50 protein-coding genes, 1 tRNA gene and 1 pseudogene (1 of these 52 only partly in view) are annotated in these 56,761 nt (G+C 71.3%); 27 read left to right on the top strand and 25 right to left on the bottom strand.

Annotation, left to right across the window (positions count from 1 at the left end; genetic code table 11):
* Nucleotides 1-247: 247 nt before the first annotated feature.
* The gene (locus tag AC069R_RS15260; protein WP_478767281.1) at nucleotides 248-2,077 is read left to right on the top strand and encodes a bifunctional metallophosphatase/5'-nucleotidase; all 1,830 of its coding nucleotides are present in this window, start codon (nucleotides 248-250) and stop codon (nucleotides 2,075-2,077) included.
* A 71-nt stretch (nucleotides 2,078-2,148) separates the two neighbouring features.
* On the opposite strand, the gene AC069R_RS15265 is transcribed toward AC069R_RS15260, so the two are convergent.
* Both AC069R_RS15265 and AC069R_RS15270 read right to left on the bottom strand, forming a co-directional pair.
* On the bottom strand, nucleotides 2,149-2,388 hold the full coding sequence (locus AC069R_RS15265) for a DUF397 domain-containing protein (protein WP_478767282.1): 240 nt from the start codon (nucleotides 2,386-2,388) through the stop codon (nucleotides 2,149-2,151).
* Entirely contained in the window at nucleotides 2,385-3,227 is an 843-nt protein-coding gene (locus AC069R_RS15270; RefSeq protein WP_478767408.1) for a helix-turn-helix domain-containing protein, read from the bottom strand. Before AC069R_RS15270 ends, AC069R_RS15265 begins: the two co-directional genes overlap by 4 nt.
* Nucleotides 3,228-3,351: 124 nt before the next feature.
* Here AC069R_RS15270 and AC069R_RS15275 point away from each other — a divergent pair, with 124 nt between their 5' ends.
* Nucleotides 3,352-3,744: a hypothetical protein gene (locus AC069R_RS15275; protein ID WP_478767283.1), complete on the top strand. Its 393-nt coding sequence runs from the start codon at nucleotides 3,352-3,354 to the stop codon at nucleotides 3,742-3,744.
* On the opposite strand, the gene AC069R_RS15280 is transcribed toward AC069R_RS15275, so the two are convergent.
* From AC069R_RS15280 to AC069R_RS15290, 3 genes are all read right to left on the bottom strand, one after another.
* A complete protein-coding gene (locus tag AC069R_RS15280) occupies nucleotides 3,737-4,387 on the bottom strand; it encodes a hypothetical protein (protein WP_478767284.1) in 651 nt (216 codons plus the stop codon). The two genes, AC069R_RS15275 and AC069R_RS15280, sit on opposite strands and share 8 nt — an antisense overlap.
* A gap of 75 nt (nucleotides 4,388-4,462) precedes the next feature.
* Nucleotides 4,463-5,158 (bottom strand): GntR family transcriptional regulator, encoded by a 696-nt coding sequence (locus AC069R_RS15285; RefSeq protein WP_478767285.1) that lies wholly within the window; start codon nucleotides 5,156-5,158, stop codon nucleotides 4,463-4,465.
* 117 nt (nucleotides 5,159-5,275) lie between these two features.
* The gene (locus AC069R_RS15290; protein ID WP_478767286.1) at nucleotides 5,276-6,631 is read right to left on the bottom strand and encodes an aminotransferase class III-fold pyridoxal phosphate-dependent enzyme; all 1,356 of its coding nucleotides are present in this window, start codon (nucleotides 6,629-6,631) and stop codon (nucleotides 5,276-5,278) included.
* Nucleotides 6,632-6,842: 211 nt separating this feature from the next.
* Here AC069R_RS15290 and AC069R_RS15295 point away from each other — a divergent pair, with 211 nt between their 5' ends.
* On the top strand, nucleotides 6,843-8,747 hold the full coding sequence (locus AC069R_RS15295) for a serine/threonine-protein kinase (protein WP_478767409.1): 1,905 nt from the start codon (nucleotides 6,843-6,845) through the stop codon (nucleotides 8,745-8,747).
* Nucleotides 8,748-8,921: 174 nt separating this feature from the next.
* On the opposite strand, the gene AC069R_RS15300 is transcribed toward AC069R_RS15295, so the two are convergent.
* Nucleotides 8,922-9,668 (bottom strand): SLATT domain-containing protein, encoded by a 747-nt coding sequence (locus tag AC069R_RS15300; protein ID WP_478767287.1) that lies wholly within the window; start codon nucleotides 9,666-9,668, stop codon nucleotides 8,922-8,924.
* A gap of 236 nt (nucleotides 9,669-9,904) precedes the next feature.
* On the opposite strand from AC069R_RS15300, the gene AC069R_RS15305 reads away from it, so the two are divergent.
* From AC069R_RS15305 to AC069R_RS15335, 7 genes are all read left to right on the top strand, one after another.
* Nucleotides 9,905-10,249 carry a YbaB/EbfC family nucleoid-associated protein gene (locus tag AC069R_RS15305; protein ID WP_397984835.1) on the top strand — a complete coding sequence of 115 codons (345 nt, stop codon included), beginning with the start codon at nucleotides 9,905-9,907 and terminating at the stop codon, nucleotides 10,247-10,249.
* 51 nt (nucleotides 10,250-10,300) lie between these two features.
* Nucleotides 10,301-10,900, top strand: a complete 600-nt coding sequence (recR, locus tag AC069R_RS15310; protein WP_478767288.1) for a recombination mediator RecR — start codon at nucleotides 10,301-10,303, stop codon at nucleotides 10,898-10,900.
* Entirely contained in the window at nucleotides 10,893-11,555 is a 663-nt protein-coding gene (locus AC069R_RS15315; protein WP_397984834.1) for a DUF5063 domain-containing protein, read from the top strand. The genes recR and AC069R_RS15315 overlap by 8 nt, the downstream gene beginning before the upstream one ends.
* Nucleotides 11,556-11,760: 205 nt before the next feature.
* Complete coding sequence (locus AC069R_RS15320; protein WP_397984833.1) at nucleotides 11,761-13,032, top strand: aspartate kinase; 1,272 nt, start codon at nucleotides 11,761-11,763, stop codon at nucleotides 13,030-13,032.
* On the top strand, nucleotides 13,029-14,084 hold the full coding sequence (locus AC069R_RS15325; protein WP_478767289.1) for an aspartate-semialdehyde dehydrogenase: 1,056 nt from the start codon (nucleotides 13,029-13,031) through the stop codon (nucleotides 14,082-14,084). Before AC069R_RS15320 ends, AC069R_RS15325 begins: the two co-directional genes overlap by 4 nt.
* Nucleotides 14,085-14,400: 316 nt before the next feature.
* The gene (locus AC069R_RS15330) at nucleotides 14,401-15,078 is read left to right on the top strand and encodes a SigE family RNA polymerase sigma factor (RefSeq protein ID WP_397984831.1); all 678 of its coding nucleotides are present in this window, start codon (nucleotides 14,401-14,403) and stop codon (nucleotides 15,076-15,078) included.
* A 58-nt stretch (nucleotides 15,079-15,136) separates the two neighbouring features.
* The gene (locus AC069R_RS15335) at nucleotides 15,137-16,252 is read left to right on the top strand and encodes a hypothetical protein (protein WP_478767290.1); all 1,116 of its coding nucleotides are present in this window, start codon (nucleotides 15,137-15,139) and stop codon (nucleotides 16,250-16,252) included.
* A 129-nt stretch (nucleotides 16,253-16,381) separates the two neighbouring features.
* On the opposite strand, the gene AC069R_RS15340 is transcribed toward AC069R_RS15335, so the two are convergent.
* Entirely contained in the window at nucleotides 16,382-17,173 is a 792-nt protein-coding gene (locus AC069R_RS15340) for an SURF1 family protein (RefSeq protein ID WP_478767410.1), read from the bottom strand.
* A gap of 208 nt (nucleotides 17,174-17,381) precedes the next feature.
* On the opposite strand from AC069R_RS15340, the gene AC069R_RS15345 reads away from it, so the two are divergent.
* On the top strand, nucleotides 17,382-19,178 hold the full coding sequence (locus AC069R_RS15345; protein ID WP_478767411.1) for a S9 family peptidase: 1,797 nt from the start codon (nucleotides 17,382-17,384) through the stop codon (nucleotides 19,176-19,178).
* Between the two features lie 276 nt (nucleotides 19,179-19,454).
* On the opposite strand, the gene AC069R_RS15350 is transcribed toward AC069R_RS15345, so the two are convergent.
* Nucleotides 19,455-21,275 carry a potassium channel family protein gene (locus tag AC069R_RS15350; RefSeq protein ID WP_478767291.1) on the bottom strand — a complete coding sequence of 607 codons (1,821 nt, stop codon included), beginning with the start codon at nucleotides 21,273-21,275 and terminating at the stop codon, nucleotides 19,455-19,457.
* Nucleotides 21,276-21,380: 105 nt separating this feature from the next.
* Nucleotides 21,381-23,435: an NAD(+) synthase gene (locus tag AC069R_RS15355; RefSeq protein WP_478767292.1), complete on the bottom strand. Its 2,055-nt coding sequence runs from the start codon at nucleotides 23,433-23,435 to the stop codon at nucleotides 21,381-21,383.
* A gap of 104 nt (nucleotides 23,436-23,539) precedes the next feature.
* On the opposite strand from AC069R_RS15355, the gene AC069R_RS15360 reads away from it, so the two are divergent.
* From AC069R_RS15360 to AC069R_RS15380, 5 genes are all read left to right on the top strand, one after another.
* Nucleotides 23,540-23,827: a metal-sensitive transcriptional regulator gene (locus tag AC069R_RS15360; protein ID WP_478767293.1), complete on the top strand. Its 288-nt coding sequence runs from the start codon at nucleotides 23,540-23,542 to the stop codon at nucleotides 23,825-23,827.
* 273 nt (nucleotides 23,828-24,100) lie between these two features.
* Entirely contained in the window at nucleotides 24,101-24,760 is a 660-nt protein-coding gene (locus AC069R_RS15365; RefSeq protein WP_478767294.1) for a vitamin K epoxide reductase family protein, read from the top strand.
* A 70-nt stretch (nucleotides 24,761-24,830) separates the two neighbouring features.
* Entirely contained in the window at nucleotides 24,831-25,799 is a 969-nt protein-coding gene (locus tag AC069R_RS15370) for an SseB family protein (RefSeq protein ID WP_478767295.1), read from the top strand.
* 216 nt (nucleotides 25,800-26,015) lie between these two features.
* Nucleotides 26,016-27,692, top strand: a complete 1,677-nt coding sequence (gene ctaD, locus AC069R_RS15375) for an aa3-type cytochrome oxidase subunit I (RefSeq protein ID WP_478767412.1) — start codon at nucleotides 26,016-26,018, stop codon at nucleotides 27,690-27,692.
* A gap of 198 nt (nucleotides 27,693-27,890) precedes the next feature.
* On the top strand, nucleotides 27,891-28,415 hold the full coding sequence (locus AC069R_RS15380) for a hypothetical protein (RefSeq protein WP_478767296.1): 525 nt from the start codon (nucleotides 27,891-27,893) through the stop codon (nucleotides 28,413-28,415).
* Between the two features lie 81 nt (nucleotides 28,416-28,496).
* On the opposite strand, the gene AC069R_RS15385 is transcribed toward AC069R_RS15380, so the two are convergent.
* On the bottom strand, nucleotides 28,497-28,733 hold the full coding sequence (locus AC069R_RS15385; RefSeq protein ID WP_478767297.1) for a M23 family metallopeptidase: 237 nt from the start codon (nucleotides 28,731-28,733) through the stop codon (nucleotides 28,497-28,499).
* Nucleotides 28,734-28,753: 20 nt separating this feature from the next.
* On the opposite strand from AC069R_RS15385, the gene AC069R_RS15390 reads away from it, so the two are divergent.
* Both AC069R_RS15390 and AC069R_RS15395 read left to right on the top strand, forming a co-directional pair.
* A complete protein-coding gene (locus tag AC069R_RS15390) occupies nucleotides 28,754-29,068 on the top strand; it encodes a DNA-binding protein (protein ID WP_478767413.1) in 315 nt (104 codons plus the stop codon).
* Nucleotides 29,069-29,098: 30 nt separating this feature from the next.
* Nucleotides 29,099-30,494: pseudogene (locus tag AC069R_RS15395) on the top strand (LacI family DNA-binding transcriptional regulator).
* Nucleotides 30,495-30,691: 197 nt separating this feature from the next.
* Here the strand turns inward: AC069R_RS15395 and AC069R_RS15400 are convergent.
* The 6 genes from AC069R_RS15400 to AC069R_RS15425 all read right to left on the bottom strand — a co-directional run bounded on the left by AC069R_RS15400 (nucleotide 30,692) and on the right by AC069R_RS15425 (nucleotide 39,182).
* Nucleotides 30,692-33,769, bottom strand: coding sequence for a type I restriction endonuclease subunit R (locus AC069R_RS15400; RefSeq protein WP_478767298.1), 3,078 nt, complete (start codon nucleotides 33,767-33,769; stop codon nucleotides 30,692-30,694).
* Between the two features lie 3 nt (nucleotides 33,770-33,772).
* Nucleotides 33,773-35,125, bottom strand: coding sequence for a restriction endonuclease subunit S (locus tag AC069R_RS15405; protein ID WP_478767299.1), 1,353 nt, complete (start codon nucleotides 35,123-35,125; stop codon nucleotides 33,773-33,775).
* Entirely contained in the window at nucleotides 35,118-36,689 is a 1,572-nt protein-coding gene (locus tag AC069R_RS15410; RefSeq protein ID WP_478767300.1) for a type I restriction-modification system subunit M, read from the bottom strand. Before AC069R_RS15410 ends, AC069R_RS15405 begins: the two co-directional genes overlap by 8 nt.
* Before the next feature lie 639 nt (nucleotides 36,690-37,328).
* Nucleotides 37,329-37,402: transfer RNA gene (locus AC069R_RS15415), tRNA-Pro, on the bottom strand.
* A 66-nt stretch (nucleotides 37,403-37,468) separates the two neighbouring features.
* On the bottom strand, nucleotides 37,469-38,200 hold the full coding sequence (locus AC069R_RS15420) for a Pr6Pr family membrane protein (protein WP_478767301.1): 732 nt from the start codon (nucleotides 38,198-38,200) through the stop codon (nucleotides 37,469-37,471).
* 55 nt (nucleotides 38,201-38,255) lie between these two features.
* Nucleotides 38,256-39,182: a metallophosphoesterase gene (locus AC069R_RS15425; protein ID WP_478767302.1), complete on the bottom strand. Its 927-nt coding sequence runs from the start codon at nucleotides 39,180-39,182 to the stop codon at nucleotides 38,256-38,258.
* A 94-nt stretch (nucleotides 39,183-39,276) separates the two neighbouring features.
* Between AC069R_RS15425 and AC069R_RS15430 the strand changes: the two genes are divergently transcribed.
* On the top strand, nucleotides 39,277-39,744 hold the full coding sequence (locus tag AC069R_RS15430; RefSeq protein ID WP_397984790.1) for a GatB/YqeY domain-containing protein: 468 nt from the start codon (nucleotides 39,277-39,279) through the stop codon (nucleotides 39,742-39,744).
* A 135-nt stretch (nucleotides 39,745-39,879) separates the two neighbouring features.
* Here AC069R_RS15430 and AC069R_RS15435 read toward each other — a convergent pair whose 3' ends face one another.
* Nucleotides 39,880-42,198, bottom strand: coding sequence for a transglycosylase domain-containing protein (locus AC069R_RS15435; RefSeq protein WP_478767303.1), 2,319 nt, complete (start codon nucleotides 42,196-42,198; stop codon nucleotides 39,880-39,882).
* Between the two features lie 494 nt (nucleotides 42,199-42,692).
* On the opposite strand from AC069R_RS15435, the gene wblA reads away from it, so the two are divergent.
* Nucleotides 42,693-43,031, top strand: a complete 339-nt coding sequence (gene wblA / locus AC069R_RS15440; RefSeq protein ID WP_366669404.1) for a transcriptional regulator WblA — start codon at nucleotides 42,693-42,695, stop codon at nucleotides 43,029-43,031.
* Between the two features lie 220 nt (nucleotides 43,032-43,251).
* On the opposite strand, the gene bagB is transcribed toward wblA, so the two are convergent.
* Together bagB and bagA are read right to left on the bottom strand one after the other, a co-directional pair.
* Nucleotides 43,252-44,784 carry an ATPase BagB gene (gene bagB / locus AC069R_RS15445; protein ID WP_478767304.1) on the bottom strand — a complete coding sequence of 511 codons (1,533 nt, stop codon included), beginning with the start codon at nucleotides 44,782-44,784 and terminating at the stop codon, nucleotides 43,252-43,254.
* Nucleotides 44,781-45,758, bottom strand: a complete 978-nt coding sequence (bagA, locus tag AC069R_RS15450) for an ATPase BagA (RefSeq protein ID WP_397984787.1) — start codon at nucleotides 45,756-45,758, stop codon at nucleotides 44,781-44,783. The genes bagB and bagA overlap by 4 nt, the downstream gene beginning before the upstream one ends.
* A 100-nt stretch (nucleotides 45,759-45,858) precedes the next feature.
* Here bagA and AC069R_RS15455 point away from each other — a divergent pair, with 100 nt between their 5' ends.
* From AC069R_RS15455 to AC069R_RS15470, 4 genes are all read left to right on the top strand, one after another.
* The gene (locus AC069R_RS15455) at nucleotides 45,859-46,017 is read left to right on the top strand and encodes a Sp36 family protein (protein ID WP_018547934.1); all 159 of its coding nucleotides are present in this window, start codon (nucleotides 45,859-45,861) and stop codon (nucleotides 46,015-46,017) included.
* A complete protein-coding gene (locus tag AC069R_RS15460; RefSeq protein ID WP_478767305.1) occupies nucleotides 46,014-46,478 on the top strand; it encodes a RidA family protein in 465 nt (154 codons plus the stop codon). The genes AC069R_RS15455 and AC069R_RS15460 overlap by 4 nt, the downstream gene beginning before the upstream one ends.
* 93 nt (nucleotides 46,479-46,571) lie before the next feature.
* On the top strand, nucleotides 46,572-47,465 hold the full coding sequence (locus AC069R_RS15465) for an NUDIX hydrolase (protein WP_478767306.1): 894 nt from the start codon (nucleotides 46,572-46,574) through the stop codon (nucleotides 47,463-47,465).
* A complete protein-coding gene (locus AC069R_RS15470; RefSeq protein ID WP_478767307.1) occupies nucleotides 47,462-48,292 on the top strand; it encodes an MBL fold metallo-hydrolase in 831 nt (276 codons plus the stop codon). Before AC069R_RS15465 ends, AC069R_RS15470 begins: the two co-directional genes overlap by 4 nt.
* Nucleotides 48,293-48,327: 35 nt before the next feature.
* On the opposite strand, the gene AC069R_RS15475 is transcribed toward AC069R_RS15470, so the two are convergent.
* Entirely contained in the window at nucleotides 48,328-49,158 is an 831-nt protein-coding gene (locus AC069R_RS15475) for a nucleotidyltransferase domain-containing protein (RefSeq protein ID WP_478767308.1), read from the bottom strand.
* A 118-nt stretch (nucleotides 49,159-49,276) separates the two neighbouring features.
* Entirely contained in the window at nucleotides 49,277-49,951 is a 675-nt protein-coding gene (locus AC069R_RS15480; protein WP_014674022.1) for a Crp/Fnr family transcriptional regulator, read from the bottom strand.
* Nucleotides 49,952-50,275: 324 nt separating this feature from the next.
* On the opposite strand from AC069R_RS15480, the gene nth reads away from it, so the two are divergent.
* From nth to AC069R_RS15495, 3 genes are all read left to right on the top strand, one after another.
* Nucleotides 50,276-51,400 carry an endonuclease III gene (gene nth / locus AC069R_RS15485; RefSeq protein WP_478767309.1) on the top strand — a complete coding sequence of 375 codons (1,125 nt, stop codon included), beginning with the start codon at nucleotides 50,276-50,278 and terminating at the stop codon, nucleotides 51,398-51,400.
* 55 nt (nucleotides 51,401-51,455) lie between these two features.
* The gene (locus AC069R_RS15490; RefSeq protein ID WP_478767310.1) at nucleotides 51,456-52,151 is read left to right on the top strand and encodes an NUDIX hydrolase; all 696 of its coding nucleotides are present in this window, start codon (nucleotides 51,456-51,458) and stop codon (nucleotides 52,149-52,151) included.
* Between the two features lie 122 nt (nucleotides 52,152-52,273).
* Entirely contained in the window at nucleotides 52,274-53,473 is a 1,200-nt protein-coding gene (locus tag AC069R_RS15495) for a MarP family serine protease (protein WP_478767311.1), read from the top strand.
* Nucleotides 53,474-53,489: 16 nt separating this feature from the next.
* Here the strand turns inward: AC069R_RS15495 and AC069R_RS15500 are convergent, their stop codons facing one another.
* The 4 genes from AC069R_RS15500 to nhaA form a co-directional block, all read right to left on the bottom strand.
* Nucleotides 53,490-53,669: a hypothetical protein gene (locus AC069R_RS15500; protein WP_478767414.1), complete on the bottom strand. Its 180-nt coding sequence runs from the start codon at nucleotides 53,667-53,669 to the stop codon at nucleotides 53,490-53,492.
* A 139-nt stretch (nucleotides 53,670-53,808) separates the two neighbouring features.
* Nucleotides 53,809-54,741, bottom strand: coding sequence for an alpha/beta fold hydrolase (locus AC069R_RS15505; protein WP_478767312.1), 933 nt, complete (start codon nucleotides 54,739-54,741; stop codon nucleotides 53,809-53,811).
* Nucleotides 54,738-55,226 carry a phage holin family protein gene (locus AC069R_RS15510; RefSeq protein ID WP_397984778.1) on the bottom strand — a complete coding sequence of 163 codons (489 nt, stop codon included), beginning with the start codon at nucleotides 55,224-55,226 and terminating at the stop codon, nucleotides 54,738-54,740. Before AC069R_RS15510 ends, AC069R_RS15505 begins: the two co-directional genes overlap by 4 nt.
* A gap of 99 nt (nucleotides 55,227-55,325) precedes the next feature.
* On the bottom strand, nucleotides 55,326-56,761 hold the 3' portion of the coding sequence (nhaA, locus tag AC069R_RS15515) for a Na+/H+ antiporter NhaA (RefSeq protein WP_478767313.1). Its footprint extends 7 nt past the window's final position; the window shows 1,436 of its 1,443 coding nt (coding positions 8-1,443); the start codon falls outside the window, past its right edge; its stop codon occupies nucleotides 55,326-55,328.

A 56,761-nucleotide genomic window follows, 5' to 3' on the forward strand; every position in this document is an offset into this window, starting at 1 on the left:
CCCTCCTCCCCCCCCCCCCCCCCCTCCCACCCCCCCCCCCCCCCCCCCACCCACCCCCCCCCCCCCCCCCCCCCCCCCCCCCCCCCCCCCCCCCCCCCCCCGCTTTCCGCCCCGCCTGACCCATCCTTGACCTGGACATGGCCATTTCCTGGTTCCCGGCCATGAGGGGCGCGAGCACGCCCTACGCGGGTAGCCTCCGCATGGAACGCCCCCCTGCTCGCGCCAACTCCAGTCTCAGGAGCCTTGAATGACCCACAGCCCGATGAACCGCCGGGAGTTCGTGAAGAAGTCGGCCGTCACCGGCGCCGCCGTCGCCGCGGCGGGCGCGGTGGGCAGCGGCACCGCGGAGGCGGCCGAGAAGAACGGTCACGGCACCCCCGGCAAGGCCCCGCGCACCTGGTCGTTCTCCATCCTGGGCACCACCGACCTGCACGGCCACGTCTTCGACTGGGACTACTACGCCGACGCGCCCTACACCGACAAGGCCGGCAACTCGGTCGGCGTGGCCCGCGTCGCCACCCTCATCAAGCAGCAGCGCGAGGCCAAGGGCGAGCACCGCGTGCTGCTCGTCGACGCCGGCGACATCATCCAGGGCACCTCGCTCGCCTACTACTTCGCCCGCGTCGACCCGATCACCGGCACCGGCGGCAAGCACGGCCCCAAGCACCCCATGGCCGTCGCCATGAACCACATGCGCTACGACGCCGCCGCCCTCGGCAACCACGAGTTCAACTACGGCATCGACACGCTGCGCAAGTTCGAGGAGCAGTGCGACTTCCCGCTGCTCGGCGCGAACGCCCTGCACGCCAAGACGCTGCGCCCGGCCTTCGAGCCGTACACCGTCAAGCGCATCAAGGTCCCCGGCGCCCCCGACATCAAGGTCGGCATCCTCGGCCTGACCAACCCCGGCATCGCCATCTGGGACAAGGACAACGTCGGCGGCAAGCTGGTCTTCCCCGGCCTGGTCGAGCAGGCGAAGAAGTACGTGCCGCGGCTGCGCGCCCTCGGCTGCGACGTGGTCTTCCTGACCGACCACTCCGGCCTGGACGGCTCCTCCTCCTGGGGCGACGAACTCCCCTACGTCGAGAACGCGTCCAACCTGGTCGCCGAGCAGGTGCCGGGCATCGACGCGATCCTGGTGGGCCACACCCACGTCGAGGTGCCGTCGTACACCGTCAAGAACGAGCAGACCGGCGAGGACGTCCTGCTGTCCGAGCCGTACTGCTGGGGCTACCGGCTCAGTGTCTTCGACTTCGAGCTCGAACTCCACCACGGCCAGTGGAAGGTGACGGGCAAGAAGGCGGGGACCCTCAACCCCAACGGGGTGGAGGAGGACCCGCAGATCAAGAAGCTGCTGGAGGCCGACCACGAGCTGGTGGTGAAGTACGTCAACACCCCGGTCGGCACCTGCACGGCGGACCTCTCGGCGGCGGAGTCCTGCTGGAAGGACGTGCCGATCATGGACTTCATCCACAAGGTGCAGATGGAGACGGTCAAGACGGGCCTGTCCGCCGCCGACGCCGCCCTCCCGCTGATCTCGGTCGCCGCGCCCTTCAGCCGCACGGCCGACATCCCGCAGGGCAACGTCACCATCAAGGACATCGCCGGCCTCTACATCTACGACAACACCCTCTACGCCAAGAAGCTCACCGGCGCCCAGCTCAAGGACTACCTGGAGTACGCGGCCAAGTACTACGTCCAGGTCCCGGCGGGCACGAAGGTCGACACCGCGACGCTGACCAACGCCAACAGCTTCTGGGACTACATGTACGACACCGCCGCGGGCGTCGACTACGAGATCGACATCGCCCAGCCCGAGGGCTCCCGCATCAAGAACCTCGCCTACAACGGCGCCCCCGTCGCCGACGACCAGGTCTTCGTGGTCGCCGTCAACAACTACCGGGCCAACGGGGGTTCGGGCTACCCGCACATCGCCACGGCGGAGATCGCGTACAGCTCCACCAACGAGATCCGCGACATGATGATCGACTACGTCACCGCGACGAAGACCCTCGACCCGGCCGACTTCGCGGTCACCAACTGGAAGCTGACCCAGGCGGGCACGCCGGTCTTCTAGCGGTTGTTCTCTTGCCCACCCGCCCACCCGAACTCGCTTGGCCGAGGGGTGGGCGCGGGGGCGGGCGACAGCTACTTGGCGGCGTGCGCCAGGAACGCCGTCCAGGCGGTGCCGGTGACCGAGAGGTGGGGGCCGGCGGGGTTCTTGGAGTCGCGGACGTGGATCCGGGTGGGGCAGGGGGCGACTTCGACGCACTCGCCGCCGCTGGAGTTGCTGTACGAGGACTTGCGCCAGGTGAAGGCGGTTTCCACGCAGTTCCCGCCGCTGTCGTTGCTGTAGCTCGACTTGAACCACCGCAGGGTGCTCGTCATGTCCGCTCTTCTCCTGCCAACTTCTGGATGAGGCTCAGCGAGTCGTCCGGGCTCAGAGCCTGTGCCCGGATCTTCGCATACCGGTGTGTGAGGTGAGCGACCTTTGCGGGATCGCTGACCAGCACGCTTTCGTCCTCGATCTCCAGGTACACCACGTGGTGGTGCTCTTTGGTCACCACCAAGACCATGTCACCTCGGGTCCCGGCGTGACCACCCCGCAAACCACGCTCCAGTGGCACGACTTGAATGCTCACGTTGTCCCGCTCCGCGTCCTCAGCCAGCGAGCGAAGCTGGCCACGCAGGATCTCCCAGCTGCCGATGGGCCGCCGAAGCACCGACTCGTCAAGGATCAGTTCGATCATGGGCTGCGGGTCTGTGCGATCGAACAGGGCCCGGCGGGCGACGCGCGCCTCGACCAGCTCGTCCACCTTAGTGTCGGGGAGTTTGGGAAACCCTCCGCCGATCAGTGCTCGTGCGTACTCCGGTGTCTGGAACAGGCCCGCGACCACGTACGTCTCGTACGTCGACAGCGAGACGGCCATCGCCTCCATCAACGCGAAGTTCTTGAACTGCGGCGGGTACTTGTCCAGCAGGATGTACTTGCGGGCCTTCTCAAAGACCCCCAGCCCGGCGCCGATGTGCTTCTCCAGACCCACCAGCATCTTGTCGCTGGCCGGCTGCGCGCACGTCTCCATCGCGCTGATGGCGGACGCGGTGTAGCCCGTTAGCTTGCCCAACTCCACCTGCGTGAGCTTCTGTTGCTCGCGCAGTGCCTTTGCCAGGGCTGCGACGAGATGTGCGACGCCGCCCGCTTCCACCTTGTTCTCCACCCGCGCCATTGCGGTCACCCCCGGACTCAACTGAACTCAACCGGTCACCGACACTCCCCTTTGACTCCATACCGTCCTAGAGGGTCGACGGAGAGTTATGGAAACCGTAGCGCCCGCCACTGACACTGGTCCCATGAACACAGAAAGTCACACCGCCATCGAGTGGGTCCCCGCCTCCGGAATCCGGCTCAGCAAGGCGGGAGTCCAGTTCGACGCCGTGCGGCTGGACGGGGAGTACGGGCGCGAGATCGCCGACCGGCTGGCCGGGCTGACCGGTGGGGATCCGGGGCCGGTCGTGCAGTCGGACGGCGGGCGGCGGGGCGTGTACTTCCTCGTGGCGCCGGGGACCACCGGGCACCGCGCCTGGCCGGAGTGCGTCACCCGGCTCACCAGTGGGCCGTACTGGGCGAGTTACATTCCCGTGCCCGCGCTCGACGGACCCACCTGGCCGCTCTTCTGGCGCTATCGGCCCACTGGTGCCGACCGGTTCGTGCACACGTCCTTGCTCAGGGCCGCGCTCAGCTGAAGACGATCATCGAACCCTGGGCCAGCGAACGGGTCGCGGCGGCGTGCAGACCCAGCCAGACGTGGCGTTCGCGGGCGAAGGGGTTCGGATCGTAGGGGGTGGGGGCGGCCGGTTCCTCCAGCTCCGTGGGGGCCGCGGGCGGCGCCGGCGGGGCCGGGGGGTTGGCCGGATCGATGCCGATGACCGGGGCGACGTACTGGAGTTCGCGCAGCAGCGCCTGCGCGGAGCCCAACGGGCCGCCGCCCGCCAGGAGTTGCTCGTCGGAGAGCGGATGCGGGAAGTCGACCGGGACGTAGGCGCCCGCGTGGTCGTAGTGCCAGACCAGGTGCGACTGCTGGGCCGTGGACTCGAACATCTCCAGCAACTGCTCGTAGTCCCCGCCGAGTTCGTCCACCGGCGTCACCGGGAGGCCGCAGACCTGGAGGAGGTAGGCGCGGCGCAGGAAGTGCAGGGCGTCGTAGTCGAACCCGGCGACCGGCGCGACCTCGCCGGACAGGCCCGGCATGTACTGGTACACCGGCACGGGCGGCAGCCCCGCCGCGGCCAGCGCGTGGTTGTAGTGCGCGAGTTCCTCGGCGAACGGGTTGTCCGGCGTGTGGCACAACACGTCGACGAGCGGTACCAGCCACAGGTCACAGGCCAAAGAGAGCTCCTCACACAAAGAGGTCGTCCGGGAAGCCTAATCGGTGCCTGTGTGGTCCCATACCCTCACGTCCGCTCAGCTATCGGACAGATCTTCCAGCAGCGTCAGCGAGTGGGCGTTGGCCGCGCCGACCAGGGCGCGGGCGCCCTCGATGTCGCGCCGGGCCAGGGCCTCGACCAGCTCCGTGTGGCCGGCCCACAGACGGCCGCGCAGCTCGGGCAGGCGGCGCAGGTGCTGGACGGCGCAGACCCAGGACTGCACGCGCAGCCGGTGCAGGAAGTCGCCCAGGTAGGGGTTGCCGAACAGGACGCTCAGCTCGCGCCAGAAGCGCAGGTCGTAGCCGATCAGGACGGTGAGGTCGCCCGCGGCGGCGGCGCGCTGCGCCTCCTCGCCGCGGCGGCGGACCGCCGCGAGCAGGGCACGGGTGGCCGGGTCCTCGGGCGGGGTGCGGAAGGCGGGGTGCCCGGCGGCGAGGGCCTGGAACATGCCGTCCGTGACCAGGGCGCGGGCCTCGATCATGTGCCGGTAGTCGGCGAGCGAGTACTCCGGCACGCTGAAGCCGCGGTGCTGGTCCGCCTCCAGGATGCCCTGCGCGGACAGGTCGACCAGCGCCTCGCGCACCGGGGTGGCCGAGACGCCGTACTGCTCGGCGATCTCCTTCACGGTGAAGGCCCGGCCCGGCCGCAGCCGTCCCGCCAGCACCTCGTCACGGAGGGCGTCCGCGATCTGCTGGCGCAGGGTGCTGCGGGTGACGACGCCGTTGCCGGGCATGGCCGGATTCTCCTCACGCGTATGGGTGACGCACTCGTACGTTTGGACGACTCTGTGGAGTCTTACGAGCACGTCACCTTACGCGTTCGGCCTGTGCCGGCGGCAGCTCCGGACCGGTTACGCGGTGTACTCGTCGGCGACGGACAGCGCGGCGTCGAGGGCGGCCAGGCCCTCCTTCAGCTCGGCCTCGGTCGTGTTGCACGGCGGCACCACATGGGTGCGGTTCATGTTCACGAACGGCCACAGACCGTGCTTCCTGGCGGCCGCGGCGAAGGCGGCCATCGGCGCGTTCGCCTCGCCGGTCGCGTTGTAGGGCACCAGGGGCTCGCGCGTCCCCCGGTCCCTGACCAGCTCCAGCGCCCAGAACATGCCCACGCCGCGGACCTCGCCCACGCTCGGGTGGCGCGCGGCCAGCTCCGCCAGACCCGGCGCGAGCACGCTCTCGCCGAGCCGCCTGGCGTTCTCGACCACGCCCTCGTCGGCCATCGCGCCGATCGTGGCGACGGCGGCGGCGCAGGCCAGCGGGTGCCCGGAGTAGGTCAGACCGCCCGGATAGGGGCGCTTGCCGAAGGTCTCCGCGATCTTCCCGGAGATGGCGACGCCGCCGAGCGGCACGTAACCGGAGTTCACGCCCTTGGCGAAGGTCATCAGGTCCGGGACGACATCGAACAGGTCGGCCGCGAACCACGCGCCGGTACGGCCGAAACCGGCCATGACCTCGTCCAGGATGAAGACGATCCCGTACTTGTCGCACAGCTCCCGCACCCCGGCGAGGTAACCCGGCGGGGGCAGCATGATCCCGGCGGTGCCGGGGATGGTCTCCAGGATGATCGCGGCGACGGTGCCGGGACCCTCGAAGGCGATCGTCGTCTCCAGGTGCTCCAGCGCCCGCGCGGTCTCCTGCTCCTCCGTCTCGGCGTAGAAGCGGGAGCGGTACAGGAACGGCGCCCAGAAGTGCACGACGCCGCCCGTGCCGCTGTCGGAGGGCCAGCGGCGCGGGTCGCCGGTGAGGTTCACGGCCTGCTGGGTGCCGCCGTGGTACGAGCGGTACGCCGAGAGCACCTTCGGGCGGCCCGTGTGCAGCCGGGCCATGCGCACCGCGTGCTCGACGGCGTCGGCGCCGCCGTTGGTGAAGAAGATCTTGTCCAGGTCGCCGGGGGTCCGCTCGGCGATCAGCCGGGCCGCCTCCGAGCGCGCCTCGATGGCGAACGCGGGCGCGAAGGTGGTCATCTTCGCCGCCTGCTCCTGGATGGCCGCGACGACCTTGGGGTGCTGGTAGCCGATGTTGGTGTAGACGAGCCCGCTGGTGAAGTCCAGGTACCGCGTGCCGTCGTAGTCCCAGAAGTACGACCCCTCGGCGCCGGCGACGGCGAGCGGGTCGATGAGGTCCTGGGCGGACCAGGAGTGGAAGACGTGCGCGCGGTCCGCGGCCTTCACTGCGGCGCCGGCTGCGGGGTCGGTCTGAGGGGTCATGCGGGCGAGCGTAGATGTCCGGCATGCGGACGGGGTATCGGCGTCCTGTTCCGTGGGCGGCCCCAATCCGCGACAGGTTGTCGACACCGGGTCCGCACCGGGGCGCCCGGCCTGTTACGGAACCGTGGACGACCGGGCCTCCGGCACCTCGTACGACCGGATTATTCTCGGGCCGTTGCCACAGCTGACGGGGCGGGAAGGGCGGGCGGTCATGGAGGAACTCGGTCCGGGGGACCCGCACCGCATCGGGGGGTACCGGCTGCTGGCGCGGCTGGGCGCGGGCGGCATGGGCAGGGTGTACCTGGCCCGCTCGGACCGGGGCCGCACGGTCGCCGTGAAGCTGGTGCGCGCGGAGCTGGCCGCGCGGGAGGAGTTCCGGGCCCGGTTCCGGCGCGAGGTGGGGGCGGCGCGGCGGGTCGGCGGGTACTGGACCGCGCCGGTGCTGGACGCGGACACCGAGGCGGCGGTGCCCTGGGTGGCCACCGGGTACGTGGCCGGGCCCAGCCTCGAACGGGTCGTCGAGCACGAGCACGGGGCGCTGCCCGAGCGGTCGGTACGGATCCTCGCGGCGGGGCTCGCGCACGCGCTCAAGGACATCCACGCGGCCGGGATCGTGCACCGGGACCTGAAGCCGTCCAATGTGCTGGTGACCATCGACGGGCCCCGCGTGATCGACTTCGGCATCGCCCGCGCCCTGGAGACGGGCACGGCGGGCGGCGAGGGGCTCACCTCGACCGGGTCCCTGGTCGGCTCGCCGGGGTTCATGGCGCCGGAGCAGGTGCGCGGCGACACGATCACCCCGGCGTGCGACGTCTTCTCGCTCGGCTCGGTGCTGACGTACGCGGCGACCGGGCGGCTGCCGTTCGGGAACGCCGGCGGCGGGGTGCACGCGCTGATGTTCCGGATCGCCCAGGAGGAGCCGGAGCTGGCGGGGGTGCCGGAGGGGATCGCCGACCTGGTGCGGGAGTGCCTGCGCAAGGACCCGGCGGCCCGGCCGTCCCTGGACGCGCTGCTGGAGCGTACGGGGGCGGAGGACACCGTGTCCGGCGGCCGCTCCCTTGAGCCCTGGCTGCCGGGGGCGCTGGTGGCCCAACTGGGGCGGCAGGCGGCGGGGTTGCTGGAGGTCGAGGAGCCGGAGACGGGTGCGGGCGGCTCCGGTGGAGCGGGGGCGCGACCGGGCGCGGGGGACACCGGGGACGCCGGTGCGCAGGGGGGTGGTGCGCGGGGCGGCGGTTTCGGGGGTTCGCCCGAGCACTCCGCCGTGCTGGACGGGGGAGAGCCGGCCGAGGGGGCCGGGGCCGGGCGGCCGGCGCCGGGGCAGGGGGCGCCGCTGCCGGTGACGGTCCCCGGCGGGTACGGTCAGGCGCGGCAGGAGGCCCAGCCGCACCCCCGGCAGGGCGACCCGCGGCCGTACGCCGCGCGGGGCACCGCGTCCGCGCCGCCACCGGCCGCCCCGTCCTTCGGGTACGGCTACCCCCGGCAGTCGTACCCGCCGTACCCGCCCTACGGCGCGGAGCCCGAGCCGGAGCCGGAGCGGCGCAGCGGGCGCTCCACGGCCCTGCTGGTCCTGATCGCGGTGATCGTGGCGGTGGGCGCGGGCGGGTCGGTGTACGCGCTGCTGAACAGCGGGGTGGACGGCAGGAGGAGCGGCGCGGCGGGGCCCGCGCCGGTGTCGCGGTCCGCGTCGCCCACCGGCTCCGGGGAGCGCGCCCCGGACCCGGCCTCGCCCTCCGCCTCGCCCTCCGCCTCGGGCGCGGGTGCCGTTCCGGACGCCTACCTCGGGACCTGGGCGGCGAGCATCGACACCGCGGACGGCATCAACATCCGCCGGCTCACCATCCGGCAGGGCGGGGTGGGGGAGAACGTGCTGACGCTGGACGCGGAGGGACCCGCGCAGGGCGGCGGGACGTACCACTGCGTCTTCGCGGCCGAGCTGAGCCGGGCGCCGGGCGCCGGCGGCCCGCTGGAGATCGGGCCGTCGGTCGTGACCAGCGGCGAGCCCGCCTCCTCGTGCACACCGGGCGACCCGACGGAGGTCAGCCTGCTGCCGGACGGACGGTTGCGACGGGCGCAGCAGGGTGGCGGCGGGGAGAGCCTGACGTACACCCGGCAGTGACCGGATGACACCGGCCAACTCCCGTGCCGTACGGGCTGGTTGAACGTACGGCGCATTCCCGCGGACGTGCCCGGTTCGTCCTCTCGCCCGCCCGTACCGCTGCCGCCCCTGGTCCGGCTCGACCGCCGAACCGCGCGGGATCGCCGGGCCGGGGCCCGCAGGAGAACTCCACGGTCACCGCGGCTCCGGTGGCCGCTGCCTCGGCATGTTCGGCCGTGCTCCCCCCGCCGGTGGCAGGGCGAAGCGGCCGGTCTGGCCCACCGCCTCCTGCCGGGGCACGTACGCCACCGACTGCACGCCCACCGGCGCCGCGCCCGCCCGGAACGCCACCATCCAGTCCGCCGTCTCCGCCCGGACCAGTTCCGTCATGTCCTCCGAGAAGCGGCGCAGCAGCACCACGCACCGCTCGGCCGCCTCGCTCGCCGTGCCCTCCGTGGGGCCCAGCACCTCCCGCACCCCCTCCACCGCCCAGTCGAACTGGAGCGCCTGGAGGCGCCGCTGCACCGCCTGTGCCGTCGCCACGTCCCGCATCCAGCCGGACGTCACCCCGAAGTACCGGTCCGCGCCGGCGCACGCGGCCGCGAGCAGCAGGGCCAGACAGCCCCACGGCGCCACGCCCCCCGCCACCCCCGTCAGCTCCAGCAGCGGCAGCGCCGCCCCGGTCGCCACCCCCACCGCCGCGCCGGCCCGCAGCACCCGCGCCCCGCGCCGCTTCCACACCCGGTCCCGCAGATACCAGTCCGCCGTCCGCAGCGCCCCGTGCTCCACCCACCGGTACAGCTCGTCCAGCCGCTCGCCCGGTTCGCCCCAGTCGCCGGGCGGGAGCGCCCGCCCGGTCAGATCACCCGGCCGGGGTCCGGCCGAGCCCTCGCCCCGCCCGTCCTGGGGCGGCCCCTCGGGCTGCATCTCCGGCTGACCCACCCGGCACTCCCTACTGATCGCGACCGGTCACGTAGCGTGACATCCCCTGCCGACGTGCGCCACCCTTCCTACCGCCCGACGGGTGGCCCGGTCGTGACTTTCCCGGCTTTTCCGCCCGGAAGAGGGCCTTGATCAGCTGGAGACCCGCCCGCCGACTCACTCGAAAGAGTGGCGGTGTGATGGCCGCCCGGACCACGTAGGCTCGTGCCAAGGAGAAAGACACAGAGGAGCTGATCGTGATCCCCGGTGGTGGCCAGCCCAACATGCAGCAGTTGCTCCAGCAGGCCCAGAAGATGCAGCAGGACCTGCAGCGGGCCCAGGAGGAACTGGCGAACACGGAGGTCGACGGGCAGGCGGGCGGCGGTCTGGTCAGGGCCACCGTGACCGGCGCCGGCGAACTGCGCGGCCTGAAGATCGACCCCAAGGCGGTGGACCCGGAGGACACCGAGACCCTCGCCGACCTGATCGTGGCCGCCGTCCAGGCCGCCAACGAGAACGCGCAGGCGCTCCAGCAGCAGAAGCTCGGCCCGCTGGCCCAGGGCCTGGGCGGCGGCACGGGCATCCCCGGTCTGCCGTTCTGACCTCGGGCCAACTAGCGTACGTACCGAAAGGTCTCCAGGAAGGTCAGTCCGTTGTACGAAGGCGTGGTCCAGGACCTCATCGACGAACTGGGGCGGCTGCCCGGCGTCGGTCCCAAGAGCGCGCAGCGGATCGCCTTCCACATCCTCCAGGCCGAGCCGACGGACGTGAAGCGGCTCGCCCAGGCACTCCTGGAGGTCAAGGCGAAGGTCCGCTTCTGCGCGATGTGCGGCAACGTCGCGCAGGAGGAGCTGTGCAACATCTGCCGCGACCCGCGCCGCGACCTCTCGGTGATCTGCGTCGTGGAGGAGCCGAAGGACGTCGTCGCGATCGAGCGCACCCGCGAGTTCCGCGGCCGCTACCACGTGCTCGGCGGGGCGATCAGCCCCATCGAGGGGGTCGGTCCCGACGACCTGCGTATACGGGAACTTCTCGCGCGGTTGGCCGACGGGACGGTCACGGAGCTGATCCTGGCCACCGATCCGAATCTCGAGGGCGAGGCGACGGCCACGTACCTCGCGCGCATGATCAAGCCCATGGGCCTGAAGGTCACCCGCCTGGCCAGCGGCCTCCCGGTGGGTGGCGACCTGGAATACGCGGACGAGGTGACCCTCGGCCGCGCCTTCGAGGGGAGAAGACTCCTAGATGTCTGACGCCACGCTGCACGCCACGTCGCAGAACCCCGACGACTTCGCGGTACAGGTCGCGGACCAGGTCGAGAGCTTCCTGGTGGCCGTCACGGAGGTGGCGCGGGGCGACGAGCCCGGCTCGACCGTCCCCTTCCTCCTCCTGGAGATCTCCCAGCTGCTGCTGGCCGGCGGCCGGCTGGGCGCCCACGAGGACATCGTCCCCGACGAGCGCTACGAGCCCGATCCGGGCCCGGAGCCGGACGTGGACGAACTGCGGGAGAACTTCGCCCGGCTGCTGGAGCCCGTCGACGTCTACTCCGAGGTCTTCGACCCCTACGAGCCCCGCAAGGCCCCGGTGCCGGCCCGGATCTCCGACGACCTCGCCGACATCATCGCGGACCTGCGCCACGGCATGGTCCACTACCGCGCCGGCCGCACCAGCGAGGCGCTGTGGTGGTGGCAGTTCTCCTACTTCTCCAACTGGGGCCCGACGGCCTCCGCCGTGCTGCGCGCCCTCCAGTCGGTCCTCATCCACGTCCGCCTCAACCAGCCCCTGGAGGAGCTGGACGGTCTGGACACCGACCAGAGCCCGATGGGCGACGAGACGCTGGAGTTCGAGGCCGGCCGGGTGATGGCCGAGGAGATCGGCGGTCCGCTGGGGATCCAGCCGGGTTCGTGACGCCGTGACCGGCTCCCGCGCGCCGCGGCGCCCGCTGTGACCCGGCGCACGTTCCGCGTGGGCCGGGCCCCGGCGGGCAGGAGGCCATCCGGAAGCGGGCGTCCGGGAACCTCCGGGCCGATGTCTCACCATGCGGGAGCAGGCTGGTGGATTTCGGACGCTCGTTAAACTGAGCCGACACAAACGAACCGAGCGAGGAGCGCACGTGGGCCTTGTCGTGCAGAAGTACGGAGGCTCCTCCGTAGCCGATGCCGAGGGCATCAAGCGCGTCGCCAAGCGGATCGTGGAAGCGAAGAAGAACGGCAACCAGGTTGTCGTCGTCGTTTCCGCGATGGGCGACACGACGGACGAGTTGATCGATCTCGCCGCGCAGGTCTCTCCCATGCCTGCCGGGCGCGAATTCGACATGCTGCTGACCGCCGGAGAGCGGATCTCCATGGCGCTGCTGGCCATGGCGATCAAAAACCTGGGCCACGAAGCCCAGTCCTTCACCGGCAGCCAGGCCGGCGTCATCACCGACTCGGTCCACAACAAGGCCCGGATCATCGATGTCACGCCGGGCCGCATCCGGACCGCGCTGGACGAGGGCAACATCGCGATCGTCGCCGGTTTCCAGGGCGTCAGCGCCGACAAGAAGGACATCACCACGCTCGGCCGCGGTGGCTCGGACACCACGGCCGTGGCCCTCGCCGCCGCCCTCGACGCCGAGGTCTGCGAGATCTACACCGACGTGGACGGCGTGTTCACCGCCGACCCGCGGGTGGTGAAGAAGGCGAAGAAGATCGACTGGATCTCCTTCGAGGACATGCTGGAGCTGGCGGCCTCCGGCTCCAAGGTGCTGCTCCACCGCTGTGTGGAGTACGCCCGCCGCTACAACATCCCGATCCACGTACGCTCCAGCTTCAGCGGGTTGCAGGGCACGTGGGTCAGCAGTGAGCCGATTGGGGTCAAGAAGGTGGAGCAGGCCATCATCTCCGGTGTCGCGCACGACACCTCCGAGGCCAAGATCACGGTCGTCGGCGTGCCCGACAAGCCGGGTGAGGCCGCCTCGATCTTCCGGGCCATCGCCGACGCGCAGATCAACATCGACATGGTCGTGCAGAACGTGTCCGCCGCCTCCACCGGCCTGACGGACATCTCCTTCACGCTGCCGAAGACCGAAGGCCGCAAGGCCATCGACGCCCTGGAGAAGTGCCGCGCCGGCATCGGCTTCGACTCGCTGCGCTACGACGACCAGATCGGCAAGATCTCCCTGGTCGGCGCCGGCATGAAGACCAATCCGGGGGTCACCGCGGCCTTCTTCGAGGCGCTGTCCGACGCGGGCGTGAACATCGAGCTGATCTCGACCTCCGAGATCCGCATCTCGGTCGTCACCCGCAAGGACGACGTGCCGGAGGCCGTGCGCGCCGTGCACACCGCCTTCGGGCTCGACTCCGACACCGACGAGGCCGTCGTCTACGGAGGCACCGGCCGATGAACGCCAAGCCGACGCTCGCGGTCGTGGGAGCGACCGGAGTGGTCGGCCGGGTCATGCTCCAGATCCTGTCCCAGCGCAAGGACATCTGGGGCGAGATCCGACTGTTCGCCTCCCCCCGCCCGGCCGGCCGCAAGCTGTCCGTGCGCGGGGCGGAGGCCGAGGTCGCGGCCCTGACCGAGGACGCCTTCGACGGGGTCGACATCGCCCTGTTCGCCGTGCCGGAGCCGGTCGCCGCCGAGTGGGCGCCCGTCGCCGCCGCGGCCGGCGCGGTGGTCGTGGACAACTCCGGCGCCTTCCGCGCCGATCCGGACGTGCCCCTGGTGGTGCCCGAGGTCAACGCCCACCGGGCGCGCAACCGCCCCCGCGGCATCATCGCCAACCCCGGCGCCACCACCCTCACCCTGATCGTCGCGCTCGGCGCCCTGCACGCCGAGTACGGGCTGCGCGAGCTGGTCGTCTCCTCCTACCAGGCGGTGAGCGAGGCCGGCCGGGCCGGCGTGGAGGCGCTGCGCGCCCAGCTCTCCCAGGTCGCCGGCACCGAACTGGGCACCGCGCCGGGGGACGTACGACGCCTGGTGGGCGATGCCACCGGTCCGTTCCCGGAGCCGGTCGCGCTGAACGTCGTACCGTGGGCCGGCACCGCGGCCGAGGACGGCTGGTCCTCGGAGGAACTGCGGGTGCGCGACGAGGTGCGCCGGATCCTCTCGCTGCCCGGCCTGCCGGTCGCCGTCACCTGCGTCCGGGTCCCGGTGGTCACCACCCACTCGCTCACCGTCCACGCCCGCTTCCAGGGCGCCGCCGGGGTGGACGGCGCCCGCGAGATCCTCGCCACCGCGCCCGGCGTGGTGCTGTGCGACGACCCGGCGTCCGGCGAATACCCCACCCCCGCCGACGTGGTGGGCACCGACCCCGCCTGGGTGGGCCGGCTGCGCCAGTCGCTGGACGACGCGAGCGCGCTCGAACTCTTCGTCTGCGGCGACAATGTGCGCAAAGGCGCCGCTTTGAACCTCGTACAGATCGCGGAGTCGGTCGCGCGGGAGTCCACCGGCTGAGCCGTGTGGCCGCTTTGTAGGATCTGTGTGCGAAGTGTGTCCGGCGGCATGGTCCAAACCGCTTGAGCCGGACCTCCCGGCGACAGAAGATGTGCCTCCCCGCCCTCCGCAACCACGCGGAGGGCGGGAGCGTCTTTGCGGTCACTCTTCGGGGGCGGTGGGGGCGCCGTGAGCGGACCGGGCGCGGGGTCGTGCCCGTCCATATCGGACATAGGGGAAGAACGGTACGCATGACGGCACTTGAGGCACCGCCGGCTGTCGCACATGTGGCGTCCGGCGCGTACAACCCTGGCGGGGGCAGACGTGTCCAACTGGCGTGGCAGAGGTACTGGAACTCACCGGGGCACGCGGCACCGCGGCCCTCCGGCCGCCGCGTGCGGCGCTGCGTCCCCGCACGCCCGGCGGCATGCCGGTGATCGCGCCCATGCCAGCCGCGCGGCCCGCCCGCATACCCGGTCAGCGTGACGGCGCCGACGACACCGCGGCCACGGAGGCCGTCACCGGCACCACCGTGGACCATCTCACCGAGACCTACCGGGCGCACTACCGCTCGCTGCTGGGTCTCGCCGCCCTCCTCCTCGACGACACCGCCTCCTGCGAGGACGTCGTGCAGGAGGCGTTCATCCGGGTCCACTCGGCGCGCAAACGCGTCCGGGACCCGCAGAAGACCCTCGCCTACCTCCGGCAGACGGTCGTCAACCTCTCCCGCTCCACGCTGCGCCGCCGCATCCTCGGCCTGAAGCTGCTGGCCAAGCCGATGCCGGACATGGCGAGCGCGGAGGAGGGCGCGTACGACCAGCTGGAGCGCCGCGACCTCATCAAGGCGATGAAGGGCCTCCAGCGCCGCCAGCGGGAGGTCCTGGTGCTGCGCTACTTCGCGGACATGACCGAGGCCCAGGTCGCCGAGACGCTCGGCATCTCCCTGGGCTCGGTGAAGGCGTACGGCTCCCGCGGCATCGCCGCGCTGCGGGTGGCCATGGAGCAATCGTCATGACCTACGGCCCCCACCCCCACGCCACCACCACTCCGCACCGCACGCTGGGAACGAAACTGTGAACCACGGCCCCGACGACAGGAGCACCGAGGGCGCCGACCTCTCCGGCTCCGCCCGCGAAGGGACTGGTCCGGGCTCCGAGGGCGAGTGGCTCGCCCGGACGCTCGGCGGCCTCGGCTCGGACGAGGCGGCGGTGCGGCGGCTGCTGCACTCCGCGGTCGACGGCATCGAGCCGGACGCGAGCGCGCTGGAGCGGCTGCGCCGGGCGGTCCCCGCGCGCCGGGCCCGCAAGCGGCAGGCGGCCGTGGGCATGGCGGCGGCGGCCCTGTTCCTCGGCACGGCGATCCCGGCCCTCGTCCATGTCTCCGACTCCGGCGGCTCCGACCCGGACACCGCGATGGCCGGCCAGTCCTCCCAGGCGCACTCCGGCGCGCGGCACGGCACGGACCAGGGCGGCGGGACGAGCGGCGGCAGGGGCACGGACGGCAACCCGGCCCAGCCCGGCAAGGGCGCGGGGAAGCCGGGCGGCAAGGACGGCGGTGGCGCGGCGGGCGCGGGTGCCGCCGGTGGCGCGAACCCCTCCGCCACCCTGGCCGCGGGCGTCCCGGTGTGCACGCCGGCCCAGCTGGGCTCCGCCACGGGCAGCGCGGCCGCGCCGGACTCCACGGGGGTGGTGTACGGCACGTTCCGCGTCACCAACACCTCCTCCGGTCCCTGCACGGTGAGCGGGGCGGGCACGGTGGGCGCGAGTGCGCAGGGCGCGGCCGACCCCGCGAAGATCAGCGTCGTACGGCATGCGGCGGGCGACGCGGCGACGGGGCTGCCCGACCCCTCCCAGGAGGTCGCGGGTCTGGTCCTCCAGCCCGGTTCCGCCTACCAGGAGAAGTTCGCCTTCGTCCCCTCCGAGACCTGTCCCAGCGCGGGCGGCACGACCGGCGGCGGCACGGACGGCGGCCCGTCCCCGGACCCGACGCCCACCTCCAGCGACGGCCCGGCGGCCGACACCGGCGGCTCCGCCGGCACCGCCCCCCAACTGGGCACGGGCGGCACCCCGGCCGACGGCAGCGTCCTGATCACCCACACCCCATCCCCCGGCGGCCCCACCGCCTCGGCGACGGTACCGGGGGAGTGCGCGGGGACGGTGTATTACACGGGGGTACTGGCGGATTCGTAGGGGGACGCAGGCGGACGCCACGTCATTAAGCTGCGGGCAGTCGTGCCGCTGGGGCGGCACGGGTGGGCGCAGCGGCACCCGGCCAGCGCCGGTGAGCGATCCCGACACCCGGCCCACCACAGTTCCGGCTCAGCTACCGGACACCGTCACCGGCACACTCTCCTCCGGCGCCAAGCCCAGCGCAGCGTCCCGCGCTGCCTCGACCTCCCGCCGCAACAGCCGGAACCACATGAACACCGTGAACCCGGCGAACACGAACCACTCCCCGGTGTACCCGAGGTTCTGGAACGCCTTCAGATCGAGCCCCGTACCGTCCGGCGCCGACGCCGGCACCGCCTTCATCCCGGCATCCGCCTTGTCCAGCGTCACCCACGCGTCGTACAACCGGTCCGGCACCAGGTTGACCAGCGACGCCGAGCTGATCGCCGCCGTCTGCCCCGCGGGCAGCCCGCCCTGCGCGCTGACCCCGTTGTCCCCCGGCGTCTCGGACGCCTGCAACGCCCCGACGACGGTCACCTCACCCCGCGGCGGCGCGGGCGCCTTCGCCGCGGACGCCGTTCCGGGCAGCCACCCCCGCACCACGGGGAGCGACTTCCCGGTGCCGGTCCGCAGCAGCGTCAGGACGTAGAACCCGTTCTTCCCGTCCAGCTGCCGGCCGGGCACGAGCAGCTGCGCCCCGTACCGTCCGTGCGCGGACACCCGCCGCCCCGACGTCGCCTTGTTCACCGGCAGCATCGAATCGAGCGGGCGCGCCGCCTCGGTGCCGTCGGACGCGGCCTGCCGGGTCGCGGCGTGCGCCTCGTGCACCCGCCCCTCGAACCGGCTCAGCTGCCAGGACCCCATGAAGATGCAGAAGGGGATGGCGAGCAGCACGAAGACGTTGATGCCCCACCAGCGCGGAGTCAGCAGAAACCGGTACACGCCCCCACGGTACGGCGCCTGCCCCACCACCCCGCCCGCGGGTCGGCCCTTGTGCGCCTTCCTCAGCATGCCCATGCCGGAAAGTTATCCACAGGCTGTGCCCACCCGGCGCACAATTGTCGCCGCGGCCAGGCAGTATGGGCGCATGACTGGGGCCAAGACTGAGAGCACGAAGCCGAGCGCACCGCAGGCGCCGGGCGGCGCGGACATGCCGGACTGGGAGAAGCGGTTCCGGGCGCCGCGGGTGTCCCTGCCCGACTGGGCCGAGGACGCACCCGACCGCGCGCTGTTCGTGTCGAACGCGACGGGGACGTACGAGCTGTACGCGTGGGACCGCGCCACGGGCGAGCAGCGCCAGGCCACCGACCGGCCGAACGGCACGACGGACGGCACCCTCTCCCCGGACGGCGCCTGGATCTGGTGGTTCGACGACAAGGACGGCGACGAGTTCGGCATCTGGCGCCGCCAGCCCTTCACCGGCGGCCCCGACGAGCCGGCCGTGCCCGGCCTCGCCCCCTCCTACCCGGCCGGCCTCGCCCTGGGCCGCGACGGCCGCACCGCGGTGGTGGGCCGCTCCACGGACGAGGACGGTACGACGATCCACCTGGCCCGCGCGGGCGCCGACCCGGTGGAGATCTACCGGCACCGCGAGTCCGCGGGCGTCGGCGACCTCTCCCACGACGGCTCCCTGATCGCCATCGAGCACACCGAGCACGGCGACGCCATGCACGCCGCGCTGCGCGTCCTGCGCCCGGACGGCTCGACGGTCGCCGAGCTGGACGACACCAAGGGCGGCGCCGAGGAACTGGGCCTTGAGGTGCTGGGCTTCGCCCCGGTCGAGGGCGACACCCGGCTGCTCATCGGGCACCAGCGCCGGGGCCGCTGGGAGCCGCTGGTGTGGGACGTGGCCTCGGGGGAGGAGACGGACCTCGCCCTGGAGCTGCCCGGCGACGTCAGCGCCGAGTGGTACCCGGACGGCTCGGGCCTGCTCATCGCGCACAGCTTCGAGGCCCGCAGCGAACTGTTCCGGTACGACCTGGCGACCCGCGAGCTGACCCGCGTCCCCACCCCGCCCGGTACCGTCTCCGGGGCCACCGCGCGCCCGGACGGCAGCGTGGAGTACCTGTGGTCCTCGGCCGCCGAGCCGTCGGCCGTGCGGTCCACCTCCGGCGGTGTGGTCCTGGACCCTCCCCCAGCTGACGCCGGGGGGACCCCCAGCATGAAGTGCCCGCCGTCGGTGCCGGTGGAGGACGTGTGGGTGGAGGGCCCCGGCGGCCGTATCCACGCCCTGATCCAGAAGCCCGCGGGCGCGAGCGGTCCCCTGCCCACCGTCTTCGACCTGCACGGCGGCCCGACCTGGCACGACAGCGACTCCTTCGCCTCGGGCCCGGCCGCCTGGGTGGACCACGGGTACGCGGTGGTCCGCGTCAACTACCGCGGCTCCACCGGGTACGGCCGCGCGTGGACCGACGCCCTCAAGCACCGGGTCGGCCTGATCGAGCTGGAGGACGTGGCGGCGGTCCGCGACTGGGCGGTCTCCTCGGGCCTCGCCGACCCCGACCGCCTGGTGCTGACCGGCGGCTCCTGGGGCGGCTACCTCACCCTCCTCGGCCTCGGCACCCAGCCGGAGGCGTGGGCGGTGGGCATCGCGGTCGTCCCGGTCGCGGACTACGTCACGGCGTACCACGACGAGATGGAGGCGCTGAAGGCCATGGACCGCACCCTCCTCGGCGGCACCCCCGAGGAGGTCCCGGAGCGCTTCGAGGCGTCCTCCCCGCTCACCTATGTCGACCGCGTCAAGGCCCCGGTCTACATCTCGGCGGGTGTCAACGACCCCCGCTGCCCCATCCGCCAGATCGACAACTACATCCACCGCCTCCAGTCCCTCGGCGCCACCCACGAGGTGTACCGCTACGACGCCGGCCACGGCTCTCTGGTCGTCGACGAGCGCATCAAGCAGGTGGCCCTGGAACTGGACTTCGCCAAACGCCACCTCCCGTCATAACCACCGGGCCCGACCCCCGGTTCCGGCCTCCGGGCCACCGGCTCCGCCCCCGCCCCGCCACCGATTCCGCCCCCGTCCCGCCACCGGTTCCGGTCTCCGGGTCTCCGGTTCCGGCTCCGGTTCGCCGCCGTTTCCGGTCTCAGCCTCGGCCCCCGCCGGGTTGTCACCGGTTCCGGTCTTCGCCTCGCCCTCTCCAAGCCGGTGCCCGGGCCGGTGACCTCTTGGCCGACCGAGTCGGGTGGTGGGTGGGCGAGGTGGGGGAGGCGGTGGGCGGGGTCAGCGCAGGGTGGCCAGGCCGCGGCGGGTGACGGCGACCACCACGCGGTCCCCCTTCGCCAGCACATGGTCCGCGGGGGTGTCGCTACGGCCCGCGAGCGCCAGCACCCGCCAGGCGCCGGGGCGGAACGCCTGGCCCACCGTCCGGCCCTCCAGCATCGGATGGCCGTCCACGTCGACCGCGGCGAACAGCAGCACCTGCCGCTCCACCGCCACCGCGCCGAGCACCTGCCGGCCGAGCATCGCCCCGGCGAACGCGGGCGCCGCCAGATGCGTCACGCTCCGGCTCCGGGTCAGGGCGTGCGGGTACGCGGCACGCAGGGTGCGGTAGACCGCGGTGGCGAAGTCGTCGTCGTACAGCCGCAGCACCACCCGCAGCTCCGGCCGTACCGTCCGCGCGTACAGCACCGCCTCCAGGTTCGTGGTGTCCGAGCTGGTCACCGCGAGCAGTGCCTGCGCCCGGCTGATCTTCGCGGACTCCAGCACCCCCTCCTGCGTGACGTCCCCGAGCACCACCGGCACCCGCAGCCGCCGCGCCGTCGCCAGTCCCCGCGCCTCCGGGTCGGACTCGACGCACACCACGGGCACGTTCAGCTCCCGCAGCCGGGTCAGCACCCGTGTGCCGATCTTGCCGAGGCCCAGCAGCACCACATGCCCGCCGAGCCCGCGCGGCGGCCTGCGCAGCGAGGTGGCGGTGCGGAAGGTGCCCAGCACTTCGAGGACCGCGGCCAGCAGCACCGGCAGCAGCAGCAACCCCACCAGCGCGGACAGGAGTTGGAGCAGCTGGCGGCCGAGCGGCGCGCCGAGGGCCGGGTCGTCGATGGCGAACATGTCGAGCAGGGTGAGGTAGAAGGCTCGCACCGGATGGATCCCGGTGACCGTCCACAGGGCGATCGCCAGCGCCAGCACACAGCCGACCAGACCGGCCAGCGACCACCGCAGCCGCCGTGAGAACAGCGAGTTGAGCCAGGGGACGACCCCCGCCCCGCCCGCCGCCGACTCCGGGCCGCCCGCCGTCGAGACCTGCTCCAGCACGATCGCCGTCCGCCCGGCGGCCCCCCGTACCTCCTCGTCGGCCGGCAGCAGCCGCGGCTCCTGGTCCCCGCCGGCCGCCCCGGTGGGGTCGTTCACCGACAGCAGGGCGAGGGTGTGCAGCCCGGAGTCGGCGGGCAGCGGCCGTTCCACCGCCCGCAGCAGCAGGCCCTCGGTCTGCACGACCTTGCTGGTGCCGGCGAGCGCGGTCGCGGCCAGCGCCGGCGCGGCGGTGTCGGCGTCGGACAGCACGGTGGTCGAGGCTTCCGCGCCCGCGTCGTCCCCGCCGTCGTACGCCAACGCCGCCGCCTGGTCGAGGAGTTCCTCGATGTGCTGGCCGAGCCGCCGGTTGTAGAGCCGCAGCACCAGCCGCAGCCGCGGGTTGAGCCGGCGGGCGGTGAGCGCGGCACGGATGTTGGTCTCGTCGTCGTCGTGCACCAGCGCGAGCGCGGTGGCCCGCCCCACCCCAGCCTCGGCGAGCACCGCCTCGGTCAACTCCCCGGCTTCCAGCACGGCTTCACCGCCCGAACCGCCCGAACCGCCCGCACCACCCACCGCGGACGCCGCCCCCGCCGTCGCCGGCCCGCCCGTCCCGCCGGGCCGGCCGCCGACCGCCGCGTTGACCATCCGGTCGAGCAGCGCCGCCGACGCGGTCCGCGCCCGGCCGACCACCGGCCCTCTCGCCGCGCGCTCGGCGGGCGGCACCACGAGGGTGACCTGCTCGCCGTACACCCCGCGCAACTCGGCCGCCAGCCGGTGCGCGAGCCCGTCGTCCCCGCACACCACCATGTGGGGTGCGCCGGGTCCCCCTTGAAACGGAACACTCGCCACGAGGGGAAAGACTGCCTCAGCGGGACACCTGGTTCCACTGCCGCCGCGGCGGCTGACGGACGGTCAGCGTCCCTGCGCCGCCTGCTCGAAGTCGAACCGCGCCAGATCCGCGAGCCACACCCGCGCGTTGCCGTCCGAGGGGGCCCGCCAGTCGCCGCGCGGGGAGAGGGAGCCGCCGGCCGAGACCTTGGGCCCGTTCGGCATGGCCGAGCGCTTGAACTGGGCGAACGCGAAGAAGCGGCGGCAGAAGACCTCCAGCCAGCGCACGATCTCCGCGAGGTCGTACGCCCCCCGCTTGGCCTCGGGGAAGCCGGGCGGCCAGGCGCCGGAGGCCGGGTCGTGCCAGGCGTGCCAGGCCAGGAAGGCGATCTTCGAGGGGCGGAAGCCGTAGCGCAGCACGTGGAAGAGGGTGAAGTCGTGCAACGCGTACGGGCCGATCTTCGACTCGGTGGACTGCATCTCCTCGCCCGGCACCAGCTCCGGGCTGATCTCGGTGTCCAGGATCGCGGCCAGGATCTCGCCGGTCTCCGCGTCGAACTGCTCGCTGCTGATCACCCAGCGGATCAGGTGCTGGATCAGCGTCTTGGGCACGCCGGAGTTGACGTTGTAGTGGCTCATCTGGTCGCCGACGCCGTACGTCGACCAGCCGAGCGCCAGCTCGGACAGGTCGCCGGTGCCGAGCACGATGCCGCCGCGCTGGTTGGCCAGCCGGAACAGGTAGTCGGTGCGCAGGCCCGCCTGGACGTTCTCGAACGTGACGTCGTACACCGGCTCGCCCTCGGCGAAGGGGTGGCCCATCTCCTTGAGCATCAGCCGCGCGGTCGGCGTGATGTCCAGCTCGGCCGCGGTGATGCCGAGCGCCCGCATCAGCCGGTGCGCGTTGTCCTTGGTGTGGTCGCTGGTCGCGAAGCCGGGCAGGGTGAAGCCCAGGATGTCGCTGCGCGGGCGCCCGGCGCGGTCCATCGCGCGGGCGGCGACGATCAGCGCGTGCGTGGAGTCCAGACCGCCGGAGACGCCGATGACCACCTTGGGGCCGCCGATCGCCCCGAGCCGCTGCTGGAGCCCCTCGACCTGGATGTTGTACGCCTCGTAGCAGTCCAGGGCGAGCCGGTCGGGGTCGGCGGGCACGAACGGGAAGCGCTCCACCCGGCGCCGCAGCCCCAGGTCGGCGGCGAGCGGCGGGTCCAGCACGAAGGAGACCGTGCGGAAGTCGCCGGTGCGGGCGGCGTGGGTACGGCGGTTGTCGTCGAAGCTGCCCATCCGGCTGCGCTCCTGCCGCAGCAGGTCGAGGTCGACGTCGGCCGCCGCGAACTGCTCGCCGAGCGGGAAGCGCTCGGACTCGGCCAGCAGCACCCCGTTCTCGTAGATCATCGTCTGCCCGTCCCAGGACAGGTCGGTGGTCGACTCGCCGAGACCGGCCGCCGCGTAGACGTACGCGGCCAGGCAGCGGGAGGAGGCCGAGCGGCACAGCAGCTTGCGGTCCTCGGCGCGGCCCACGGTGATCGGGCTGCCGGAGAGGTTCGCGAGCACCGTCGCCCCCGCGAGCGCCGCCTCCGCGCTCGGCGGCACCGGCACCCACATGTCCTCGCAGATCTCCGCGTGCAGCACCAGTCCGGGCACGTCGTCGGCGGCGAACAGCAGATCCACACCGAACGGCACGTCCGCGCCGCCGACCCGGATGGTGCCGCCGCGCTCGTCGTCGGCCGCGGCGATCTGGCGGCGCTCGTAGAACTCCCGGTAGTTCGGCGGGTACGACTTCGGGGCCACGCCGAGGATCTTGCCGCGGTGCACGACGACCGCGCAGTTGTAGATCCGGTTGCGGTGGCGCAGCGGGGCGCCGACGACGAGCACCGGCAGCAGGTCGGCGGACCCGGCGACCACCTCCGCCAGGGCCGCCTCGACCGCGTCCAGCAGCGGGTCCTGGAGCAGCAGGTCCTCGATCGAGTAGCCGCACAGCACCATCTCCGGGAAGACGGCGACGGCGACGCCCTCCCCGGCGCACCGGCGTGCCTGGCGCAGGACCGATTCGGCGTTGGCGCGGGGGTCGGCGATGACGGTGTGGCCCGTGCACGCGGCGATGCGCGCGAAGCCATGCTGATAGATCGACCAGAAGTTCACAGGGGGAAGCCTAGAACTTCCGTGCCACGGCGGTCGCGGGCGCTCGCCTTGGCCCCGAATCCGGACGTACAGTACCCCTAGGGGTATTTGCTGGAGGAGTGAGCGTGGAACTGGAGCTCAAGGGCGCGTCCCTGAAGGCCGTCCTGAACCGGCTGCGGCGTGCGCAGGGCCAGATCTCCGGGGTGATCCGGATGATCGAGGAGGGCCGGGACTGCGAGGAGGTCGTCACCCAGCTGGCCGCCGCCTCGCGGGCGCTGGACCGCGCCGGTTTCGCGATCATCGCCACCGGGCTCCAGCAGTGCGTGGCCGACATCGAGTCGGGCCGCAGGAACGGGGAGGACGCGGAGGCGATGAAGGCACGGATGGAGCGGCTGTTCCTGTCGCTGGCGTGAGGCGCGGCCCGCTGGAACTCCTGAGGGCTCACCGGTGGGACTTCCGGGGGCTCACCAGTGGGGCTCCGGGGTGCTCGCCTGCGTGACTCTTGGGTGCTCGCCGGCGGGGCACCGGGGTGCTCGCCTTCGTGACCCCTGGGTGCGCTCGCCTGCGTGACTCCTGGCGGCGCTCGAACACCCGCGCGCGGGCCGTTCGGCCCTAGCCGCCCCCCGCCCGCCCTGACTTCACTGGTCCGTCGGCCCCCGACCACCACCGGCAAGGCGGAACGCCCGATGACCAGCGACACGACCACCGGCGCCACCCCCCGGCAGCGGGACCGGCGCGGCAGCCGGACCGTCCCGCCCGAGACCACGACCACCGCCTCCCGCGCCTGCGCCTGGCTGCTGATCGTGACCGGCGCGCTCGGCATCCTCGCCTCCTTCGTGATCACGCTCGACAAGATCCAGCTGATCCAGGACCCGCACTTCACCCCCTCCTGCAACCTCAGCCCGGTGCTGTCCTGCTCCAACGTGATGCGCAGCGCCCAGGCGTCCGTCTTCGGCTTCCCCAACCCCCTGCTGGGCCTCGCGGCGTACCCCGTCGTGGTCACCACCGGCTTCGCCCTGCTGGCCGGCGCCCGCTTCCGGCGCTGGTTCTGGCTCGGCCTGAACGCGGGCACGGCATTCGGCGCGGGCTTCTGCATGTGGCTGATGAGCCAGGCCCTGTACGACATCGGCGCGCTGTGCCTGTGGTGCTGCCTGGCCTGGGCGGCCACCATCGCGATGTTCTGGTACACCACCGCGCACAACCTGACGCACGGCGTCATCCGGGCACCGCGCGCCGTGGTGGCGGGCGTGCTGGAGTTCCACTGGGTGGTGCCGCTGACCTGGTACCTGGCCATCGTGATGCTGATCGCCACCCGGTGGTGGGACTACTGGGTGTCGCTGCTGTGACCCCGTTTCCACGGCGACCGGGGCCAACCGGCCCTGCCTGCCCGCGCGTTGCCCCGGTTAGCGTCGCGCGATGGAGCGCAAGAACATCCCCGATCCCGGCTTTGCGGGCGACGACGGCTCACCCGACCCCCGCCTCGCCGCCGCCCTGACCACCTGGTCCGAGGCCCCCTCCACCACGGCGGAGACCACCCTGCTCGCCCTGCTCGCGAACGCCCGCCTGCTGGTACCGGTCGTCGCCGTCCTCGGCAGGACGGAGACCGGCCCGGCCGGCGGCGCGGGCGAGGGCCCGTACGGCGGAGGGGGTGAGCGGCCGTACGGCGGAGGGGGTGAGCGGCCGTACGGCGGCGCGGGCGAGAGCCCGTACGGCGGAGAGGATGAGCGCCCGTTCGGCGGAGAGGGCGAGCGCCCGGACGGCGGGGCGGGTGAGTGCCCGGACGGCGGCGCTGGCGAGGCCCCGGACGGCCGCGCGGGCGGGAAGACGAGCGCCATGGCGGTCGCCACCCTGTGCCTGCCCGACGGCCGCCGCGGGCTGCCGGCCTTCACCGGCCTGGACGCGCTGGCCCGGTGGCGCCCCGACGCCCGCCCCGCACCGGTACCGGCCTGCAAGGCGGTCGAGGCGGCCTGGCACGCGGGCGCCGAGACCCTCCTGATCGACCTGAGCGGCCCGGTCTTCTACGAACTCTCCGGCGCCGCCCTGCGCGCGGTCGCCGAACGCCGCCCTCATCTGCCCCCGCCGCGCGACCCCGAGATCGCCGGCGCCCTGCGTACGATCCTGGCCTGCCACCCCGCCGTCGGCCGCGCCCACCTGCTGCCGGCCACGGGGGACACGGACGCCCGGCTCGTCGTCGTACCGGCGTCGTCCGGGACGGAGGGCCAACTGCCCGCGGCCGCCCACAACTTGGCCGGAGCCGTACGGGACCTGGCCGCCGACCTGGCCGGGGACCCGCTGCTGCGGGCGCGTCTTGACCGGGGCCTCGACCTCGCGGTCGTACCGGCGGACAGGGCGGTCTTCGGCACCCCGCTGTACCGCCGCCACTGACCGGTGCGAGCGGGGCAAGAAGGGCCACCCGGCCCTGCCGAGGGCCGCGGCCGGGCCTGTTGGGCCCTATCGGCGGGGGGTGCCCGCGGGCCGATCATGTGGCGGGCCGGGAAGCGCCGGGTCCACCACCCGCACGCGTGGCGCTTCCCGGCCGGCTCCGACACGCACAGCTGGGAGGGACGCCGTCCGGTGGACGAGGCACAGATACACAAGGTGATGACCGACCGGCCGGGCGCCGGGGTCACCGGGGCCGGCGCGCGGCAGCCCGCCGCCGTACGACGCGCACGGCCCACCTGGATCCAGTGGCTGACCACCACGGACCACAAGCAGATCGGGACGATGTACCTGGTCTGCGCGTTCGCGTTCTTCCTGATCGGCGGCGTGCTGGCGCTGCTGATGCGCGCCGAGCTGGCCCGGCCCGGACTCCAGATCATGACGAACGAGCAGTTCAACCAGGCCTTCACCATGCACGGCTCGATCATGCTGCTGCTGTTCGCGATGCCGCTGTTCACCGGCTTCGCGAACTGGATCATGCCGCTCCAGATCGGCGCGCCCGACGTGGCGTTCCCCCGGCTGAACATGCTGGCCTTCTGGCTGTTCCTGTTCGGCTCGCTGATCGCGGCGGGCGGCTTCCTGACGCCCGACGGCGCGGCGGACTTCGGGTGGTTCCTGTACGCCCCGCTGTCCGACGCCGTGCACTCGCCGGGGCTCGGCTCCGACCTGTGGATCATGGGCGTGGCGCTGTCCGGCTTCGGCTCGATCGCGGGCGCGGTCAACTTCATCACCACGATCATCTGCATGCGCGCGCCCGGCATGACCATGTTCCGCATGCCGATCTTCGTATGGAACGTGCTGCTGACCGCGCTCCTGGTCCTGATCGTCTTCCCGGTCCTGGCCGCGGCCCTGTTCGCGCTGGAGTGCGACCGCAAGTTCGGCAGCCACATCTTCGACGCGGCCAACGGCGGCGCCCTGCTGTGGCAGCACCTCTTCTGGTTCTTCGGCCATCCGGAGGTCTACATCCTGGCGCTGCCGTTCTTCGGCATCATCTCCGAGATCATCCCGGTCTTCTCCCGCAAGCCGATGTTCGGCTACATGGGCCTGATCGGCGCCACGATCGCCATCGCCGGCCTGTCGGTCACCGTCTGGGCGCACCACATGTACGTCACCGGCGGCGTGCTGCTTCCCTTCTTCTCCTTCATGACCTTCCTGATCGCGGTGCCGACCGGGGTGAAGTTCTTCAACTGGATCGGCACCATGTGGAAGGGTTCACTCTCCTTCGAGACCCCGATGCTCTGGGCCACCGGCTTCCTGATCACCTTCGTCTTCGGCGGTCTGACCGGCGTGATCCTGGCCTCCCCACCGATGGACTTCCACCTGTCCGACTCGTACTTCGTGGTGGCCCACTTCCACTACACGATCTTCGGTACGGTCGTGTACGCGATGTTCGCCGGATTCCACTTCTGGTGGCCGAAGTTCACCGGCAAGCTGCTGGACGAACGCCTCGGCAAGATCACCTTCTGGACGCTGACGGCGGGCTTCCACCTCACCTTCCTCGTGCAGCACTGGCTGGGCGCCGAGGGCATGCCGCGCCGGTACGCCGACTACCTCGCGACCGACGGCTTCACCACCCTCAACACCCTGTCCACGATCGGCTCGTTCCTCCTCGGCCTGTCCATCCTTCCGTTCTTCTACAACGTCTGGAAGACCGCCAAGTACGCCGAGCCGGTGGGCGTGGACGACCCCTGGGGCTACGGCCGTTCCCTGGAGTGGGCGACCTCCTGCCCGCCCCCGCGCCACAACTTCACCACCCTGCCCCGCATCCGCAGCGAATCCCCGGCGTTCGACCTGCACCACCCGGAGATCGCGGCCCTGGAGCTTCTGGAAACCCCGTAGTCCCACGGAGGCCCTTGGGGCAGAGACGGCGGGATGGTGCTCGCTCCCCTCAGGCGGCGGCGGGAGCGTGGAGACCCGCCGCCAGCCGCCGAAAGCCTTTTGCTGAGCGCCGCCCGGCCCCCTCGACCTCGAAAGAACCCGAAAGAGCCCGAAAGAGCCCGAAAGAGCCCGGAAGCCCGAAAGAGAGAGACCCCAGCCATGCCCCACCCCGTACCGGCCCTGGCCACCACCGCGGTGACCGCCGCTGGCTGCGTCTGGTACCTCCCGGCCCTCGCCGACCTCCGCGCGGGCGCCGACCGCCCGGTGTCCCGCAGGGTGCGGGCCGCGTCCTGCGTGACGGCGTGGTCGACGGCGGCGGCCGTCGCCGTACTCCTCTTCACGACGACCCCCTGGGCCTGGCCGGCGACCGCCGCCACGACGGGCGCCCTCCTGTCCCTCGCCCTCCTCGTCTCTTCGTCCCTCCTCCACACCCGCGAAACCCGCGAAGCCGCCGCCCACTGGACGGAGTTGACCCCCACCCAGACCCCACCGCCCCCCGACCGCACCCGCTACGTGGTCGCCGTCCTCCTCACCACCGGCCTGACCACCGCAACCCTCCTCCTGGCCGAGGCCCCCACCACCCCGACCGCCTGGCTGACCACCCTCACCACCCCCACCGCCATCCTGACCCTCTTCACCACCCTGGCCACCACCCACATCCGCCACCGCCGCCACTCTCACTGACCACCCCGCCCCCGCCTCGGGCGGGCCGCTCTCCCTCACCCACCCGTGCGCCCCGCCCGCTCCTCCCGTATGCGGCGTCACCTAGGTACGCACGGTCCGCCCGCGGTACAACGAACCTCTGATCCCCCGGAACTCCAGGTCGAGGCCGAGGCCGTCCCGTTCGGCGTGGATGTGCAGATGCGGCTCGCTGCTGTTCCCCGATTCGCCGGCCTCGCCGAGCGGCTGACCGGCCCGTACGACATCACCCGCGGCCACGGTCACGGTGCCCGGCCGCAGCTGGGCGAGCTTGACGATCTCGGCGCCCGTGTCGATCCACACGCCGCTACCGCGCCGAGGAGATCGCCGACACCCTCGGCTGCTCGGCCTGGTGGGTCGAGGACCGCGCGCGACGGCGCCTGATACCGCACACCCGGGTCGGCCGCGCCTACCGCTTCACCGCCGAGCATCTCGCCGAGATCATCCGCCTTTACGAGCAGCGGCCGGCCCAGCCCGCGCAGGCAGCCGCACGGGCGACCGAGCCGTTCTCCGAGCCCGGTACGCAGACCGGCTCCGCGCAACCTCGCCGCCGTGTCGTTGCTCCGACGACCCGCCTGCGGGCCCGCCCGCCGCGCACAGTACGGCGCTGTCGCGTGACCCGATCGAATCTGCCGTAGCCGAGGAAAGGAAGCGGGGGACAGCGGAACGTGGGTTTCGCGGAGAAGCGCGGAAACTACTGGCGCGGCCGGTACAAGGTCGCGCCCGGCAAGCACAACACCGTCGTCGACGAAAACGGCAAGGCGATCAGGTTCGCCGCCAAGGGCGAGGCCCAACGGGCAGCGGCTGAGGTCGAGAACAAGTAGTACCGTCGCGGCGACTGGCGCGACCCGGCCCTCGGCCAAGAGACCTTCGGCGAGTACGCGAACCGCTGGTACGAGGCCCAGGACCTGGCGGCCTCGGCCATGCAGAACTACAAGCGCCACATCGAGGAGCACCTCCTCCCCGAGTTCGAGGACAAGGCGCTCGCCGGCATCCTGCGCACGGACGTCGACCTGTGGGAGAAGAAGGAGAAGGCCCTCTACGCGGCCTCCAGCGTCAAGACCTGGCGCTCGACGCTCCACCTGATCTTCGAGGACGCGATCGACGAGGGCCTGATCACGTCCAACCCGGCTGCTCGGCTGGCCGCGACGACGAGTTCGTCCCTGTGGTCCTCAAGGGGTACACCGGCATGCGCTGGGGCGGGATCGTCGGCCTGGAGACCGCGTTCGTCCGCCCTGGAGCCGTCCGTGTCGAGTGGCAGCTGTACGAGCTCGATACAGGGGAGCTGGTGCGCTGCCCGCCGAAGGACGACAGCTACCGCACCATCGACTCGATGGACTGGCTGTCCGCGCTGGTCGCCAACCACATCGCCCGCACGAAGCCCGTGCCGTGCCCCTGCCACGGCAAGACCTACGTCTTCCGAGGACAGGGCGCAGCCCGTACGAGGGGCCACCAGGGCGCGAAGCTCGTCGACGTCGCCCGTCGTGCCGGCGTCTCGACCGGCACGGTGTCCAACGTCCTCAACCACCCAGAACGCGTCACCGAGGCCATGCGAGCGAGGGTCGAGCAGGCCATCGCGGACCTCGGGTTCGTGCGGGGCGGTGTCGTGCCGGAGCATGCCGCCCACTGGCGCAGGAACGGTTTCGCGACCTGGTTGTTCACGCCGGCGGTCTCCGGCTGGTACCCGAAGAAGGCGCCACAGGAGCCACGGCCGGTACCCCTGCTCGGCGAACCCTGGCCCGGCGTCCCGGCGCGGGGCCGGGGTGCCAGCGAACGGGCCGACGCCTGCTGGCTCCCGATAGCCAAGGGACTCACGCCCCACGGCCTTCGCCACACCCACCGGACGATGATGGAGGACCTGGGCACGGAGAAGGTGCTCATGGACGAGCGCATGGGCCATCTCGATGGTTCGGTCTCCGCGCGGTACGCCCACGTCACATCCGGCATGCGCCGCCGTCTCATGCTCGGTCTCACCGAACAGTGGGAGGCAGCCCTCGCCGCGCGATGAGCCCGAGGTCACCGGTCGCCGTGCTCGACCGGTTGCTGTTGGCCAGGGCTGCCTGACCTCGCTACCCGGCCAAGAGCTATCAGGCCCGGTCCTCCCCTGCGGAGGGCTGGGCCTCTCCTGGCCGTCAGGCATCTCCTTTGCGGGTGTTGCAGACCCAGTGGGCGGCCCGTAGGGCGCAAGTCTGTCCAGACTGGGACCCGATAAGCGCGACGTGGCCCGGGAGCCGAAAGGGGTGCCGGCCCGCCGGCTATCGTCAGTCAACGAGGTAGTGGGCCTCGATGTAGGCCACGGTGGAGTTGTATGGCTCCCCCACCGGCTTTAGGGCGTACCGGCGGAAGACTGTGGCGGTGGCTCGGCGGGCGCCTCGGTTGCGAGCGTCGGCGTTGTCCCATGATTGGGCGAGCGTGCGCTTGACAACTTGATCGATTTCCTCGGCCAGGTTCCGTTCCGTGACGGTGAGGCCGGACGGTGCGTGGTCGTGGATGATCCGCGACAGGACACCTACGTGGTCGTTGTCCAGCACCACGGCTTCCTCAGGGTGCTTCTGGGCGTCCACGACGGCACGAGCGATCCGGAGTGCTTCGGACAGGAACTCCAAGGCGTCTTGGGCGTTCTGGATGATCCGGTCCCTCAGCTGCTTTATCCGCTCCGCGAGGGCGGTGTACTTCGCAGACCCTGGTTCGACGCCCTTGTCGAGGGCAGCCTTGATGTGGTCCAGGATCTCCGCCGCGGACGGCGGCTTCTTGTCCTCGCCGCCGTACTTGTCTGGCTTGTGGCGGACGAGGGCCAGCAACTCTTTGAGGACGGCAACGCCCTGGGCGTCCAAGACGAGGGGTTCCTCCTGCGAGGCCACCACGGAGAAGGAGTGGACGTGGGCATTGATGATCTCCAGGACCATCGGCCCCAGCTCGCCCAGCCGTTCCTTCCTTTCCTCGTCGGAGGACTTCTTGAACAGGGTCGTATACACGGACCCGAATAGCCCGAAGCCGTCCTGATACTTGGCGACCCGCTTGTCGGTATTGATGAGCGGGTACAGCCGGGCCAGGAGCCGATAGTCCTTGCTGAACACCTCGGCCGCGTCGGGGTGGGCGTCCAGGAAGATGTTGATAGCTCGCACGGATTCGTATCCGTGGACCGTCAGGTCCAGGCCGTCCACATCCGCGAAAAGGTCTTCGATGCGGGCGAAGGTGGTGCGGAACTCGGCGACCAGCTCGGTCAAGTCGGTGACGAACCCGCCACCCTTGCTGGCGGCGCCTGCCGAGGTGGGGTCAACGACGGCTCGCTGGACCTCTTCTGCCAGGCCGATGTAGTCCACGACCACGCCGTCGGTCTTCATGAACCCGGTCGGGGAGACCCAGGTGCGGTTCGGTCGGGTGATCGTCTGGAACAAGTTGTGGGCTTTGAGGGGCTTGTCCAGGTAGAGGACGCCCTCGTTGGGGGCGTCAAACCCCGTCATCAGCTTTGCGGTCACCACCAGAAAGCACAGGGGGTCGTCCGGGGTGAGGAATCGTCGCTTCTGCTCCTCCTCCTCGACCTCCGAAAGCCGGTAGGGCCGCATGGCGGCGTCCTCGTCCTTGGAGTCCTTGACGTGGATGTTGACCTCGGCGGTGATCCGGTCATGTTTCCCGACCTCGGCGAGCACCTGTGACGCCTCGAAGCCGGCCAACAGCTCGTTGATCTTGTCCGTGTAGGCCACGGCAAGCTCACGGTTGTAGGCGACGACCTGTGCCTTGAGACCGTTGCGGTAGGCGCTGGCCAGATAGTGGTCCACGATGTGCTGGCAGACTTCGTGGATCCGCTCGGGGTTGGCGAATACCGAGGTCAGGCGTCCGAACTTACGGGACAGGATCTCGCGGTCGGGATCGTCGAGGTCGAAGTCATCGGCAAACTGATCGAACTCAGCCTGCAACGCCTGGTCATTTATCTCGAAGAGGACCGGATGCGGGTCCAGCATGACCGGGACAGTCGCCTCGTCTTGCAGCGACCGGGACACTGAGTACCGGTGCAGGACCCTGTCCGGGTCGGTCTCCTCGCCGAAGAGGGCGAAGGTGTCGGTGGCGAGGTTCCTGATGGGGGTGCCGGTCATGCCGAAGAACTTGGCGTTCGGCAACGCGGCGCGCATCTGCCCGGCCAGGGAATCCTTCTTGGAGGACTGGGTGCGGTGTGCCTCGTCGACCAGGACGACGATGTTGCGCCGGGTCGACAGGTTTTTGCCGGCGTCGGCGAACTTGTGGACGGTCGTGGAGATGACGCCGCGTACGTCGTCGGCCAGCAAGGAGCGCAACTTCTTGCTCGTCGCAGGCTGGTAGAAGTAGGCATCCCCCATCGCGGAGGTGAATACCCTGGAGGTCTGCCGGACGAGATCGGTCCGGTCCGAGAGCAGGATAATCGTGGGCGACTCGGTGCGGGTATCGGCCAGCAGCAGCGAGGCAGCGAACACCATCAGCAGCGTCTTCCCGCTGCCTTGGTGGTGCCAGATCAGCCCCTTCTGGCCATCGGCCAGGACGCGCTGGTGGATCAGATGCGCCGCTTCCATCTGGGGATAGCGGGGCAGGTACTTCTTGTCTGTCCCGCCCCCGGAGGTGCCGAAGAGGGCGAAGTTGGCGAGCATGTCCAGGATCGTGGCCGCGCTAAGCAGCAGCTCAACGGAACGCTGCACGTCGGCCTGGCCGGACAGATTCTCGTCGTCGGCAGTGGACCGGAACGGTTGCCACTCGTTCACGGGCGCGCCGGCGGCGCCGAACCGTAGCTTCAGCCCGTCCGAGGCGACGGCGAAGACGTTGGGGGTGAAGAACCACGGGTACTCGGTGGCATACACGTCGTTGATCTCGCGGGCAGCGTCGGCCCACCCCGACTTCGCGGTGGGCGACTTCACCTCGACCACTACCAATGGAAGGCCGTTGACCCAGTACACGAGGTCGAACCGGCGAGGGGTCTCACCGGGGACGGTTATGGTCACCTCATCCGACACGACTAGTGTGTTGGCAGTCGGGTGCTCGAAGTCGATCATCTTCAGGGCGTGCCACACACCGTCGGCGTCCCGGAACTCCTTGTGCCCGCGCAGCAGGTGCAGCACCTGTTCGTTAGCCCGCACCAGCCCGCCATCGACGGCATTGACCGTGGCGATGATCTCCTCGACCACCACGTCCACGTCAAACCCGTCGATTACTACAGGGTTAAGCCGGACGATGGCATCCCGCAGCTGGCCGGCGATCACCGTCTGCGTTGTCTCGCGCGGCAGCGACCTGCCCGCTGTGAAACCCCAACCCATCGGGAGAGACCACTGGATCATCAAGTTCTGGAACTCACGCTCCCGAACGCCCTTCGCCACAGCTCAGCCCTCCAACTCGGCGGACTTGATATCGATGGTGCGATCCAGCAGCCCTGACAGCAGGGTGGAATGCACGGCACGCAGCCGGTCAGCCTCGGCGCGCAAGGCCACGACGTTCGCCTCCAGCGCCTGCAGTTCGGAGATGGCCCGCTCTTGTTCCTGGGACGAGGGCATACCGATCGGCGACTCCATCAGGCGCTTGCGGCTTAGTGTGCGGTTGCGTCCAGCACCGCCGGGGGAGCAGTTCGCCAGAAGCTGCGTGCCTGCCTTTGTGGAGAAGAAGAGTCGGAAAAACTCGATATCCCCGCCGTCGAGCCGACGATAGGACGGGAACCGGTGTGATCCGCAGTAGCCCTCGATCTCCGGGGGCACAACAGCGACTGCCCCCTCCCAGGCGAAGACGATGTTGATGACCAGATCGCCGGGCTCGACCCAGAACACCTTCTTGGACCCCAGAGACTCTCCGGTCACTGCCTCCTTGGTGAACAGCCCGCGCCCGTGGGACCTGATCCCAATCTGCCAGTACTCTGCTTCAGGGTCGACGGCGATCGGGCGTTTGATCTCTTCGAGGACCTCGCCGATTGGCAGCATGTTCGCGGTGGCCGCGTAGTGCGCGAACAATTCTTCCTTGCGCCCCCGAAGCAGGGCATCCAGCGCTCCTGCCTCCTTGTCGAGTGCGGTGATCTGGTCGTCCACCGCACCGATGACCTTGACCTGGGACTTGCGCTCCAGAGCATCGGGCCAAGGAATCTCCAAGGTCTTCAGCCACCGCACTGCCAGATTGCCGAGCCCGGTGCTACCACTGGCGGACTCGCTCATCAGGTGCTGGATTCGGGGGCTTCGGAGCACCATATAGAGGTAGTCCCGAGTCTCAGCGTCGTGCGCATCCAGGATGAATTGGAAGGCGGACACTGCTGCTCCGTAGGCTTCCTCCGGCGGGAGGTAGACGTTGCCGATCCGCTTGCGGTTTCCGTTGGTGCGGATCATCACCAGGCTTGTCGGCCCGATGACTTTTGTCCGGGCTGGAAGCCCCGCCACGTACGCCAGTTCACTCAGATCGATGGATCCATCGGGCCTCGTGTTAGTGATTTTCAGGACCGCCAGTGCTCCCTCTGACGGGACCGAGGACTCATCCTTGGCCGCCCAAGACGGACCTGAGCTGATTACGGGGCAGAGGTCCCCGAGCGCCTTCGTGCCACTGGCAGCGACCCCTGTGGACACATCCGTAAGGTCCTGGACCCGCTTGAGCTGCTCTTGCTGTAGACGAACTTCCCTGGTGCCCTGTGAGGGAACGGCCATTCCACCGTGCTCACGAGACTGCAAGTCACCAAGAGCGATCTGCTGCCAGTCACTCATCGAAGCCCTCGATCCCTGCGGCGGAGAGGACGGCGAGCATGTGGTGCTCGGTCTTCTGGCGCTCCCCTCGGGCGATGTTGTAGGCGTCGATGAGGGCGCCGAGGTCTTCTTGCTCGGCGTCGGACTGCTTGATGTAGCGGCCGATGTTGAGGTCGTGCCCGTTCGCCACGATCTCCGTGGTGGGGACGAATCGTGCCGAGAGACCGCCTTCGTCAGGATCCACTGGGTTGCCGTCGTCGTCGAAGTCCGAGCGGTAGGCGGTCACCGTGTCGGCGATGTCGGCGTCGGTGAGGATGTTGCGGTTCTTGGCCTTGGTGAACCGCTTGGAGGCGTCGATGAACAGCACACCGCCCTGCCGCTCCTCGGCCTTGGTGCCAGGTGCACGGAACACCAGAATCGCGGTGGGAATGGATGTCGAATAGAAGAGGTTCGCAGGCAGTCCAATCACTGCTTCGAGCAGGTCGTCGTCCAGGACGCGCTTGCGGATGGCTGCTTCCTGGCCGCCTCGGAAGAGGACGCCATGGGGTAGGACGACGCCAGCGCGGCCCTTCTTCGGGTCCATGCTGGCAATCATGTGCTGCACGAACGCCCAGTCCGCTGACGACTGCGGGGCTACCCCGCCGATGGCCCGCGGGTCGTTGGTCCAGGGCTTCCACTTCAGGCTGTAGGGCGGGTTGGCGAGGATCACGTCGAACCGCGCGATGGACCCGTCCGGCTTCGTGAAGCGCGGGTCCTTCAGCGTGTCACCGACCTCGACCTTGAACTGGGTCAGGTTGTGCATGAAGAGGTTCATGCGAGCCACACCCGCGGTATCTGGGACGGCCTCCTGCCCGTACAGCTTGAGCGTGTAGCCACGCCCACCGCGCGCCTTCAGCAGGTTCGCGGAGGCGATGAGCATGCCGCCCGATCCGCAGGTCGGGTCGTACACCGACTCGTGGCCTCTGGGGTCCAGGATCTCGACGATCAGTTCGACGACCTCGCGTGGGGTGAAGAACTGGCCGGCACGAGTGCCGGACCCGTCGGAGAACCGCTTCAGCAGGTACTCGTACGCCCCACCGAGCACATCATGGGACATGTTGCCCTCGTGCATCTTCGGGGTGCGGTCCATCGCCTGCATGACGGCCCCTAGCACTTCTTCCGGTAGCACCGCTTCGGAGGTCCAGGTCATGGACCCGAATAGGCGGGAGAACTTGTCAGGGTTGGCCGTCTCGATGGCCTGCAGGGAGGCGCGGACCCGCTGGCCGAGGCCGGGTTGGGTGATGGTGCCGAGGATGGACGACCACGAGGCGCGACGCTCCTGGACGGTGCCGGGGTGGATGACCGGAATCTCGAACGACTGGTAGTCGCGGTACTCGATCTCGTGAGCTTCCTCGGCGGAGAGGCCCTCCAGGTCCTCATACGCGGCCATGAACTCCTGGTGCTGGTGCTCCCAGGTATCCGACAGGTACTTCCAAAACATCAGCGGGAACATGACCGAGGCGTACTGCGCTTCCGGCATTGCCACGCGCAGTTCATCAGCGGCGTCCCACAACCGGTTCTGGATCTCCTGCTGTGTCACTGCCATCAGTTGGGGGTGTCCTTGATCGTCAAAGGGCGGTGACCCGAAGGCCGTGTTCCTGCTCTCGCCCATTCCGGGCGTGCCCGGCATGTAGACGACGCGCGTGTTCCGTCGTGGAGCACACGCGGAGCGTCGTACTTTTTGCGCGGGCATCTCGCCAACGATATCCCTCCCCAGGGCGACCAAATAAGGCAAACGGCCCGAGCGAACGCGCGCCACCGTGACGGTCGTGCGCGGGGTCCTGCTCAACGCGGGCTCCACGTCCCGCCCGAGCCGGGCAGCATGTTCGGCCGGCGCCCTGAGCTGGGCATGCCGGGTCCGTCACGACATCGTGGCGTACTGGCAAGGCCGCTGTTCCTTGGCAGGCGCCGTGTCGCAGGTCACGTAAAGCCGCTCCGTCGGCGCCGACGGTGGTTGAGGTGGGGGGCCACGAGCCGCCCTCGGGCTGGGGCGATATGGCGGCTGGATTTAACAAATGCACAGATGCGCGCCGGTGCGTGCGTGGCATGTCCCACCTGCCCGGCTGCCACGTGCTGGGAGAAGTCGACCAAGATCATCTCCCAGATTTCTCCCAGACGATCTCCAGGAACCACTCAGGGGCCTGATCCACCTAGTGGATCAGGCCCCTGACCTGGTACTACGGCGTCGGGGTGGCGGGATTTGAACCCACGACCTCTTCGTCCCGAACGAAGCGCGCTGCCAAGCTGCGCTACACCCCGGTGTCGCTGCTTGTCGCGGCGACGTCGTTTACTTTAGCCCACCGGGGGCCAGGAAACGAAATCGGTTCACAGGCGGCGGCTGATCGGGGTCGGGCGGGTGTGGTCGAGGGTCACGAGGAGCCCGGCCAGGATGTAGGTCGCGAGGCCCAGGAGGAGCGCGTTGGTCAGGGTGGCGCGGTAGCCGTGGGCGGCGGGGTTCAGGAAGGGGTAGAGGTAGGGCGCGCCGCGGGTGAGGCAGAAGGCCAGGTAGGCCAGGGGGTAGAGGAGCCAGGTCGTGGCCTGCTGGAGGTGCAGGCGGGGGGCCGGGGTCAGGCACAGCCAGTCCAGCAGGGCCGCCGCGGGGGCCGCCGTGTGCAGGAGCTGGAGGGTGATCCACTGGGTGTGCCAGCGCTCCGGAGGCGTCGACCCCGCCGTCATGGAGAACGGCGTCCGGGCCAGGAGCAGGTGGTACGTCAGCGCCGACACCAGCGCGTACAGCAGGGCCGCGCCGGTCAGCCAGGACGGCAGGGCGCGGCGGCCGCGCCAGGCGCGGGACGCCGACAGGAGCGTCGTCACGGCCAGGATCACGCCCGCCTGCACGCCGAAGTAGCTCAGCGCGTGCGCCGGAGTGCTCCGCAGGACCGCGAGCGCCACGCCCGCCGCCGCGAGCAGCGCCGTCAGCAGGCGGAACGCCGCGGCCGCGGGGCGGTGGGACGGGGCCGGCACCGCCCTGGCCGGCGCCGGGGATCGCGGGAGCAGCGGGGACGACGCCGGGACCGGGGGCAGGCCCGGAATCTCCCTGGGTATCTGGGCGGTCATGCCCTCACGCTAGGAAGCGACCGGCGTGAGGGCCATGTGGGCTACGCCAGGTGGGTTAGATCCTCGGCACCAGCGTCAGCAGCGTCGCCTCCGGGGGGCAGGCGAAGCGCACCGGGGTGTAGCGGTTGGTGCCGCAGCCCGCCGAGACGTGCAGGTAGGAGGTGCGGTCCTCGGCCGTGTGCGTGGACAGGCCCTTCACCCGGTCCGTGTCCAGGTCGCAGTTGGTGACCAGGGCGCCGTAGAAGGGGATGCACAGCTGGCCGCCGTGCGTGTGGCCGGCCAGGATCAGCGGGTAGCCGTCCGCGGTGAAGGCGTCCAGGACGCGCAGGTAGGGGGCGTGGACCACGCCGAGCGAGAAGTCGTACGACTCCGTCGGACCGCCGGCCACCCTGGCGTAGCGGTCGCGCTTGATGTGGGGGTCGTCCAGGCCGGTCAGCTCGATCGACACGCCCTCGATCTTGAGGGCGCCGCGGGTGTTGGTCAGGTTCACCCAGCCCGCCTCGTCGAAGCCGTCCCGCAGGTCCTCCCACGGGTTGTGGATCGCGCCGACCGCGGGGGCGTTGCCGTTCAGGCCGTGGCGGCCGTTCGCCTTCTCCATCAAGTAGCGGGCGGGGTTGCGGAGTTTGGGACCGTAGTAGTCGTTGGAGCCGAAGACGTACGCCCCCGGGAACTCCATCAGCGGGCCCAGCGCGTCCAGCACCTCCGGTACGCCCTCCGGGTCCGACAGGTTGTCGCCCGTGTTGATCACGAAGTCCGGGCGCAGCCCCGCCAGCGAGCGCAGCCAGCGCTGCTTCTTGCGCTGGCCGCCGACCATGTGGATGTCGGAGACCTGGAGCACGCGCAGCGGATGCATGCCCGGCGGCAGGACGGGGACGGTCACCCGTCGCAGCCGGAAGGAGCGGGCCTCGAAGCCCACCGAGTACGCCAGACCGGCGGCGCCGGCCGCCATGATTCCCAGGGGGATTCCGTATCGCGCGCGCATATGACCATCGTGTCAGACCGCGGCCGCGCACCGGGACCGCCCGCCCGCTAAATCCGCGGGCACCCGGTGCCTTCCACCTGAGACAATCGACCACATGACCACCACGCTCAAGTCGAAGCTCCAGGACGACCTCAACGCCGCGATCAAGGAGCGCAACGAGCTCCGCTCCTCGACGCTCCGGCTGACCCTCTCGGCGATCACCAATGAGGAGGTCGCGGGCAAGGAGAAGCGGGAGCTGTCCGACGACGAGGTCCTCAAGGTGATCACGCGCGAGGCGAAGAAGCGCCGCGAGGCGGCCGACGCCTTTGCGAAGGGCGGCCGCGCCGAGTCGGCCGAGCGGGAGAGGGCGGAGGGCGAGGTGCTCGCCGAGTACCTGCCGAAGCAACTGTCCGACGACGAGCTGAACGCGATCGTCGCCGAGGCCGTCGCGGAGGCCAGGGCCGGGGGCGCGGAGGGGCCGCGGGCCATGGGCGCCGTCATGAAGATCGTGAACCCCAAGGTGGCCGGCCGGGCCGAGGGCGGCCGCGTCGCCGCCGCGGTGAAGAAGCTCCTCCAGGGCTGACGCCGGGGACCGGGAAGCCAGTACGACAGTCCAGTACGACAGTATGGAAGACCGGAAAGGCAGTACGGCAGTACGACGACGGGGCCGCACCTTGAAACAAAGGGTGCGGCCCCGTCGTCGTACTCCCGGCAGGGACTAGCGGCGACCGCCCGTCCCCCCGACCGCCCGGCCGTTCGGACCGCCGTTCGTCTGCCCCTGGATGATGTTGCCCGGCGGCACCGTGCCGCCGATGTCGCCGGCGCCGCCCGTCGCGCCGCCGCCGGTCAGACCGCCGAGCAGGCCGCCGATCAGCTGTCCGTGGCCGCCGCCGTTGGCGCCCCCGTCGGTGCCGCCGTGCTGGCCGCCGTTGCCCTGGCCCTGGTGGTTGTCGCCGGAGCCGTTGTCGTCCGGGATGTCGACCAGGTTGAAGTCCTCCACCGGCTTGCCCTCCAGGGCGCCGTTCATCATGTCGCGCCAGATCGGGCCGGGGACCTCACCGCCGTAGACCTTGTCGTGCGGGACGCCGCCGATGGTGATGTTGATCATCTTGCGCTGGTGCCGCGGGTCGCCGACCCAGACCGCGCCCGCCATGTTCGGGGTGTAGCCGACGAACCAGGCGGCGAAGCGCTCGTCCGTCGTACCGGTCTTGCCCGCGCTCGGGCGGTCGCCGAGGCCGGCCTCCTGGCCGGTGCCGTCCTCGACCACGCCCTTCAGGAGCGTGCTGACGGTGTCCGCCGTCTTCTCGGACATCGCGCGCGAGCAGGTCGAACGCGGCACCGGCAGCGACTTCACCCGGCTGCCGGTCGTCTGCGTGACCGACTCGATGGCGACCGGGGTGCAGTACATGCCGCGCGAGGCGAAGGTGGCGTAGGCGCTCGCCATCGTCAGCGGGGACATCTCCTGGGTGCCGAGGGCGATCGAGGGGGCCTGGTCGATCGGGCGGCCGTCGGCGCGCGACACGCCCATCTTCTTCGCCATGTCGATCACCGGGCAGATGCCGATGTCGCTGATCAGCTGCACGTAGTAGGTGTTGACCGACTTGGCGGTCGCCTCCTTCATGCCGTACGGCCCGTGCTCCGACTCGTTCTCGTTGGTCAGCTTGGCCGGCTTGGCCGGGTCGTTGCGCCAGACCTTGCCGTTGCAGGCGGCCACCGGGCTCGGGTACGGCATCTCGTACGGCGAGGAGTACTGCTGCGCCGGGGACTTGCCGCCCTCGAGCGCGGCCGCCGCGACGATCGGCTTGAACGTCGAACCCGGCTGGTAGCCCGCGCCGCCGCCCATGGCCTGGTTCACCGACAGGTTGATCTGCGTCTCGTCCGTGCCGAAGCCGTACGGCCGGGACTGGCCCATCGCGAGGATCTTGCCGGTGCCGGGCTCGACGATCGTCGCGGCCGTCGCCACCTGGTCGGACTTGTAGACGTGGTCCTTGATGGAGCTCTGCACGGACTGCTGGGCCTGCGGGTCGAGCGTCGTACGGATCGTCAGACCGCCCTCATTCCACAGCTTCGCGCGCGCCTGCTTGGTCTTGCCGAAGACCGGGTCGGTCAGGAAGACCTCGCGCACGTAGTCGCAGAAGAAGCCGGCGCCCTGGACCGCGGTGATGCAGCCGTTCTTGGGCTGGCTGGGGTGCAGCCCGAGCGGCTCGCGCTTGGCCTGGGCGGCCTCCTGCGGGGAGATGTCGCCCAGTTCCGCCATGCGCTGGAGCACGATGTTGCGGCGCTTGGTGGCCTCCGCCTCGTCGTTGACCGGGTCGTAGCGGCTCGGGGACTGCACGATGCCGGCCAGCAGCGCGGATTCCTGGAGGTTCAGGTCCTTGGCGTGCTTGGAGAAGTACCGCTCGGAGGCGGCCTCCACGCCGTACGCCTGCTCGCCGAAGAAGGTGATGTTCAGATAGTTCTCGAGGATCTTCTTCTTGCCGAGCTGTTCCTCGATCTGGATCGCGTACTTCAGCTCGCGGACCTTGCGGCCCAGCGTCTGCTGGGTGGCCTCGGCGACCTTCGTCGGGTCGTCGCCGGCCTCCTCGATGAAGTAGTTCTTCACCAGCTGCTGGGTGAGCGTGGAGGCGCCCTGCGCGACCCCGCCCTCCTGCGCGTTCTTGTTCAGGGCGCGCAGCACGCCCTTGAGGTCGATCGCGCCGTGCTGGTAGAAGCGCGAGTCCTCGATCGCGACGATCGCCTTCTGCATGTACGGCGAGATGTCCTTGAGATCGACCACCGTACGGTCCCTGCTGTACACGCTCGCGATCTGCCGCCCCTTGGCGTCCAGGATCGTGGTGCGCTGGCTGAGCTGGGGACTCTTCAGGTTGGCCGGGATGTCGTCGAAGCTCTTGACCGAACCCTTGGCCGCGAGGCCCAGAGCGCCGGCCGCGGGCAGCGCGATGCCGGCCATCACGGCTCCCGCGAGCACACTGACACCGAGGAACTTCGCGGCCTGCTGCAGCGGCGACAGACCACCGCCCGAGCGCTTCTTTGGCATGGGGGCAGCCTAATCCGTACTCCTGAGCGTTTTGCGGGAGCGGCCTGCCCTCGGGATGTTCCGGTCCCGGCGCTCGGCCCCCGCGTGCCGCCTGACCTGCCTACGTTTCCATTTCCCGGACAGGCGCGCAGCCCTTGGCCTAAGCTGCTCCCAACTGTCACAGCCGTACGGCCCGTACCACCCGCTCCGGCGTCCGGAACCGTCGCGATCCCCCCGTGCCGCGCCCCGAGACGTGTCCGTTTGCGCCTCGTGTGTCACCCGGTGCCCGCTGTGGCGCACCGTAGCTGTCCTGGTTTGCCGGGACAGTCGCATATGTCGCCAGCTCACTCCCGCGGGTGATCTGCCGCTTACCCATAGTCCGTTCGGGCCATTCAAGATTGGGCCCGACGGGGGTGTTGCGCTGTGCCCACCTTCCGTAACGTCCTCAACTGGCGGCGGTGAATATGCCGCTGCCGCCGTGGGGGAGCCTCGATTCGGGAGAGGACGGCGCCGGTATGGGCTGGGTAACCGACTGGAGTGCGCAGGCTGCCTGCCGCACTACCGATCCGGATGAACTGTTCGTTCAAGGAGCAGCGCAGAACAGAGCCAAGGCGGTGTGCACCGGATGTCCGGTACGCACCGAGTGCCTGGCGGACGCGCTGGACAATCGCGTCGAGTTCGGCGTGTGGGGAGGCATGACGGAGCGGGAGCGCCGCGCACTGCTGCGCCGCCGGCCCACCGTGACCTCCTGGCGCAGACTGCTGGAGACCGCCCGCTCGGAGTACGAGCGCGGCACCGGGTTCGTGCGCCTCGACAGCGACGAGGTGTACGAGAACTACGCGGCCGTCAGCTAGCGGACGCAGGTCCGGCACATCCGGGGTTCGGCCAAGAGCCCCTGGGCGGCCACGGCTCCCCTTGTCCTCACGAGGCCCGGACTGCTCTCGCGATGCCCGGACCGCCCGCACGATGCCCGGACTGCCCGCACGATGCCGGGCTGTCCACACGATGCCCGGCTTCCGGCCAGGGCCGCGACGGGCCCGGTGTCTTCCGGCCGGGATCACGACGGGTCCGGTGCTACGACGGTTCCGCCGGGCGGTCCGTGAGCGCGCCCGCCGCGAGACGGTCGCCGATGTCGCGCAGGCCCGCGAGGTCGTGCACATCGCCGGGCAGCGCGGGTACGTCGACCACCGCCACCTCGGGGTGGCGGGCGGTGAAACGGTCCCGCGTGCGCTGCTCGCGCGCCAGGAGATGCATGCGTTCGGCGTGCAGCCTCAGCAGGCCCGCGGCGAGCCGGTCGACGGAACGTTCCTCGTCGGTGGGGGAACCTCCGGGGGGAGCGTCGGTACCGGTTGCCGTCTCGGATGCCGCCTCGGATACGGCGCCGGGTGCGGCCCCGGTTGCGGGAGATGGTGAACTGCCGTACGTGTCGGGAGAGTTACGAAGTCCAGCTTTCCCGCCCCCCTGATCCACAATGCCGGGGTCCGCAAGATTTTCCGCGGCGTCGAGCGCCCGCTCGGCCGACAGCCGGCCCGCGCCGCTGCCGTGCACCCGGTTGAGCACCAGCCCCACCAGCGGCATGTCCTCCGCGGCCAGCCGCTCCACGAAGTACGCGGCCTCGCGCAGCGCGTCCCGCTCCGGGGCGGCCACCACCAGGAACGCGGTGCCGGGCGCCTGGAGCAGCTTGTACGTGGCGTCCGCGCGGGTGCGGAAGCCGCCGAAGGTGGTGTCCATCGCGGACACGAACGTCTGGACGTCCTTGAGGAGTTGCCCGCCGAGCAGCTTGCCCAGGGTGCCGGTCATCATCGACATCCCCACGTTCAGGAACGCCATGCCGGCCCGGCCGCCCAGCTTGGCGGGGGCGGTGAGCAGGCGGATCAGCCGGCCGTCCAGGAAGGAGCCGAGCCGCTTGGGGGCGTCCAGGAAGTCCAGGGCCGAGCGGGAGGGCGGGGTGTCGACCACGATCAGGTCCCATTCGTCCCGCGCCCGCAGCTGGCCCAGCTTCTCCATCGCCATGTACTCCTGCGTGCCCGCGAAGCCCGCCGAGAGCGACTGGTAGAAGGGGTTCGCCAGGATCGCGGCCGCCCGCTCGCGGTCCGCGTGCGCCTCCACGACCTCGTCGAAGGTGCGCTTCATGTCGAGCATCATGGCGTGCAGCTCGCCGTCGCCGTCGGTGCCCTTGACCCGGCGGGGCACGTTGTCGAGGGAGTCGATGCCCATCGACTGGGCCAGCCTGCGGGCCGGGTCGATGGTGAGGACGACCACCTTGCGGCCCCGCTCGGCCGCGCGCAGGCCCAGGGCGGCCGCGGTGGTCGTCTTGCCGACGCCGCCGGAGCCACAGCACACCACGATGCGCGTCTTCGGGTCGTCGAGGAGCGCGTCGACGTCGAGCACCCGCGAGGACGCCAGCCGCCGGGCCGCCGCCTCCCGCCCCTCCGCCCCACCACGCCCCCCGGACGCCCCACGCCCAGCGGACTCGCCGGGCTCGCCCCACCCCCCGGACTCCTCGCGCCCTCCGGACTCCTCGCGGCTCCCGTCCCGGTCCTCGGCCGCCGCCTTCCGGCCCGCCGCCCTCCGGCCCGCGGCCGTGCCCTGCTCCTCGGCTGTCATGACACCTCCTGGTCGCGCAGCTCGGCGGCGAGTTCGTACAGACCCGCCAGGTCCATTCCCTCGGCGAGCAGCGGCAGTTCGTGCAGGGGCAGGCCCAGCTCGCCGAGCACGGCGCGCTGCTCCTGCTCCAGGGCGTGGCGCTCGGCGTACTCCGCGGCCTGGGCCAGCAGCGGGTCCACCAGCTTCTCCGCGTTCCCGCCGCGCCGCGCGCCGCCGAGGCCGGCGGCCGACAGGGACCGGGCCACGGCGGAGTGGTCCACCGTCCGCACGAGTTCCAGGTCCGCGGCGTCCAACACCTCGGGCCGCACCATGTTCACGATGACCCGGCCCACCGGCAGCCGCGCCGACCGCAGTTCGGCGATGCCGTCGGCGGTCTCCTGGACCGGCATCTCCTCCAGCAGCGTCACCAGGTGCACCGCCGTCTCCGGTGACTTGAGGACCCGCATCACGGCCTGTGCCTGATTGTGTATCGGGCCGATCTTCGCCAGGCCCGCCACCTCGTCGTTGACATTGAGGAAGCGGGTGACGCGGCCGGTCGGGGGCGCGTCCATGACCACGTAGTCGTAGACGAACCGGCCGCGGCGGTCCTTGCGGCGCACCGCCTCGCACGCCTTGCCGGTGAGCAGGACGTCCCGGATGCCGGGCGCGATGGTGGTGGCGAAGTCGATGGCGCCCAGCTTCTTCAGGGCTCTGCCCGCGCCGCCCAGTTTGTAGAACATCTGGAGGTAGTCCAGAAGGGCCAGTTCGGGGTCTATGGCCAGTGCGTACACCTCCCCGCCGCCGGGAGCGACCGCGATCTTCCGCTCCTCGTACGGCAACGCCTCCGTCTCGAAGAGTTGGGCGATGCCCTGCCGGCCCTCGACCTCCACGAGAAGCGTCCGCTTCCCCTCGGTCGCGAGGGCCAGCGCGAGTGCGGCGGCGACCGTCGTCTTTCCGGTCCCGCCCTTGCCGCTGACGACCTGGAGCCTGCTCACGTCTTCGAGACTAACCAGTCCGGCCGACCGTCACGCGGGAGGCTGTGGATAACGGGGAGACGACGGGGGAGTGATCGGTCACAGCGGATACAGTCGGCCCATGACCAAGTGGGAATACTCAACCGTGCCGCTGCTCGTCCACGCCACGAAGCAGATTCTGGACAACTGGGGCGAGGACGGCTGGGAGCTCGTCCAGGTCGTGCCCGGCCCGAACCCCGAGCAGCTGGTCGCCTACCTGAAGCGGGAGAAGCAGGCATGAGCGCGGTCGAGGAGAAGCTGGCCGCCCTGGGCCTGAGCCTGCCGGAGGTCGTACCGCCGCTGGCCGCCTACCAGCCGGCCGTGCGCTCCGGTGCCTACGTCTACACCGCGGGCCAGCTGCCGATGGTCGAGGGCAAGCTGCCCGTCACCGGCAAGGTGGGCGCCGAGGTCACGGCCGAGGAGGCCAAGGACCTGGCCCGCACCTGCGCGCTGAACGCACTGGCGGCCGTGAAGTCCGTGGCCGGCGACCTGGACCGGATCGCGCGCGTGGTCAAGGTCACCGGGTTCGTCGCCTCCGCGGCCGACTTCACCGGCCAGCCCGGTGTGATCAACGGCGCCAGCGAGCTGCTCGGCGAGGTCCTCGGCGACAAGGGCGTGCACGCCCGCAGCGCGGTCGGCGTCGCGGTGCTCCCGATGGACGCGCCGGTCGAGGTCGAGATCCAGGTCGAGCTGGTTCCGTAGCCCCGCCGCATCCGTACCACCGGCATCACCTGCACCGCTCCGGCACCTCGGGTACCTCTCGAACATTCGCCCTACACCAGATAGCCTCCGGCCATGGCGAACGGTCAGTGGTACCCCCCGGAGTGGCCGGACCGCATCCGCGCGCTCGCGGACGGCACCCTCACCCCGGTGTCTCCCCGGCGCGCGGCGACGGTGCTCCTGCTGAAGGACACCGAGGCCGGACCGGCCGTCCACATGCTGCGCAGACGCGCCTCCATGGCCTTCGCCGGAGGCGCGTACGCGTATCCCGGCGGCGGTGTCGACCCGCGCGACGACGACACGCGGATCCGCTGGGCGGGCCCCTCGCGCGCGTCCTGGGCCGAGCGGCTCGGGGTGGACGAGGCCGGCGCCCAGGCGATCGTCTGCGCGGCGGTCCGGGAGACGTACGAGGAGGCGGGCGTCCTGCTCGCCGGGCCCGATCCGGACACCGTCGTCGGCGACACCACGGGCGACGACTGGGAGGCGGACCGCGCCGCCCTGGTCGCGCGCGAGCAGTCCTTCGCCGAGTTCCTGCACCGGCGCGGCCTGGTGCTGCGCTCGGACCTGCTGGGCGCCTGGGCGCGCTGGATCACCCCGGAGTTCGAGGCGCGCCGCTACGACACCTGGTTCTTCGCGGCCGTCCTCCCCGAGGGGCAGCGCACCCGGAACGCCTCCACGGAGGCCGACCGGACGGTGTGGATCCGCCCGGCCGAGGCCGCCGCCGGGTACGACCGGGGCGAGCTGCTGATGATGCCGCCCACCATCGCCGCGCTGCGCGAACTGCTGCCGTACGGCACCGCCGCCTCGGCGCTCGCGGCCGCCGCGGCGCGCGATCTGACCCCGGTGCAGGCGACCGCCCGGCTCAGGGACGGCGAGATCGTGCTGTCCTGGCCGGGGCACGAGGAGTTCACCAAGCACGTTCCGACGGGCTCCGCGCCCGCCGACGCGACCGGGGGAGGCCGCGCATGACCGACGCGAGCGCGCTGCCCGGCCAGCCCAGGGGCATGGCCGGCTCGGGACCCGCCACCGCGCGGGCCGTCAACGTCCTCGCGCCGAACCCCTCCGCGATGACCCTGGACGGCACCAACACCTGGATCGTCGCCGAGCCGGACTCCGACCTGGCCGTGGTGATCGATCCGGGACCGCTGGACGAGGGCCATCTGCGCGCGGTCGTGGACACGGCGGAGAAGGCCGGCCGGCGGATAGCCCTGACCCTGCTCACCCACGGCCACGAGGACCACGCCGAGGGCGCGGGCCGGTTCGCGGAGCTGACCGGCAGCCGGGTGCGCGCCCTGGACCCGGCGCTCCGCCTCGGCGACGAGGGGCTGGCCGCGGGCGACGTGATCACCACCGGGGGGCTCGAACTGAGGGTCGTACCGACCCCCGGCCACACCTCGGACTCGCTCTCCTTCCACCTCCCGGCCGACCGGGCGGTGCTGACCGGCGACACGGTCCTCGGGCGCGGTACGACGATGGTGGCGCACCCCGACGGACGCCTCGGCGACTACCTGGACTCGCTGCGCCGGCTGCGTTCCCTCACGGTGGACGACGGCGTGCACACCGTGCTGCCGGGCCACGGTCCGGTCCTGGAGGACGCGCAGGGCGCCGTGGAGTTCTACATGGCCCACCGCGCCCACCGGCTCGCCCAGGTGGAGACGGCCGTCGAGAACGGCCACCGCACCGCGGCCGAGGTCGTCGCCCATGTCTACGCCGACGTCGACCGCTCCCTGTGGCCGGCGGCGGAGCTGTCGGTCCGGGCCCAGCTGGAGTACCTCGGCGAACACGGCCTGATCTGAGGCCGTACGGCCCGGCGCGAGCCAAACGAGAGGCCCTAAGGGGCGTCCTCGGGGCGCGGGGCCTTCACGCCGTGCACCCGCGCGTACTCGGCGGCGAGCCAGGGGCCCAGGTCGTCCAGGTAGCCGCGCAGCACGCCATGGTCGGCGACGGGCTCCCGGCCGTACTGGGCCGCGGCGCGCAGCTGCGGGGCCCGCTCGGGGTAGTACGCCCCGCAGACCTCGGCCATCTCGGACAGATCGCTCGTCCAGCCGTTCCAGCGGGTCATGACGAGCGTGAAGCCCGTGCGGACCAGGTGGCGGGACGTGAAGCGCACCAGGCGCCGCAGGGCCGCCTCGTCGTCCCCGGCGGCCGCGATCCGCTCGCGCCAGCGGGGCAGCAGCCGGGCGAGGTCGCCGTTGGTCTCGCGGGCCAGCAGGGAGCCGGGGCGGTACCGGGGCAGCAGCTCGGCCAGGTCGTTGCCGAGCAGTGGTGTGCACAGGCAGGCCAGGAACCAGCCCAGGTCGTATCGTTCCGCCGCGCCGAGCAGCCGCTCCCGGCCGTGCAGCAGCGTCCCCACCCCGTCGATCTGAGAAAACTCCCGGTCCAGGGCCTCGCCGAGGGCCTGGAGGGCGGCGCGGTCGGCGGCGGCCGGTTCGGCGCGCAGGACGACGAGCAGGTCCAGGTCGCTGCGGCCCGCGCGCGCGGTGCCGCGGGGGATCGACCCGTAGAGGTACGCTCCGTCCAGCCGCGCCCCGAGGACCTGCGGCAACCGCTCCCGTACGGCGGCCACGACCGGCCGGAAGGCGTCGGGCACGCGGGTGAGGGAGCCCTCGCGGACGAAGTAGCCGTCGGGATCGAGGCCGTGGGGGCGGGGTGGCTCGGGCATGGGGCCACTGTGCCGGGCGGCCGGGGGCCGGTGCAGCCGATTTTCGCCGGAGGGACGGCTCAGGGCGCGGCCCCCGCGGAGCCGCGCCCTGGATGCCGTACCGGAGAGGGACCGCGCGTCAGCGCGAACGCTTGGCCAGCCGCTCCACGTCCAGCAGGATGACCGCGCGCGCCTCCAGGCGCAGCCAGCCGCGCTGGGCGAAGTCGGCCAGGGCCTTGTTGACGGTCTCGCGGGAGGCGCCGACCAGCTGGGCCAGCTCCTCCTGGGTGAGGTCGTGGACGACGTGGATGCCCTCTTCGGACTGCACGCCGAAGCGGCGCGACAGGTCGAGCAGGGCGCGCGCCACACGGCCGGGAACGTCGGAGAAGACCAGGTCGGACATGGCGTCGTTGGTCTTGCGCAGCCGGCGGGCGACGGCGCGCAGCAGGGCGCCGGCCACCTCGGGGCGGGCGTTCAGCCAGGGCTGGAGGTCGCCGTGGCCGAGGCCGAGCAGCTTGACCTCGGTCAGCGCGGTCGCGGTGGCCGTGCGCGGGCCCGGATCGAACAGCGACAGCTCGCCGATCAGCTCGCCGGGACCGACGACGGCGAGCATGTTCTCGCGGCCGTCGGGGGAGGTGCGGTGCAGCTTGACCTTGCCCTCGGTGACGACGTACAGGCGGTCGCCCGGGTCGCCCTCGTGGAACAGGGAGTCGCCGCGAGCGAGGGTGACCTCGCTCATCGAGGCGCGAAGCTCCGCGGCCTGCTCATCGTCGAGCGCCGCGAAAAGCGGGTTGCGCCGCAGAACGTCGTCCACGAGTTCTCTCCTTGTCGACCTGCTCAGGGGATCTTGCTCCCCTGCGTGCCAGGGACCGTGTTCTCATTTTGCCGGACGGTCCAAACAGTGTGATCTGTCACAAGGATGCCGCACCGGTGTGCCGGGGTAAGCGTCAGGGGTCCAATCGGGGGCCGATCTTCGGGGTCCGGGGCGGATGTCGGTGCCGGGCTCTAGGCTGGCCGGGTGTCCAAATCGCCGGTGAGAGCACAGGCCAAGGGGGCTTAGCGGGTGGTTGTACGTCGCGATTCCGCTGTGGGCGAACAGGGCCCCGGAGGCAGTAGGAAAAGTAGAAAAAAGGCTGACATGACGGAAGAGGTGGGTTCAGCAGGGAAGGCGGGATCTGCCGGAGAGGCCGGATCTGCCGGGAAGGCGCCTTCCGCGAAGAAGGCGACACCGGATTCCGCGAAGAAGCAGACACCGGGTTCCGCGAAGAAGGCGGCCTCGGGCGGGAAGTCCGGTTCCGCCCGGAAGACCGCCCCGGCGAAGAAGGCCGCTCCGGTGAAGAAGTCGGCGACGGCGAAGAAGGCGGCCCCGGCGAAGAAGGCCGTCTCGGGCAGGAAGGTCGCCCCCGCCGAGAAGGCCGTGGCCGCCGATGGAGCGGTCGCGGTGAAGAAGGCCGCGCCCACCAGGAAGGTCGCCGTCGAGCCGCCCGGCCAGGAGTCCCGGACCGCCCTGGTGCGCCGGGCCCGCCGGATCAACCGCGAGCTGGCCGAGGTGTACCCGTACGCGCACCCGGAGCTGGACTTCGAGAACCCCTTCCAGCTGCTGGTCGCCACCGTCCTGTCGGCCCAGACCACCGACCTGCGCGTCAACCAGACGACCCCCGGCCTCTTCGCCCGCTATCCCACCCCCGAGGACCTGGCCGCCGCCAACCCGGAGGAGGTCGAGGAGATCCTGCGCCCCTGCGGCTTCTTCCGGGCCAAGACCAGGTCGGTCATAGGGCTCTCCAAGGCGCTGGTGGAGGACTTCGGCGGCGAGGTCCCCGGAAGTCTTGAGGACCTGGTCAAGCTGCCCGGCGTCGGCCGCAAGACCGCCTTCGTGGTGCTCGGCAACGCCTTCGGGCGCCCCGGCATCACCGTGGACACCCACTTCCAGCGGCTGGTGCGGCGCTGGCGCTGGACCGGGGAGACCGACCCGGACAAGATCGAGGCCGCGGTCGGCGCGCTGTTCCCCGAGAGCGACTGGACCGACCTGTCCCACCACGTCATCTGGCACGGCCGGCGCATCTGCCACGCCCGCAAGCCCGCCTGCGGCGCCTGCCCGATCGCCCCGCTCTGCCCGGCCTACGGCGAGGGCGAGACCGACCCGGAGAAGGCGAAGAAGCTGCTGAAGTACGAGAAGGGCGGCCTGCCCGGCCAGCGGCTCAACCCGCCGCAGGCCTACCTGGACGCGGGCGGCAGGCCCGCGCCGCCGCTGGGGGCCGCGTGACGGAACGAACCCGGCGCCCCCGGCGTTGGACGACACAGAGCGACGGGGGTGGGCGATGACGCGGGCCGGCGAGGCACGACGCGACGCGGTGACGCTGGACGGCCGGGGACTGCCAAACTGGCTGACCCCGGTGGCCCGCGCCGCCGAGACCATCGAACCCCTCCAGCTCAGCCGCTTCCTCCCGCCGGAGAACGGCGAGGGCCGCCAGTCCGCCGTGCTCATCCTGTTCGGCGAGGGCGAGCGCGGCCCCGAGCTGCTGCTGATGGAGCGCGCCGGCACGCTGCGTTCACACGCGGGCCAGCCGTCCTTCCCCGGCGGCTCCCTCGACCCCGAGGACGGCGATCCGCTCGGCGAGGGCCCGCTGCGCGCCGCCCTGCGCGAGGCCGAGGAGGAGACCGGGCTCGACCCCCGCGGCGTGCAGCCGTTCGCCGTGCTGCCCCGGCTGTACATCCCGGTCAGCCGCTTCGTCGTCACACCCGTCCTCGGCTGGTGGCGCGAGCCCAGCCCGGTCGGCGCGGTGGACCCGAACGAGACGGCGCGGGTGTTCACCGTCCCCGTGGCGGATCTCACGGACCCCGCCAACCGCGTCACCGTCGTCCACCCCAGCGGATTCAGGGGCCCGGCATTCCAGGTCGAATCGGCCCTTGTGTGGGGTTTCACGGCCGGGGTGATCGACCGGCTGCTGCACTACGCGGGCTGGGAGCGCCCCTGGGACCGGGAGAAGCTGGCCCCGCTCGACTGGAGCTCATGACAGGGTGATCCCCGTGCTGTCTCTTTCCCGGGGACGCAGGGTCCCGCCGTCCCCATGGGGTCGGGCCGGACGCCTCGTCCGTGCCGCGGGAAGCGGAATGGAGTAGGCGAGGGCCTGAAGCGGTGAACGTGCTGGACATCCTGTTGCTGGTCGCGGCCGTGTGGTTCGCGGTCGTGGGCTACCGCCAGGGCTTCGTCGTGGGCATCCTGTCGGTGATCGGGTTCCTCGGCGGCGGCCTCGCGGCGGTGTACGCGCTGCCCGTCGTCTGGGACGCGGTGACCGGCAACGCGGAGGTGAACACCACCGCCGCCGTCGTCGCCGTGGTCGTCGTCATCGTCTGCGCCTCCGTCGGCCAGGCCCTGACCACCCATCTCGGCAACAAACTGCGCAAGCACATCACCTGGTCCCCGGCCCGCGCCCTGGACGCCACCGGCGGCGCGCTGGTCAACGTGGTGGCGATGCTCCTGGTCGCCTGGCTGATCGGCTCCGCCCTGGCCGGCACCACCCTGCCCACCCTCGGCAAGCAGGTGCGCGGCTCCAAGGTGCTGCTCGGGGTCTCCCGCGCGCTGCCCGCACAGGCCGACAGCTGGTTCGCGGACTTCTCCTCCGTCCTCGCGCAGAACGGCTTCCCGCAGGTCTTCAGCCCGTTCTCCGACGAGCCGATCAAGGACGTCCAGCCCCCGGACCCGGCCCTCGCCGGCAGCCCGGTCGCCACCCGCGCCCAGCGCTCCATCGTCAAGGTCACCGGCACCGCGCAGAGCTGCGGCAAGGTCCTGGAGGGCACCGGCTTCGTCTTCGCCGACCGCCGGGTGATGACCAACGCGCACGTCGTCGGCGGGGTGGACGCACCGACCGTGCAGATAGGCGGGGTCGGCCGGCGGTACGACGCCAAGGTGGTGCTGTACGACTGGAAGCGCGACATCGCGGTACTCGACGTACCGGACCTGAAGGCGGGCGCGCTGAAGTTCTCCGCGCCGGACGCGGCCGGGGGTGACGGCGCGATCGTGGCCGGCTTCCCGGAGAACGGCGCGTACGACGTGCGGGCGGCGCGGGTGCGCGGGCGCATCTCGGTCAACGGCCCGGACATCTACCACCGCGGCAGCGTGCGCCGCGATGTGTACTCGCTGTACGCGACCGTCCGCCAGGGAAACTCCGGCGGACCCCTGCTCACCCCGGACGGCAGGGTCTACGGGGTGGTGTTCGCCAAGTCCCTGGACGACGCCGAGACCGGCTACGCGCTGACCGCGGACGAGATCCGGCCGGACATCGCCCGCGGTCGCACGGCGAACGAACAGGTGGGTACGGACAGCTGCGCGCTGTGAGCCGTCAGGCGGCGGCTCAGTTGCGCGGGTGACGCAGGCGCACCGAGACCCAGCGGGCCCGGCGGCGCAGGATGCGCGGAATCCCCACCCGCAGGTCGCCCTCCGCGAGTTGCGGAGTGCCTCGCTGAGGCGTGCTCAGGCCCGTGGCCGAGCGGCGGTTGCGGGGTGCGTCACTGTAGTCGTGCGTCCAGCCCATACCCATGCGTGTGCCCCCGGCCCAAGGTCGATAACCGCTTGGACGGCGGCCAATTGGCGTATGCGGCGGGCATGTGGCCGAACGGGTGACAACTGGCGGGGAACCGGACACCGCCCGCATCGGTTCCGCCGCCGCGTCGTCACCGGTCGGGCTCGGGGTCCTTCAGCCAGCCGACCAGCTCCGCCGAGAACGTCACCGGGTCCTCCTCGTGCGGGAAATGGCCGAGACCGTCGAACAGCCGCCAGCGGTACGGCGCTTCGACGTACTCCCCGGAACCGGCGGCGCTGCGGGTGCGGCTCACCGGATCGAGTGAACCGTGCAGATGCAGCGTGGGCACCCGCACCGGCCGCTTCATCCTGCGGTAGAACTGCACGCCGTCCGGGCGGGCCAGGGAGCGCACCAGCCAGCGGTACGGCTCGACGGAGCAGTGCGCGGTGGAGGGGATGCACATGGCCCGCTGGTACGTGCGCACCGCCTCGTCCTCCGGGGGGCGCGGCCCGGACCAGTCCCGGATCAGACGGCCCACCAGCTCCCCGTCAGCGGCGGTGAGTTGACGCTCCGGGACCCAGGGCCGCTGGAAGCCCCAGATGTAGGAGTTGGCGGCCGTCTGCCGGGCGTCCCGCAGCATCGCCGCGCGCCAGCGCCTCGGATGCGGCATCGACACCACCGCGAGCCGGCGCACCAGCTTGGGGCGCATGGCCGCGGCCGTCCACGCCAGATAGCCGCCGAGGTCGTGTCCGACGAGCGCGGCGTCCGGCTCGCCGAGGGAGCGGATGACGCCGGTGACGTCCAGGGCGAGGTTGGCGGGGTCGTAGCCGCGCGGTGTGCGGTCGCTGCCGCCGACGCCCCGCAGATCCATGGCCACCGCCCGGTAGCCGGCCTCCGCGAGCGCGACCAGCTGGTGCCGCCAGGTCCACCAGAACTGCGGGAAGCCGTGGAGCAGCAGCACCAGGGGGCCGTCGCCGAGTTCCGCGATGTGGAAGCGGGCGCCGTTGGCGGCGACGTCCCGGTGGATCACCCGGTGTCCGGGCAGGTCGATCCGTACCAGCGAGGGCTGAGCGGGGTCCGTCATGAGGACGAGCGTGCCACAGCCTCGATGGCCGCGGGGCTGCGATCCTCGGGAAGCTCCGGGCGCGGGTGCGGCTTGGCGTTGCCGAGGACGCTCGCCGACTCCTTCATGGACGCGGCGACCTTCTGCGGGCCCCGGCCCTGCTTGGCCTTCTTCGCGAACACCACGCCGATCAGCGCGAGCAGACCGGCGACGAGCACGTTTGCCGCGAAGGACAGCACGAAGCAGATCGCCAGGTTCCAGTGGGTCCAGGTGCGGATGCCGTACGCCAGGGCGAAGTTGAGCATCGGCAGGGAGAAGACCAGGACCGCGCCCGCCATCGAGAACGCGCCGCCGCTGGTCGCGCCGCGCTTCACATCCTGCTTGAGCTGCGCCTTGGCCAGCGCGATCTCGTCGTGCACCAGCGCCGACAATTCGGTCGTCGCCGAGGCGAACAGCTGGCCGATGCTGCGTTCGGCGCCGACCGGGCTGCCGTCGGGTGCGCTCATCGCGGTCTCCCTTACGAGTTCTCTCGTGTCCCTCGGGCCTCGCGGCGGGCGGCCGCCCGGCCCCTGGGTCACCGTCTTGATTTGTACCGTCTCGTCAGATCATGCCGGACGGCCGCCCTCCTCGCCTGCCCCGCCCGGTACTTCCGCACGCCCGTCGCCCGCCGCGGCCGTCCGCTCGGCGGCGATCCGCCGGTGTTCGGCGGCCCTGCGCTCCAGGATCGCGGCCATGCGCAGGTGGTACGCCGGGTCGCCCTCCTCGTAGATGTCGGGGATGCCGTCGAGGTCGTCGTCGCGGTCCTCGGCCTCGCACAGCCGCCGGTACTTGGCGTTGCGTATCTTCAGCAGCACGGTGGCACAGGCCGCGGCGATCAGGGAGCCGGCGAGGACGGCGGCCTTGGTCTCGTCGGTGAGGAGCGCGTTTCCGTCGTAGGCCAGCTCGCCGATGAGCAGCGAGACCGTGAAGCCGATGCCGGCCAGCGAGGCCACCGCGAAGACGTCCGCCCAGGCGAGGTCCTCGCTGAGGGAGGCGCGGGTGAAGCGGACGGTCAGCCAGGTGCCGCCGAAGATGCCGAGCGCTTTGCCGACGACGAGGCCCAGCACCACGCCGAGGGTCTCCGGTCGGGTGAACAGGTCGCCCAGGGCCCGCCCGGACACCAGCACACCGGCGCTGAACAGCGCGAACACCGGTACCGCGAACCCGGCCGACAGCGGGCGCACCAGGTGCTCGACGCGCTCGCCGGGCGAGTGCCGCTCGCCCTCGCGGGTGGTGCAGCGCAGCATCAGGCCCATGGCCACGCCCGCGATGGTGGCGTGCACGCCGCTGTTGTACATCAGGGCCCAGTTGACGAGGGCGAGCGGCACGTAGACGTACCAGCCGCGCACGCCCTTGCGCAGCAGCAGCCAGAAGACGGCGAGGCCGAGGAAGGCGCCGCCGAGCGCGGCGAAGTTCAGCCGGTCGGTGAAGAAGATCGCGATGATCAGGATCGCGAAGAGGTCGTCCACGACGGCGAGGGTGAGCAGGAAGGCGCGCAGGGCACTGGGCAGCGAGGTGCCGATCACCGCGAGGACGGCGAGCGCGAAGGCGATGTCGGTGGCGGTGGGCACCGCCCAGCCCTGAGTGGAGCCGTGGCCGGTGAGGGCGGTGACGGTGTAGACGAGCGCGGGTACGGCCATGCCGCACAGCGCGGCCACCACGGGGAGCACGGCCGCCTTGGGGTCGCGCAGGTCGCCGGCGACCAGTTCGCGTTTGAGCTCGATGCCGGCGACGAAGAAGAAGATCGCGAGGACGCCGTCGGCGGCCCAGTGGGCGACCGACAGGTCCAGGCCGAGGGCGGCGGGGCCGAAGCTGAAGTGGCTGACCGCTTCGTAACTGTGGCGCAGTGCCGGGACGTTTGCCCAGATCAGGGCGGTCACGGCGGCGATGAGCAGGAGCACTCCGCCGACGGTCTCCGTGCGCAGGGCGTCCGCGACGTAGGTCCGCTCGGGCAGGGACAGGCGTCCGAAGACCTTGCGGGCGGGGTGCGGGGCGCGGGGCG

Source organism: Streptomyces sp. NPDC043952, assembly GCF_056435325.1.

Bases quoted from the DNA above. Each gene is read 5' to 3' on its own strand.
- AC069R_RS15260 (WP_478767281.1), top strand. From the start codon at position 248: ATGACCCACAGCCCGATGAACCGCCGGGAGTTCGTGAAGAAGTCGGCC.
- AC069R_RS15475 (WP_478767308.1), bottom strand. From the start codon at position 49,158: ATGCCCGAGCCACCCCGCCCCCACGGCCTCGATCCCGACGGCTACTTC.
- AC069R_RS15420 (WP_478767301.1), bottom strand. From the start codon at position 38,200: ATGACCGCCCAGATACCCAGGGAGATTCCGGGCCTGCCCCCGGTCCCG.
- nth (WP_478767309.1), top strand. From the start codon at position 50,276: ATGACGGAAGAGGTGGGTTCAGCAGGGAAGGCGGGATCTGCCGGAGAG.
- AC069R_RS15405 (WP_478767299.1), bottom strand. From the start codon at position 35,125: ATGAGTGACTGGCAGCAGATCGCTCTTGGTGACTTGCAGTCTCGTGAG.
- AC069R_RS15345 (WP_478767411.1), top strand. From the start codon at position 17,382: ATGCCGGACTGGGAGAAGCGGTTCCGGGCGCCGCGGGTGTCCCTGCCC.
- AC069R_RS15370 (WP_478767295.1), top strand. From the start codon at position 24,831: ATGGAGCGCAAGAACATCCCCGATCCCGGCTTTGCGGGCGACGACGGC.
- AC069R_RS15505 (WP_478767312.1), bottom strand. From the start codon at position 54,741: ATGACGGACCCCGCTCAGCCCTCGCTGGTACGGATCGACCTGCCCGGA.
- AC069R_RS15295 (WP_478767409.1), top strand. From the start codon at position 6,843: ATGGAGGAACTCGGTCCGGGGGACCCGCACCGCATCGGGGGGTACCGG.
- AC069R_RS15455 (WP_018547934.1), top strand. From the start codon at position 45,859: ATGACCAAGTGGGAATACTCAACCGTGCCGCTGCTCGTCCACGCCACG.
- AC069R_RS15430 (WP_397984790.1), top strand. From the start codon at position 39,277: ATGACCACCACGCTCAAGTCGAAGCTCCAGGACGACCTCAACGCCGCG.
- AC069R_RS15350 (WP_478767291.1), bottom strand. From the start codon at position 21,275: ATGGTGGTGTGCGGGGACGACGGGCTCGCGCACCGGCTGGCGGCCGAG.
- AC069R_RS15270 (WP_478767408.1), bottom strand. From the start codon at position 3,227: ATGGCGCGGGTGGAGAACAAGGTGGAAGCGGGCGGCGTCGCACATCTC.
- AC069R_RS15410 (WP_478767300.1), bottom strand. From the start codon at position 36,689: ATGGCAGTGACACAGCAGGAGATCCAGAACCGGTTGTGGGACGCCGCT.
- AC069R_RS15460 (WP_478767305.1), top strand. From the start codon at position 46,014: ATGAGCGCGGTCGAGGAGAAGCTGGCCGCCCTGGGCCTGAGCCTGCCG.
- AC069R_RS15490 (WP_478767310.1), top strand. From the start codon at position 51,456: ATGACGCGGGCCGGCGAGGCACGACGCGACGCGGTGACGCTGGACGGC.
- AC069R_RS15285 (WP_478767285.1), bottom strand. From the start codon at position 5,158: ATGCCCGGCAACGGCGTCGTCACCCGCAGCACCCTGCGCCAGCAGATC.
- AC069R_RS15435 (WP_478767303.1), bottom strand. From the start codon at position 42,198: ATGCCAAAGAAGCGCTCGGGCGGTGGTCTGTCGCCGCTGCAGCAGGCC.
- AC069R_RS15465 (WP_478767306.1), top strand. From the start codon at position 46,572: ATGGCGAACGGTCAGTGGTACCCCCCGGAGTGGCCGGACCGCATCCGC.
- ctaD (WP_478767412.1), top strand. From the start codon at position 26,016: ATGACCGACCGGCCGGGCGCCGGGGTCACCGGGGCCGGCGCGCGGCAG.
- AC069R_RS15510 (WP_397984778.1), bottom strand. From the start codon at position 55,226: ATGAGCGCACCCGACGGCAGCCCGGTCGGCGCCGAACGCAGCATCGGC.
- AC069R_RS15470 (WP_478767307.1), top strand. From the start codon at position 47,462: ATGACCGACGCGAGCGCGCTGCCCGGCCAGCCCAGGGGCATGGCCGGC.
- AC069R_RS15365 (WP_478767294.1), top strand. From the start codon at position 24,101: ATGACCAGCGACACGACCACCGGCGCCACCCCCCGGCAGCGGGACCGG.
- AC069R_RS15425 (WP_478767302.1), bottom strand. From the start codon at position 39,182: ATGCGCGCGCGATACGGAATCCCCCTGGGAATCATGGCGGCCGGCGCC.
- AC069R_RS15275 (WP_478767283.1), top strand. From the start codon at position 3,352: ATGAACACAGAAAGTCACACCGCCATCGAGTGGGTCCCCGCCTCCGGA.
- bagB (WP_478767304.1), bottom strand. From the start codon at position 44,784: ATGACAGCCGAGGAGCAGGGCACGGCCGCGGGCCGGAGGGCGGCGGGC.
- AC069R_RS15315 (WP_397984834.1), top strand. From the start codon at position 10,893: ATGTCTGACGCCACGCTGCACGCCACGTCGCAGAACCCCGACGACTTC.
- AC069R_RS15265 (WP_478767282.1), bottom strand. From the start codon at position 2,388: ATGACGAGCACCCTGCGGTGGTTCAAGTCGAGCTACAGCAACGACAGC.
- AC069R_RS15325 (WP_478767289.1), top strand. From the start codon at position 13,029: ATGAACGCCAAGCCGACGCTCGCGGTCGTGGGAGCGACCGGAGTGGTC.
- AC069R_RS15500 (WP_478767414.1), bottom strand. From the start codon at position 53,669: ATGGGCTGGACGCACGACTACAGTGACGCACCCCGCAACCGCCGCTCG.
- AC069R_RS15290 (WP_478767286.1), bottom strand. From the start codon at position 6,631: ATGACCCCTCAGACCGACCCCGCAGCCGGCGCCGCAGTGAAGGCCGCG.
- wblA (WP_366669404.1), top strand. From the start codon at position 42,693: ATGGGCTGGGTAACCGACTGGAGTGCGCAGGCTGCCTGCCGCACTACC.
- AC069R_RS15380 (WP_478767296.1), top strand. From the start codon at position 27,891: ATGCCCCACCCCGTACCGGCCCTGGCCACCACCGCGGTGACCGCCGCT.